This is a genomic window from Leucobacter chromiiresistens (genome assembly GCF_900102345.1).
Taxonomy (GTDB): domain Bacteria; phylum Actinomycetota; class Actinomycetes; order Actinomycetales; family Microbacteriaceae; genus Leucobacter; species Leucobacter chromiiresistens.
In genome coordinates this window covers 1,241,611-1,299,281 of the sequence record NZ_FNKB01000001.1, presented here as the reverse complement: position 1 = coordinate 1,299,281, position 57,671 = coordinate 1,241,611, and the positions used below count along the sequence as shown (strand labels likewise).

The following is a 57,671-nucleotide window of genomic DNA, read 5'->3' as shown; positions in this document are numbered from 1 at the left end:
AGGTGCTCACAAGCGACTCCTCCCGGTACTGGGATGCATCCGCTTATCACGACACCTCCCTCCCCCGGCAGGATCGCCTCGCCTCCTTCGACAAGCAGATCGTGCGCAACTGGCTCTCGGAGCACTGGGACCGCGCCGGCGAGCCCCCCGCGCTGCCCGAGCGGATCGTCGCCCAGACGTACGACCGGTACCGCGAGCTGTACGTGCGGCTGACCGGCGGAGAACCGCCGTACGCTCCCGTCGCCGTCTGAGCGGCCGCGCGATCCCCCGCCGTGCGATCCGTGCGAGAATATGCAGTAGCTTCACCACGAGAAATGGAGATCCCGGGTGCCCACGATTGTCGTTGATGTCATGCCCAAGGCCGAGCTGCTCGACCCGCAGGGTAAGGCCACCACGGGGGCGCTCGCTCGTCTCGGCCACGAGAAGTTCGAGAACGTGCGCATCGGCAAGCGCTTCGAGTTCCAGGTCGCCGGCGAGGTGACCGACGCGGTGCTCGACGAGGTGCGCCAGGTCGCCGACGACATCCTGTCGAACGGGGTCATCGAAGACGTCGTCGCGATCAGCGTCGACGGCGTTCACGTCTCCGCCGACGCATCCGTCGCCGACGCGCTCGCCGGCGAGGGCCGCTGATGCCGCGGATCGGGGTCGTCACCTTCCCCGGCTCCCTCGACGACCGCGACGCGCAGCGCGCGATCCGCCGCGCCGAGGGCGAGCCGGTGGCCCTCTGGCACGCCGACCACGATCTGCAGGACGTGGAGGCGATCGTGCTGCCCGGCGGCTTCAGCTACGGCGACTACCTGCGCCCCGGGGCCATCGCAGCGGTCTCGCCGATCATGACGGAGGTCGTCGCCGCCGCGAATCGCGGGATGCCGGTGCTCGGCATCTGCAACGGCTTCCAGGTGCTCGTCGAGTCGCACCTGCTGCCCGGCGGGCTCATCCGCAACGCTCACCAGCAGTTCATCCGCCGCGATCAGCGACTCATCGTCGAGAACGCCGATACGGCGTGGACTCACCGCTTCCAGCCGGGCGAGGAGATCGTGATCCCGCTCAAGAACGGCGATGGCGGCTACATCGCGAACGAGGAGACCCTGGATTACCTCGAGGGCGAGGGGCTCGTCGCCTTCCGTTACGCGGGCGTGAACCCGAACGGATCGCTGCGCGACATCGCCGGGCTCACCAACGAGCGCGGCAACGTGGTCGGCCTGATGCCGCACCCCGAGCACGCGGTCGAGGCGGGCTTCGGGCCCGACATGCCCGACGCGATGCGCTCCGGCACCGACGGCCTGCGGTTCTTCGAGAGCGCCGTCGAAGCGCTCGTCGCCCGCGCCGCCTGAGCGGCTGAGGCGCCGGCTGCCGGCGCCCGACGTCGTGCGGGCCTCCCCGGGCGACCCGGGCGCGGCGCCGCTACGCCGTCACGCGGTCGACGTCGAGGCCGTACGACAGGATGCGCAGCGGGCCGATGTCGCGCTCGATGGTGAACTCGCGCTCGGGAATCTGCACGAACCCCATCCGCTCGTAGAGGCGCTGCGCCGCGAGCATCTGCTCGCCCGTGTGCAGCACGACCCGGTCGAGCCCGCGCGAGCGCGCCACGTCGGCCGCGTGGCGCATGATCGCCCGGCCGACGCCGCGCCCGCGGGCCGCACGGGAGACGCCGAGCAGGCGCACGTCGAACTCGTTCTCGGCGGTGTCGTCGATCAACCGCTCGCCCGCCCGGGGAAGGGTGATCGTGCCGAGCAGGTCGCCGGTGCCGCGGTCGACGGCGACGAGCACTTCCGAGACCTCGTCGCGCCCCGCGACGTCCTCGATCTCGGCGAGGTACTCGTCGTTCAGGGTGTAGTCGCCCGCGTAGGCCGCGCGCACCATCGCCCCGACGGCGTCGTACTCCTCGGGGCGGACGCGGCGGATCTGGATCGTTTCTCGCACCCCGGAAGCCTACTCCCCCGCGTCGCCGACCGCGCCGCGCGCCCGAGCCGCCGAGCGCGCCGCCGTCGCACCGGGCGACAACGGGCGCCCGCAGGCGGTCGCCACGACCCGAGCTCAGGCGCCCGCGCCGGCCGCCGCCCGAGCCGCCCCGGGCAGCGCGTCGACGACGCGGGCGAGCGCCGCGTCGTCGTGCGCGGCGGTGACGAACCACGCCTCGAACGCGCTCGGCGGTAGATTGACCCCCTGCTCGAGCATCGCGTGGAAGAACGCGCGGTGCGCCGCGACGTTCTGCTGCTGCACCTCGGCGTACCCGCGCGGCGCGTCGGGGAACTCGCCGAACAGCACGCTGAACAGCGTGCCGGCGCGCTGCACGCGATGCGGCACTCCGGCATCCGCGAGCGCCGCCGTCACCGCTCCGGTGAGCACGTCGGCCGCGTGCGACAACCGCGAGTAGGCCGCAGCGTCGGCGTGCTGCAGCGTCGTGAGGCCCGCGGCGACGGCGAGCGGATTGCCCGAGAGGGTGCCGGCCTGGTAGACGGGGCCGAGAGGCGCGAGCAGCTCCATCAGCTCGGCGCGACCGCCGAGCGCCGCGAGCGGCAGGCCTCCGCCGACGACCTTGCCGAAGGTGAGCAGATCGGGCGCGACGCCCGCGGCGACGCGATCCTGCTCGATGCCCCAGAACCCCGAGGGGCCGGCGCGGAAGCCGGTGAGCACCTCGTCGAGGATCACGAGCGCGCCGTGCGCATGGGCGAGCCGGATCATCGCCTCGGTGAAGCCGGGCATCGGCGGCAGCACGCCCATGTTCGCGGCGGCGGACTCGGCGATGACGGCGGCGATGCGATCGCCGTGCTCCGCGAACGCGGCCTCGAGCGCGTCGAGATCGTTGTAGGGCAGCACGAGGGTCTGCGCGGCCGTCTCAGCCGTCACGCCCGCGGAGCCCGGCATCGCGAGCGTCGCGAGCCCGGATCCCGCCTCCGCGAGGAGTCCGTCGGAGTGGCCGTGGTAGTGGCCCGCGAACTTGATGACGAGCGGCCTCCGCGTCGCGCCGCGGGCGATGCGGATCGCCGTCATGGTGGCCTCGGTGCCCGTCGAGACGAGGCGCACCCGCTCGACGACCGGCATGCGCGCGATGATCTCTTCGGCGAGCTCCGCCTCCTGCGGCACCGAGGCTCCGAAGCCGAGCCCGCGCGCGGCCGTCTGCTGCACGGCGTCGACGACGGCGGGGTGGGCGTGCCCGAGGAGCGCCGGCCCCCAGGAGGCGACGAGGTCCACGTACTCGTTGCCGTCGACGTCGGTGACGTACGGGCCCGAACCCGAGACGAGGAAGCGGGGGGTGCCGCCGACCGAGCCGTAGGCGCGCACCGGCGAGTTCACGCCGCCGGGGATGACGCGCGCGGCGCGTGCGGAGAGCGCCGCGCTCGCGGCGGCCTCGGGGTGGGGGATCTGGTGTGCGTGCATCGGTTCCATCCTGGAGGTCGGGTGCGGTCGAACGGGTCGGCGGGGCGGCTCAGAGCCCTCGGGCGAGCTCGGTGGCGAAGTAGGTGAGCACGGTATCGGCTCCGGCGCGCTTGATGCTCACCACCGATTCCTCGATGGCGCGCTCGCGATCGATCCAGCCGTTCGCGGCAGCCGCTTCGATCATGGCAGCCTCCCCCGACACCTGGTAGGCCCAGACGGGCACGGGGCTCACGGCGGCGACGTCGGCGAGCACGTCGAGGTAGCTCATCGCCGGCTTCACCATCACGATGTCGGCCCCCTCGGCGAGATCGAGCTCGGCCTCGCGCAGCCCTTCGCGGCGATTGGCGGGATCCTGCTGGTAGGTGCGGCGATCCCCCACGAGCTGCGAGTCGACCGCTTCGCGGAACGGCCCGTAGAACGCCGAGGCGTACTTGGCGGAATAGGCGAGGATCGCCGTGTCCTGGAACCCCGCCGCGTCGAGGGCGTCGCGCACGGAGGCGACCTGGCCGTCCATCATGCCCGAGAGCCCGAGCAGCGCTGAGCCCGCCTCGGCCTGGGCGAGCGCCATGGCCCGGTAGCGTTCGAGCGTCGCGTCGTTGTCGACGACGATCCGATCGCTGTCGGCCGAGGCGACCTGCAGCACCCCGCAGTGGCCGTGGTCGGTGAACTCGTCGAGGCAGAGATCGGTCTGCACGACCAGGGCGTCGCCCACCTCGTCGGCGATGGCACGCGTCGCCACGTTGAGGATGCCGTTCGGGTCGTCGGCCGCGCTGCCCACGGCGTCGCGCACCTCGGGCACGCCGAAGAGCATGACGCCCCCGACTCCGGCGGTCGCCGCCTCGACCGCGGCGCGGCGCAGCGAGTCGATCGTGTGCTGGAAGACGCCGGGCATCGACGAGATGGCCTGCGGCTCCGAGATGCCCTCGCGCACGAAGAGCGGCAGCACGAGATCGGCGGCGTGCAGCCGGGTCTCGGCCGTCAGGCGGCGCATGGCTCGGCTCGTGCGCAGGCGGCGGGGGCGAACGGTGGGGATCATCGGGGGCTTCCTCCTGAGGGGTTCGGGAACCGGGCGCGGGCGACCCGGTCGAGCAGGTTCGCGACGGTGTGCGGATCGGCGGTGACGCCTGCGGCGAGGCCGTGCTCGGCGAGGGCACGGGCGGTCGGGGCGCCGATCGCCGCGAGCTGCACCTCCGCGGGCAGGGGCGCGAAGCGGCGTGCGACTTCGCGCGCACCGGAGGCGCTCAGCACGAGAATCACGTCGATATCACCCGCGCGCACGCGCGACTCGACCGCCGCGTCGCGCGGTGCCGGCTGCGTGCGGTACGCGCTCACGCGGTCGATGCGGTGACCGGCGCGTTCGAGCGCCGACTCGAGGGTGCGGTCGGCGAGCTCCGACACGGGCAGCAGGAAGCGCAGCGCGGCCTCGCCCGGGAGCGCGAGGAGCGCCTCGGCGAGCCCGACCGCCGAATAGTCTGCGGCGGGCGCGAGATCGGGATCGAAGCCGTGCGCGCGGAGCGCGTCGGCGGTCGCGGGCCCCACCGCGGCGACCCGCGGCGCGCCCGGCTCCGAGCGGTGCGGCGGGCGGGCGCCGACGGCGGCGAACGCGTCGGCGGCGTTCGCGCTCGTGACGAGCAGCCAGTCGTACTCGCCCCGGTTCCACGCCGCGGCGGCGGCGGCGAGCGGCGCGGGATCGGCCGGCGGTGCGATCACGGTGAGCGGAGACCGCACGGCCAGGCCCCCGCGAACGCGCACGGCCTCGGCGTCGCGCTCGCCTGCGGCGCCGCCGCGCGTGACGAGCACGCGCGCGTCGCGCAGCCCGTCTGCGTGTGCGCGATCCTCGTCGCTCATGCGCCCCCGAGCGGCGCGAGATCGGCCGCCCCCTCGGCGAGCAGGGCTGCGGCGACCCGCCGGCCGAGCTCCTCGGGCGCGCGCGCAGCGCGCTCGCGGGCGTCGGCATCACGGTCGGCGTCGAATTCTGCGTCGGCCCCGGATTCGGCGCCGAGCCAGGGCAGTTCGCGCTCCGCGCTCAGCTGCGCGGAGCCGTCGACCCGGTAGACGACCGCCCGCAGCCGCAGCGCGTCGCCCGCGACCTCGGCGCAGGCGCCGATCGGGGCGGCGCACCCCGCCTCCAGTGCGGCGAGCAGGGCGCGCTCGGCCAGCGCGGTCGCACGCGCCTCGGCGTCGTCCAGGGCGGCGAGCGCGCGGGCAAACGGCTCCGCCGCCGCGTCGGCCTCGCGCACCTCGATCGCGAGCGCACCCTGGCCCGGAGCGGCCGGAACATCGGTCAACGGGAAGCGCTCGGTGATGGCCGTCGCGCGACCGAGACGGTCGAGCCCCGCCGCGGCGAGCACCACGGCGTCGAGGTCGACCCCGACGCGGCCGAGACGGGTGTCGACGTTGCCGCGCAGATCGTGCACGTCGAGGTCGGGGCGCCGCGACCGGAGCTGCGCGGCGCGGCGCGGCGAACCGGTGCCGACGCGGGCGCCCTCGGGGAGATCGGCGAGGGTGAGGCCGTCGCGCGCGCACAGCGCGTCGCGCGCGTCGGCTCGCGCGGGAACGGCGCCGAGCACGGTGCCGGGGCACGCCCCCGTGGGCAGGTCCTTGAGCGAGTGCACCGCCAGATCGCACTCGCCGGCGAGGAGCGCATCCCGGAGCGCGCTCACGAACACGCCGGTGCCGCCCAGCTGCGACAGCGGGGCGCGCGTTACATCGCCGTGCGTCGTGACGATGACCAGGCCGACATCGAGGCCGGTCGCCGCGGCGATCTGCTCGGCGACCATCGTCGTCTGCGACACGGCGAGCGCGCTTCCGCGGGTTCCGACGCGCAGCATGCCCGGCGCTGCCGCGAGGGGCGCGTCGGAGCGGAACACGCGGCCGGACGGAGTGGGAGGCGAAGCGTTCATGGAGAGAAGTCTTTCGGGTCGGATCATCAGTGGGAGGCGGCCGCCAGGGCAGCGGTCGCGGCCGCGCGGGCGCCCTGCACGATCGCGGCGAGGCCGGTGCCGCTCACCCAATCGCCTGCGAGGGCGATCCCCTCGGGGGCGGCCAGCGGGCGGGCGTCGCGCGAACCCGGCGGACGGCCCATGCGCCAGGTGCATCGGGCGAGGTCGACGACGGTATCGGCCCTGAGGTCGACGCCGAGAATGCGCGAGGCGTCGTAGCGGGCGATGCCGCGCACCTCCGCGTCGTCCAATCCGATCGTCTCGGGGGCCGACCCCGAGCGCCCGTACGAGAGGCGCACGATGTGCCTACCGGGCCCCGCCTCTCGGGCGCGCTCCGGCCACTTCGCGGTCACATGGGTGAGCGCCTTCGCGAGGATCGGCGCCGCCGCTCCGCCGCGGCGCGACCCCGAGCCGACCGCGTCGCGTGCGACGAGGGCCCCCGTACCGCGGGGCGCGCCGTCGAGCCGGGGGTCGTCGATGGCGAGCGCGACCACCTCGACGCGATCGGTCGTCTGGGCCGTCGTTCCACCCGCACCGAGCAGGCGTCGGGCGACGTTCTCGGGAACGGCGAGCACGAGGCCGTCGGCCTCCGCGAGCATCGCGCCGTCGTCGGCGAGCACGCGCCACCGGCGGTCCCTCGAGGGGCCCTGCTGCTGCTCCAGCCGCCGCGCCTTCACGCCGCGGCGCACCGCGACGCCGAGCCGGGCGAGCTCCGCTTCGAGCCCGGCGATCAGCTGCGTCATCCCGCCGCGGAGCCCCGCCACCGCGCCCCCCGCCGCCGCCTGGCTGTCGCGCACGTCGCGCGCGGCGGCGATGAGCGACCCGCGCCGAGCGTACGCATCGGCGAGGCCCGGCACCGTCGTCACCCCGAGCCGGTCGGGGTCGGCGGAGTAGACGCCGAGCGCGACGGGCCGCACGAGGCGCTGCAGCGCTCGCGCACCGAGCCGCGCTCGCACGAGTTCGGCGAGCGACCCCGCATCGCGGCCGATGGGCCGCGGCAGGAGCGGCTCGGCCGCGGCGCGCAGCGCGCCGGGGAGCCCGAGGGCGCGCACCGTGGCGGCGGAGAGCGGCGTCGCGGGGATGCCGAGCGTTCCGGCCGCCGGAAGCGGAATCGACCGTGGACCGTCGATCACCCAGGAGCCGAGCGGCGCGGGCCGCACGATCTGATCGGCCATGCCGATCTCGCCGATCAGCGCTGCGACGGTGCCGCCCCGCGTGGCGAACGACTCGGCGCCGATGTCGATGGTGGTGCCGGCGAGCGCCGCACCTCGGATGCGGCCGCCGAGGCGATCGGCGCCCTCGACCACGACGACGTCGGCGCCCGCGAGCGCGAGCTCCCGGGCCGCGACGAGGCCCGAGACGCCTCCGCCGACGACCGCGATGCGGGGCCGCAGTGAGTCAGGCTCCATGCGCGAGCGCGACGATGCGGGTGAGCACATCGGGTTCGGTCTCGGGGGGCACGCCGTGCCCGAGGTTCAGCACGTGGGCGGGGGCGCTCCGGCCCTGCCGCAGCACATCGGCCACGTGCGCCTCGAGCACCTCGGGCGCGGCGCCCAGGAAGGCGGGGTCGATGTTGCCCTGCAGCGGGATCCCGCCGCCGAGCCGGCGGTTCGCCTCCTCCAGCGAGGTGCGCCAGTCGACGCCGAGCGCATCGACGCCGACGTCGGCCAGCTCCTCGAGCAGATGGCCCGACCCGACGGCGAAGTGGATGATCGGCACGGCGCGGGGCCGGGCCGCGTACCCCTCGCCCGCGGCGAAGCCGAGCTCGCGCACCGGCTCCAGGGTGCGGCGAGACGCGGGCGCAACGCGCTCGCGGTAGTCGACGGGAGACAGCGAGCCGGCCCAGGAGTCGAACAGCTGCACCGCGCTCGCGCCGGCCTCGACCTGAGCCTTGAGGAAGACGCCGCAGAGGTCGGCGACCCAGTCGAGCAGCGCCGCCCAGGTCTCGGGATCGGAGTGCATGAGCGTGCGCGCCCGCAGGTGGTCGCGCGACGGGCCGCCCTCGACGAGGTAGGCGGCGAGGGTGAACGGGGCTCCCGTGAATCCGATGACCGGCGTGCCCCCCAGCGCGTCGGCGGTGAGACGCACGGCATCGCGAACGGGATCGAGTGCCGCGTGGAGACGCTCGGGCGTGAACTCCTCGCGCACCCGGGCCACGTCATCGGCGGTGCGCACCGGGTTCGCGAACACCGGCCCGCGGCCCGCCACGAGGTCGACGTCCACCCCCACGAGCTTCATCGGCACGACGATGTCGCTGAAGAACACCGCGGCGTCGACGCCGTGCCGGCGCACCGGCTGCAGGGTGATCTCGCTCGCGAGGTCGGGGGTCAGGCAGGCGTCGAGCATGCGGTGGTCGGCGCGGATCGCCCGGTACTCGGGCAGCGAGCGGCCGGCCTGACGCATGAACCAGACCGGCGTAGACTCGGGGCGGTCGCCCCTCAGGGATCGGATCAATGGCGCGTCGCCCGTTCGGCCGTCGACGAGCGGGTGCGAAGCTGGGAGGAAGTTCATCGGTCGAGATGCTAGCTTATAGATCTGATGTGTCACATCTGATGTGCTCAGGTTCGAGCGAAACGCCGCGCGAAACATCCACGAATCCCTGATCAGAAAACGTATCGATAATCTATGCTGCTGTGCCTCTCCTTCGATCACCGCGGGTGCTCCTTCCCTCTGCTGGAGCGCCTCACCGGGCGTACCCAGGAGATCACGGAGGCGCTGACCGCTGCTCCCGACATCGAGGGCGTCGTCGTGCTGTCGACGTGCAACCGCTTCGAGGTCTACGCACAGGCGCCGCGCGACACCAGCGCTGAGCTCGTCGAGCAGATCTCGCGCACCGCGGGCGTGCCGGCGTCGTCGCTCTCGATGGCCGCAGACGTCGAGGTCGACCACCGCGCCGCCGAGCACCTCTTCGCCGTCGCCTCGGGCCTCAAATCGGCAGTGGTCGGCGAGGAGGAGATCGCGGGGCAGGTGCGCCGCGCCCACGTCGAGGCGCGCGAGCGCGGAACGGTGACCCACCACCTCGAGCGGCTGTTCCAGACGGCGACGCGCACCTCGCGCACCGTGAAGCACCGCACCGAGATCCACTCGCAGGGGCGGTCGCTCGTGCGGCTCGCGCTGCGCCTCGCCGAGATCCGCGTGCCCAGCTGGGAGGATGCGCGCATCCTCCTCATCGGCACGGGCGCGTACGCGGGTGCGACGGTCGCGGCGCTGCGCTCCCGCGGGGCCGAGCACATCAGCGTGCACTCCCCGTCGGGCCGGGCCGCCGGCTACGCCGAGCGCCACGAACTCACCGCCGTCGACCCGGGCGAGCTGCGCGCCGCGCTCGACGCAGCCGACGTCATCATCGCCTGCAGCCGCACCGAGGAGCCGCTGCTCACGGAGGCGGACTTCGCGCAGGCGGACGATGCGGCGGCGGATCGCGGCGGCGCCGAGCCCGAGGCCTCGCGCTCCCCGCGGCTGCTGATCGACCTCGGCATGCCCCGCAACATCGACCCGGCCGTCGCGCGCATCGACGGCATCGAGCTGCTCGATCTCGAGACCATCGCGAAGCACGCCCCCATCACCGAGCTCGGCACCGAGCACGAGGCGCTCGAGATCGTGCACGACGCCGCGGTCGAGTTCGGCGCATCCCAGGCGGAGCGCGACACGCTGCCGGTGCTGCTCGCGCTGCGCGGCCACGTCAACGCGATCCTCGAAGAGGAGCTCTGCCGCGCCCGGCGGGGCGACGACGTCGACGACAGCACCTCCGCCGACGTCGAGGCCGCACTGCGCCGCCTCACCGGCCGCCTGCTGCACGCGCCCACCACGCGCATACGCTCGCTCGGGCGCGAGGGCCGCGCCTCCGAGGCGTCGGATGCGCTCTCCGCGCTCTTCGGGCTGGAGTCGGCCGACCGCGGCTGACGGCGCCGCGATCCGCGCCCCCGCCCCGGGGCGGGAGCCCTCCACTCTCCGCCCCCGGAGGCGCCACCCCCTCGCCTACGGGCGGTAGTAGACCGCCACGCGGGTGCCGCCGTGCTCGACGACCTCGACCGGCGTATCGAACACGCGCTGCAGCACCTCGGGTGTGAAGATCTCGTCGGGCGTGCCCGACGCCACCACGCGCCCGTCGGCGAGCGCCACGATGCGGTCGGCGTAGGCCGCGGCGAAGTTCACGTCGTGAATGACGAGCACGACGGTCTTCCCGAGCGCGTCGGCGGCCGCCCGCACCTGCCCCATCATCGAGACCGCGTGCCGCATGTCGAGGCCGGTCAGCGGCTCGTCGAGCAGCACGTAGTCGGTGTCCTGCGCGAGCACCATCGCGACGAACGCCCGCTGGCGCTGCCCGCCCGAGAGCTCGTCGATGAAGCGGTGCTCCATCGCGGTGAGGTCGAGGAACGCGATGGCCGACGTGATCGCCGCGTCGTCGACCGCGGTGATGCGGCCCGCCGAATGCGGGAAGCGCCCGAACGTGACGAGCTGCCTCACGGTGAGGCGCGACATGAAGTGGTTCTCCTGCCGCAGGATCGACACCGCCCGGGCGAGCTCCCGGGGTTTCGCGGCGCGAACGTCGAGGTCGCCGACGGTGACCCGGCCCGAGTCGGCGTCGAGCAGCCGCCCGATGATGGTGAGCATGGTCGACTTGCCCGCCCCGTTCGGTCCGATGAGCGCCGTGACACCGCCGCGCTCGATCGCGAGATCGATGGGGCCGAGCACGCGCCGGCCGGCGTAGTGCTTCTCGACTCCGGCGAGCGCGATCATGCGCGGCCCCCGCGGGTCGTGCGGGAGGGACGGCGGCGGCATCGGCTCATCATCGGAGCCCCTTTCTCAACAGGATGACGAGGAACAGGAGGCCCCCCGCGAATTCGATGATCACCGTCACGAGCCCCGCGGCGGCGAACACGTGCTTCAGCACGAACGTCGCGCCGAGCAGCGTCACCAGCGCGACGCCGATGGCGAGCGGGAGGGTCTCGGCGTGGCGATCCTCGCGGGTGAACTGGTAGGCGATCGTGGCGACGAGGAATCCGAAGAAGGTCATCGGGCCGACCATCGTCGCCGACACCGAGATGAGCACCGCGACGGTCACGAGGATCAGCACGACCTCCCGGCGGTAGGCGACACCGAGCCCGGTGGCCACGTCGCGACCGAGCGCGATGACGTCGAACACGCGACGCCGGCGCCACACGACGATCAGCACGATCGCGACGATCGCGCCCGCGATCGGCAGGTAGTCGGGGTTGCCCCTGCCGATGCTGCCGAACAGGCGGGCGCTCAGCACATCGAACTCGCTGGGGGTGAGCAGTCGCTGCATGAACGTCGACAGCGAGCCGAACCCGATGCCCAGCACCACACCGACGAGCAGCAGCAGGTGCAGGTTCGCCCGCTTGCCCGAGAACAGCCACCCGTAGAGCAGGGTCGCGAACGAGATCATGAGGAGGCTCTGCGCGATGATCTTCGGGATCCCCTCCATGCCGACCGCGGCCATGCCGAAGACGAAGATGAGCGCGGTCTGCGAGAGCACGTACAGCGCATCGAATCCGAGAATCGAGGGGGTGAGGATCCGGTTGGCGGTCGCCGTGTGGAAGAGCACGGTGGCGACCGCCTGGCACACCGACACGAGCACGATCGTTCCGAGCGAGGCGAGCCGCGACCGCACGATGATCCAGAACCCGTCGGAGCCCGGGGCGGCGGGGTTGCCGTACACGAGGATCGCGATGGCGAGCACGACCGCCGCGCACCCCACGACGACGAGCGCCCGATGCTCGCCGCACCACGCGAGCGGGGAGCGCGGGCCGCCGCGCGCCGGGGTCGCGTGCGGCTCGGGGCGATCCCCCGCCACCGCCGCCAGCTCCCGCCGCCGCTCGGCGCTACGCACTGCGCCGCCGCAGCAGAATCGTGATGAAGGCGACCGACCCGACGATGCCCAGCACCATCGAGACGGGCACTTCGAAGGGCATGCGCACGGTGCGGCCGATCAGGTCGCACGCCGTCACGAGCGCGATCCCGCCGAGGCACACCCAGGGCAGATTGCTGCGCACGTGATCGCCGCGGATCATGGCGACGACGTTCGGCACCACGAGCCCGAGGAACGGCAGGAACCCGACGACCACCGTCGTGACGCCGGCGGCGACCGCGACGAGCGCGGTGCCCGCGACGAGCACCAGCTCGTACCGCACGCCGACGCTCGTGGCCACCTCTTCGCCGAGCCCGGCCACGGTGAGACGGTCGGCGAGCACGAAGACCAGCAGCGTGACGATGCCGACGACCCACAGCACCTCGTAGCGGCCGCGCACCACCGAGGTGAAGCTGCCCATGAACCAGGTGCCGATCATCTGCAGCAGGTTGAACTGGGCGGCGAGAAACGTGGTGAGCGCGCTCACGACGGCGCCCAGCATGATCCCGATGAGCGGCACCACGAGCGTCGTGCGGATGACGATACGGCGCAGGATCGCCATGAACACGAGCGTGCCGACGAAGGCCGAGAGGCTGGCGATCACCATGCGCCCCACGAGCCCCACCTGGGGAGCGATGAGCACGGTGAGCAGCAGCCCGAGCGCCGCCCACTCCGTCGTGCCCGAGGTCGTCGCGTCGACGAATCGGTTCTGGGTGAGCATCTGCATCACGAGCCCGCTCGTCGCGAGGGCGGCACCGGCCAGCACGAGGGCGAGCGTGCGCGGCACCCGCGTGATCCAGAACATCTCGCCGCCGCGCTCCCCGCCCGCGATGTCGTACGCTCCGACGAGCAGCGAGGCGACGAGCAGCGCGGCGACCAGCACGATCGCGACGATCAGCGCGATCGACCCCCTCCAGCGGGAACGACGGGCGGGGCCGGCACCATGGGTGCGGGCCCCGCCCGGAACCGCCGGAGCGGTCTGCTGCGTCACGCTCATGCGCCCGCGAACGCCTCCTGGATCTGCTCGTACAACTCGGTGTACGCCTGGATGTCTTCGGTGAGGTAGAAGTCGGAGTCGAGGTAGACAACCTGATCCTTCGCGACCGCCGTCACGCCCTGGAGCGCCTCGGAGCCGGCGATCAGCTCGTCTGCCGGCACGGCGCCCGGCTCGGGCTCCGCGAACGACGCGTCGCGATCCAGCACGACGATCCAGTCGGGGTTCGCCTCGGCGATCGCCTCGACGCTGATGTCGTCGCCGTGCGAGGTGTCCTCGGCCTCCTGCTCGATCGCGGGCCGGAGGTCGAGCGCCGAGAACACGGGGCCGACGCTGCGCCCTGTCACCGGGGCGGCGAACTCGATCTTGCCGCCCGAGGTGATCAGGCCGATGACCGTATCCGAGCCGTTGTACGCCTGCTTCGCGTCGGCGATGGACTGGTCGAGCTCGGAGACGAGCTCCGCCGCCTCATCCTCCCGGTCGAAGATCTGCCCGAGGATCTCGGTCTCGCGCTTGAGCTCCTCCATCGGATCCTCGCCGTCGCGCGGGGCGATCTCGATCACCGCCGCGTCGGGGTTCTGCTCGACGATGGTGTCGTACGACTCGGAGAACCGGTAGCCGCCGATGATGAGGTCGGGCTGCGCCGCGACGATCGCCTCGAGGTTCGGCTCGCGATGCGTGCCGACATCCGCGATCTCGGGGTCGTCGGTGTAGTCGGGCCACGCGGTGCCCATGATTCCCTTCGGAGCGGCGACGAGCGGCACGTCCCACTCGTCGAGGGTCTCGAACACGTGGTTGTCGAGTGCGACGACGCGCTCAGGGTTCACCGGCACCTCGACCTCGCCGTGGTTGTCGGTGATGGTCGCGGTGGTCTCGGCGGTCGCGCCGGAGGCGGCCTGCTCGGATTCCGCCTCTGCGGCGGGGGCGCATGCGGAGAGCGCGAGTGCGGCGATCGCAGCGAGGGCCGCGAGGGCCGCACTGCGGGGCTTCGGGGTGGACACGTGGCTGCTCATTTCGTCTCGGGTCTCATCGAACTGCGCCGGGCACATCGGCGGGGCGCAGGGGCCGCGCGGGGGTGCCCGGGGCCGCGAGTTAGCCTAGCCAATGTTTCATCTGATGTTCAAGATTCGAGCATCGTTCAGTAGTGGTCGGGCAGTTTTACGCACCGAAGCGCGAAAAGCAGTAGTGACCCGGGCGGTTTACGCAGCCCAGACGCACGCATCTCCCGGATCCGAACCGCGGACCCGGGAGATGCGTGAGGATCGTGCGACACCGGTCGACCGACTCCGGTCGAGCCTCGTGCGGTGGGCGACTCCTCTCGTGCGACTACTGCAGATGCGGCGGGCGCGGGGCGCCCGGCACCGAGAAGTCGGGCTGCCCATCGGGGCCCGCGGGGATCGGGCGACCGTCGGCGAAGGTCGGCCAGGGCAGCAGTTCGGAGGCTCCGCCGGTCGGGGGCTGCGGGGGCAGCCCCTGCTGCGCGGGCGCGGGGTGCTGCTGGGCGGGCGACTGCGCGAGCGCCTGCGGGTGCTGCTGGGCGCGGCCGCGCGACTGCTGCGCGACGTACGGAGCGGGACCGAGCTGGCGCGCGCCGCGGGCGGCGCGCGCCGCCTCGCGCTCATCCGCGCCGAAGAACCAGCGGAGCAGGAGCGTGATCGAGAGACCGAGCGCGGTCAGAATCAGAATCGCGGTGGCGATCTTCCAGTACATGTCGGGCACGTTCAGCTCGAAGGCGTCGATGCCGACGGGCGCGGTGAAGAGGATCCCCGAGAGCACCGCCAGCACGCTCGTCACGAAGGCGAAGCGCGTGATGGTCTCCGAGTGCTGCGCGCCGACCCGGAGCAGGAGCTGCGCGCAGAGGATCACGAGGCGCGTCATCACGATCACGAACAGCGACTTCCAGAAGATCTCCCAGAGCAGCGAGTACGGGCTGTACGGAGTCATCCAGATGACGATCATCAGCAGACCCAGAATGTACGCGTTCGCGATGAGCGCGACCGGCGCGTACCAGTCCGACTTCTGCTCGCGACGCGTATCGAGCGCCGTGAAGATCACGAACACGGCGAACAGCGCGAACGTCGAGAACACCCGCTCGAACTTGCCCTGGAAGTCGCCGATGAAGAGCAGGGAGATGGAGGCCACGGTGAGGCCGGCGAGCAGGATGATGCTGACCTTCAGGAAGGTCGAGAGCTTGCGCTGCGGGGCGCCCGCCCGCTCGGCCTGCTGGGCCGGCCGCTGCTGCGCCTGCTGCGGGGCCTGGCGCGCGCCGTCCGGCGAGTACGACGGCGCCGGGGCCTGCTCGCTCTGCTGCGGCACGGGCGTCTGGCCTGATGCGTGAGTGTTCGGATCGCTCATGGCGTTCAGTCTCCCCTGATCTGTTGACAATCTCCACCCTAGACCGTCATCCCGCGCACCCCCGGGAGGCCGCCGGGGCCGACCGCACCGGCACCGGCCCCGCCGTGCGACCGCGTAGACTGAAGCCCGTACGTTCGGCGCTCCCGTGCGCCGAAACCGCCCCCGAGCCACGGAGCACATCGAGCGTGACAGACATCGACGCCACCCAGAGCGGTCCCCGCCCCGACACGGTCGCCGATGCGATCGCGACGCCCGAGAAGGAGCAGCCGTACGGCGCCCTCGGGCTGAAGCCCGACGAGTACGAGCGGATCCGCGAGATCCTCGGGCGCCGCCCCACCTCAGGCGAGCTCGCCATGTACTCGGTCATGTGGTCGGAGCACTGCTCCTACAAGTCGTCGAAGATCTACCTGCGCCAGTTCGGCAAGAAGGTCAACGACAAGATGCGCGAGCGCCTGCTCGTGGGCATGGGCGAGAACGCCGGCGTCATCGACATCGGCGAGGGCTGGGCCGTGACCTTCAAGGTCGAGAGCCACAACCACCCCTCCTACATCGAGCCGTTCCAGGGCGCCGCCACCGGTGTCGGCGGCATCATCCGCGACATCATCTCGATGGGCGCCCGTCCCGTCGCCGTGATGGATCAGCTGCGGTTCGGCGCCATCGACGATCCCGACACGGCCCGCGTCGTGCACGGCGTCGTCTCGGGCATCTCGTCGTACGCGAACTGCCTCGGCCTGCCGAACCTCGGCGGCGAGACCGTCTTCGACGGCGTCTACCAGGCGAACCCGCTCGTGAACGCGCTCGGCGTGGGAGTGCTGCGCCACGAGGATCTGCACCTCGCCAACGCCTCGGGCACCGGCAACAAGGTCGTGCTCTTCGGCGCCCGCACCGGCGGCGACGGCATCGGCGGCGCGTCGATCCTCGCCTCCGACAGCTTCAGCGAGGGCGGCCCCACGAAGCGCCCCGCCGTGCAGGTCGGCGATCCCTTCGCCGAGAAGGTGCTCATCGAGTGCTGCCTCGAGCTCTTCCGCGACGAACTCGTCGAGGGCATCCAGGATCTCGGCGCCGCGGGCATCTCGTGCGCCACGTCCGAGCTCGCCGCGAACGGCGACGGGGGCATGTTCATCGAGCTCGACAGCGTGCTGCTGCGCGATCCCTCGCTCACCGCCGAGGAGATCCTCATGTCGGAGAGCCAGGAGCGCATGATGGCGGTCGTGCACCCCGACAAGCTCGACGCGTTCCTCGCCGTCACCGCGAAGTGGGACGTCGAGACGAGCGTGCTCGGCGAGGTCACCGACACCGGCCGCCTCGTCATCAACTGGCGCGGCGAGGAGATCGTCAACGTCGACCCCTCCACCGTCGCCGTCGACGGCCCGGTCTACGAGCGCCCCGTCGCGTACCCCTCCTGGATCGATGAGCTGCAGGCGTCGGGCGTCGACGCCTCGGGCCTCGCCCGTTCCGCGAGCGGCGACGATCTGCGCGCGCAGATGATCGCCGTGGCCGCGTCGCCGAACCAGGCCGACGTGTCGTGGGTCACCAACCAGTACGACAAGTACGTGCTCGGCAACACCGCCCTCGCGTTCCCCGACGGCGCCGGCATGATCCGCGTCGACGAGGAGAGCGGCCTCGGCGTCGCGATCGCGACGGACGCGAACGGCCGCTACTGCCAGCTCGACCCGTACGTCGGCTCGCAGCTCGCGCTCGCCGAGGCGTACCGCAACGTCGCCACGTCGGGTGCGGTGCCGACCGCGGTCACCGACTGCCTGAACTTCGGCAGCCCCGAGAACCCCGAGGTCATGTGGCAGTTCTCGCGCGCCGTGGAGGGGCTCTCGGACGCCTGCCTCGAGCTCGAGGTGCCCGTCACCGGCGGCAACGTCTCGCTGTACAACCAGACCGGCGACACCCCCATCCACCCGACGCCCGTCGTGGGCGTGCTCGGCATCATCGACGACGTCGCCCGGCGCGTGCCGAGCGGCTGGCAGGACGAGGGCGAGCACCTCTACCTGCTCGGCGTCACCCGCGACGAGCTCGACGGGTCGGCCTGGGCCGAGACCGTGCACGAGCACCTCGGCGGCCGCCCCCCGATCGCCTCGCTCGCCGACGAGCGGGCACTCGCCGAGCTGCTCCACGCGGGCGCGCAGGGCGGGCTCATCTCGGGCGCCGTCGACCTCTCCGAGGGCGGCCTCGCCCAGGCGCTCACCGACGGGGCGCTGCGCTTCGGCGTCGGGGCTCGCGTGTGGATCGAGGAGATCATCTCGCGCGACGGGGTCGACGCGACGGCGGCGCTCTTCTCGGAGTCGCAGGCGCGCGTGCTCGTCGCGGTGCCGCACGAGGAGGAGGTCAAGTTCCGCGGGCTCTGCTCGGGCCGCGACTTCCCGGTGCTGCGCATCGGCGTGACCGACGGCTCGGGCGACGATGCCGCCATCGAGGTGCAGGATCGCTTCACCCTGCCCCTCTCGGAGCTCGGGGCGGCGTCGCGCGCGACCCTGCCGGCGCGCTTCGGCGCCGTGATCGGCGAGACCGCCTAGCCGGTGCGCGCCGGTCGGCTTCGGCTTCGGCTTGGGCTTCGGTGTCGGCTTGGGCTTCGGCTTCGGTGATTGTTCGGGCTTCGGCTTCGGTGAGAGATCGGGCTTCGGTGAGATGTTTTCTGCGGAATGCGTCTCACCGAAGCCCGTTCTCGTACCGAAGCGCGGGCGTTGCGGGCGCGCAGACGCTACGGGCGCTGCGGGAGCGACGGCGCTGCGGGCGCACGGGCGCTGCGGACGCGCCAGCGCCGGAGCCGCGTGAGGCTCGTCAGCGCGTGAGGTACCCCGATACGCGGCCGACGATGCGGGTGTGGATCTCGTCGACCGGCAGCGTGGCGTCGACCGTGAAGTAGCGGTGCGGGTCGGTTGCGGCGAGTGCCCGGAACCCCTCGCGCACCGCGACGTGGAACGCGGCGTCCTCCGCCTCCAGCCGGTCGGCCGATCCCCCGCGGGCTCGGCGGCGGCCCGCGCTCGTCTCGGGATCGAGGTCGAGCAGGATGGTGAGGTGCGGCCAGAGTCCACCGGCTGCCCACTCGCTGATGCGGCGCACCTCTTCGACGTCGAGCACGCGACCGGCGCCCTGGTAGGCGAGCGACGAGTCGATGTAGCGATCCTGCACCACGACCGCGTCGCGCTCGAGGGCGGGGCGCACGATCTTCGCGACGTGCTGGGCGCGGTCGGCGGCGTAGAGCAGCGCTTCGGCGCGCGCGTCGACCTCGCCGATCTCGTCTCCTCCGTGCAGCAGCAGGCGTCGCAGTTCGGCTCCGAGCCGCGTACCGCCGGGTTCGCGGGTGCGCACGACTTCGAGGCCGCGCCCGTCGAGCCACTGCCCGAGCATGTCGGCCTGCGTGGTCTTGCCCGCGCCGTCTCCCCCTTCGAGGGTGATGAAGGTCCCGCTCATGTGCTCCTCAGCGGCCGAAACCGCGTTCGTTCTACGCCTGCGCTTCTGCGGCTGCTCGGTTGGCGGCTCGCGTCGCGGCAGCCTTCTTCGCCGCAGCCGATCGTGCCGGGTCGACCGTCTTCGAAGCGGCCGCCGACGTCTTGGCTGCGGGCTTCTTCGCTGCCGGTTTCTTGGCGGCGGGCTTCTTGGCGGCCGTCTTCTTCGCTGCGGGCTTCTTCGCGGCGGCCTTGCGGGCGGGTGCCTTCTTCTTCGCCGGCCCCTTCGCTCGCTTGATCGCCAGCAGTTCGACGGCTCTCGCGAAGTCGACGTCTTCGACGCTGTCGCCGCGCGGAATGGTGGCGTTCGTCTCACCGTCCGTGACGTACGGGCCGAAGCGCCCGTCCTTCACCTTGATCGGCTTGCCGCTGACCGGATCGGCTTCGAACTCCTTCAGCGCGCTCGAAGCGCGCTTCGCTCCGTACTTCGGCTGCGCGAACAGCTCCTGCGCTCCGGCGAGGTCGATGGAGAAGATCGCGTCTTCGCCCGGCAGGGAGCGAGTGTCGCTCCCCTTCTTGAGGTACGGACCGTAGCGCCCGTTCTGCGCAGTGATCTCGGCCTCGGACTCGGGGTCGACGCCGACGACGCGGGGAAGCCCCAGCAGGGCCACTGCCGTGTCGAGGTCGATGGTGGCCGGGTCCATGCTCTTGAACAGCGAGGCGGTGCGCGGCTTCTGCCCCTTGGGCAGCTCCTCACCCTCGTCGGGGAGCTCGGTGACGTACGGGCCGAATCGCCCGTTCTTCGCGACGATGCGCTTCGAAGTCTCGGGATGCAGACCGACGACGCGATCCTCGGCAGGCTCCGCGTCGGCGAGCTCGTGCGCCTTCGCCGGCGTCAGCTCGTCGGGTGCGAGACCGTCGGGGATGTTGACGCTGCGCGGCTTCACCACGCCGTCGTCTCCTACCTCGCACTTGTCGTCGACGACCTCGAGGTAGGGGCCGTACTTGCCGTTGCGGAGCGAGATCTCGTCATCGATCTTGATCGTGTTGATCGCTCGGGCATCGATCTCGCCGAGGTTGTCCACGACGCCGCGCAGCCCCGGGTGGGCGTCGGTGCCGAAGTAGAACTCGCCCAGCCACTTGCCGCGATCCGCCTCGCCCGAGGCGATGCGGTCGAGATCGTTCTCCATCTCGGCGGTGAAGTCGTAGTCGACGAGCTCGCTGAAGTGCTCCTCCAGCAGGCGCACCACCGAGAACGCGATCCAGCTCGGGACGAGAGCCTGGCCCTTCTTCGCGACGTAACCGCGATCCATGATGGTGCTGATGATCGCGGCGTACGTCGAGGGTCGGCCGATGCCGAGCTCTTCGAGACGCTTCGTGAGGCTCGCCTCGGTGTACCGCGGGGGCGGGCTCGTCTCGTGGCCCTTCGCCGACGGCGCCTCGATGCCGAGCGCCTGGCCGGAGGCGAGCTGCGGCAGCTTCGCGTTCTGATCCCCGCCCTTGTCGCCGCGGTTCTCGTCGCGGCCCTCCTCGTAGGCGAGCAGGAAGCCGGGGAAGGTGATGACCGTTCCGCTGGTCGTGAATTCCGCCGCGGTGGCTGCGGCGTTGGCGCGCTCGGGCACCTGCGCGGCGATCGTCACCGTATCGGTCGATCCCTTGGCATCGGCCATCTGACTGGCAACCGTGCGCTTCCAGATCAGCTCGTACAGCGCGTACTCGCCCTGCGTCAGCTTCCCCTTGAGCGACGTCGGGCGCTGGAACACCTCGCCCGCGGGGCGGATCGCCTCGTGGGCCTCCTGCGCCCCCTTCGCCTTGCCCGTGTACACGCGCGGCTTCTCGGGCAGCGTGTGGGCGCCGTACAGCTCGGAGGCCTGCGCGCGAGCGGCCTGCACGGCCTGCTTCGAGAGCGAGGGGGAGTCGGTGCGCATATAGGTGATGTAGCCGTTCTCGTACAGCGACTGCGCGAACGACATGGTCTGCCGCGAGCTGTAGCGGAGCTTGCGGGAGGCCTCCTGCTGCAGCGTCGACGTCGTGAACGGCGCCGCCGGGCGGCGGGTGTGCGGCTTCGTCTCGACCGACACCACTTCGCCGTGCGCATGCTCGGCGAGGAGTGCGGCGATGCGCTCCGCGCGCTCCTGCTCGAGCGGAATGACCCCGGCCTTCGCCGCGCGCGCCGTCAACTTGCCGTCGTCGCCGAAATCCCCGCCCGTCGCGACGCGCTGCGCGTCCAGCCGCACGAGTCGCGCCTCGAAGGCGGTGCCGTCTGCCGCGTCCGCTTCGGGGCGGAAGGTGGCCGTGAGATCCCAGTACTCCGCTGCGCGGAACGCCTGGCGCTCGCGCTCGCGGTCGACCACGAGGCGGGTCGCGGCCGACTGCACGCGCCCGGCGGAGAGTTTGGGCGCGACCTTGCGCCAGAGCACGGGCGAGATGTCGTAGCCGTAGAGGCGGTCGAGGATGCGCCGGGTCTCCTGCGCATCGACGAGCGCCGTGTCGAGGTCGCGCGTATTCCGCTTCGCCTGCTCGATCGCATCCTGGGTGATCTCGTGGAACACCATGCGGTGCACCGGCACCTTCGGCTGCAGCACTTCGAGGAGGTGCCACGCGATGGCCTCGCCCTCGCGGTCCTCATCAGTTGCGAGCCACAGCTCGTCGGCTCCCTTCAGCGCTCGCTTCAGCTCGGAGACGGTCTTGCGCTTGTTGTCGTTCACGACGTAGTACGGAGCGAAGTCGTTCTCGACGTCGACCGCGAACTTGCCGAACGCGCCCTTCTTCAGCTCTGCGGGCAGCGCCGAGGGCTCCGCGAGGTCGCGCACGTGGCCGACCGAGGCGATGACCTCGTACTCGTCTCCGAGGTAGCCGCCGATCGTCTTCGCCTTGGTCGGCGACTCGACGATCACGAGTTTCTTCGTACCCTTCACGGGTCTCCTTCGTTGCTTCACGCAGTGCAGGGCTGCTCCGCCAGGACCGGCTGAGGGTTCTGCTCCGACACGATACACATTCTCGCGTGAGAATCCACCTCCGGGATTCCACGCGCGTTCTCCTCTCATTATGTCCGTCGTTCCGATGAGTTCGCGCATCGGCCGCCGTCTCACCCCGTTCATCCGCTCTCGCCGCCGCCGATAAAGAGGTACGGATTCACGTCGGGATACGCGTTGGAGGGGCGGGTCGAGAGCGTGAAGTGCGAGTGCGGCCCGGAGGTGCAGCCGCTCATCCCCGCCAGCGCGACCGTCTGGCCGGCGCGCACCGCAGTGCCCGGCGCGACTCCGACGGCCGCGGGCGATCCCGGAGCCACGTGGTTGTGCGAGCTGTAGAGCACCCGGCCGCGGTATTCGTGCCGGATCAGCACGGTGTAGTTCGGCCCGCGCCACCAGGTCGGCTCGGCGATGCACTTCGCGGGCGGCCCGCCCCCGTCGGCTCCCGCCGTAACGACCACGCCGTCATAGGGGGCATAGAGCGGGGAGCCCTCGGCGGTTCGGAGGTCGATGGAGTAGCCGTCGTGGAACCCCTGCGTGATGCCGGGCTCCGAGCTCGGCCATGCCCAGCCGTTCGCGCCCACCGCGCCGCCGGGTGCCTCGGCCACCGGCGGCAGCCCGGCGTGCGCGGACGCGCTGACCGTGCCGAACGGGCCTCCCGCCGCCACTTCGACTCGCGCGTCGGCGAGTGCCGCGTCGAGGTCGCAGCTCGCGATCTCGGTGCGCGCCGCCGCCGCGACCTCCTCTGCGAGCGCGCACGGCTCGCCGGAGATGAACCCCGCGGCGGCGTCGGCTGCGGCGAGCGCAGCGGTATCGGCCGTCGCGGCTGCGCGATGCCCGGCCTCGAGGTGGGACGACGCGGCGATCACCGGAATGCCCAGGCAGACGGCGGCGGCCGCGCAGACGAGGGTGGCCGGGGCGCTCACGAGCGCGCCCCGTCCGTGGAGCGCGCGGCGCATGAGCGCGACGTGAGCGTCACGTGCGCGAGCAGGCCTCCGGCGGGTTGCGAGCGCAGGACGACGCAGTGCAGCGACCCATCGTCTTCGCGCTCCACTTCCACTCGCCCGCCGAGCGCATTCAGCCGTTCCTCGGCGAGCGCGTCGTCTCCGCGCGCTTCGAACCGAGCGATCTCGGCGGAAGCGGAGACGAGCGCGATGCGGTGCGCCGCAAGAAGGACTCCGCCGATCACCAGGCCGAGCACGGCGAGCACCGCGGGCACGACGATCGCGAATTCAGCCGTCACCGTGCCGCGTTCGTCGTGCCGCAGTGCCGCGAGCATCAGGATGCCGTGCCGAGTGCGTTCTCGACGAGCTGGACGAGCATCGCACGGATCTCGCTCGAACGCATGATCGCGACGAGCAGGCCGGCGAAGGCCACCGCGGCCATGATGACGATCGCGTACTCAGCCGTCACTGCTCCGCGCTCGTCATCGACGAGGGCTCGCGTTCTGAGAGCGAACGCGCGTCCCCCACCGCGCTCCGCGCGACGATGCCGCGTCGAGCGCGCTCGACGGCGCCGCTGATCGTCATGCTCGGACGTCGCTCCTCGGTCGAACACGAGCTGAAGTGTGGGTTGCATCGAAACTCTCCTTGACCTCGCACGGCCCCGGCGGTCACCGGTGCACCCATCCTCACGAGTGGCCGGGGAACGCATGCGCCGTCACCCGGGAACTGTGGAGAATTGCAGTCGCGCGGCGCGGGGCGCCGCCTGTGGAGAACGATCGCGAGGGGCCGCCCGCATTCGCAGTGCACAGGCGCCGCAATGATTGAACTGATCTAGATGAGGCTTGCCTAACTTTCTGCTAGATTGACGGAGGCTTTCCCAGCCGACGGCGCTTCTCGGCGCCGTGACCCCCACTCCCACACGAAGGGAGCGCTTGTGCGCACTTCCCGTCTCCTCGCCGCGGCCGGCGTCGCCGCGGCCCTCGCCATCGGGCTCACCGCCTGCAGTTCCTCCCCCTCCGAGTCCGCGCCGTCCGCAGGGGGCAACCCCGCCGAAGACAGCGCATTCCCCGTGACGATCGAACACGTGTACGGCGAGACGACGATCACGGAGAAGCCCGAGCGCGTCGCCAGCATCGCGTGGGCGAATCACGAGGTCCCGCTCGCCCTCGGCATCGTGCCCGTCGGCATGAGCAAGGCGACCTGGGGCGATGATGACGACAACGGCATCCTGCCGTGGGTCGAGGAGAAGCTCGACGAGCTCGGAGCCGATGAGCCCGTACTCTTCGACGAGACCGACGGCATCGACTACGAAGCGGTCGCAGACACGCAGCCCGACGTCATCCTCGCGTCCTACTCCGGGCTGACTCGGGAGGAGTACGACACCCTCTCCAAGATCGCTCCCGTCGTGGCGTACCCCGATGTGGCCTGGGGCACTCCGGTCGATGAGATGATCGAGATGAACTCCGCGGCGCTCGGCCTCGGCGCCGAGGGCGACGCCCTGATCGAGCAGCTCGACTCCGATGCGGACTCGGCCCTCGAAGCGCACAGCGTCCTGAAGGACAAGAAGATCCTGTTCGCGTACATCGATCCCTCCGATCTCAGCCAGGTGGGCTACTACACGGCAGCCGATACTCGTCCCGGCTATCTGCACGACGATCTCGGCCTGCCGCTCCCCTCGATCGTCGAGGAGAACGCCGACAGCGAGGAGTTCTATCTGACCGCGAGTGCGGAGGACGCCGATGAGTTCTCCGATGTCGACGTGTTCGTGACGTACGGCGACGACTCGTTGATCGCCACCCTCCAGGCCGACCCGCTGCTGTCGAAGATCCCCGCGATCGCCGAGGGACGCATCGCGATCCTCCCGGATGCGACACCGATCGCCGCCTCCGCCAACCCGTCACCGCTGTCGATCCCCTGGGGGCTCGACGACTACCTCGCGATGCTCGCAGCTCCGCTCGAGCAGTGACGCTCGGCGTCGTGTCCGCGCGCTGACATCGTGTCCGCTCTCACCTCACCCATGCCGGTCGCCGCGAACCTGCGGCGACCGGCATGGGCTCGTACCTCGTGGCTGCTCATCGGTTGCGCGGCGCTGATCGTGCTGTGCGCACTCTCGGTGAGCTTCGGCGTACGGGAGGTCGCGTTCGGCGATATCGTCGCCGCGTTCGGAGGTCACGACGACACGCTCGCGCAGGCTGCCGTCGTCAAGCGGATTCCGCGCACCGTGCTCGCGCTTCTCGTCGGCGCGTCCCTGGCGCTCTCGGGGGCGACGATGCAAGCCGTCACGCGCAATCCGGTGGCGGACCCCGGCATCCTCGGAGTCTCCAACGGAGCATCGCTCGCCGTCGTCTTCGGCCTGGCCTTCTTCAGCATCCGGGGTCCCTACGCCCAGATGACGCTCGCGATCGTCGGCGCCGCGCTCGCTGCGACGTTCGTCTACACCGTGGGATCGCTCGGGCGCGGCGGCGCCACTCCGCTCAAGCTCGCCCTGGCGGGAGCTGCGACGACGGCGGCGTTCGCCTCGCTGATCAGTGCGGTGATGCTGCCGCGGGTCGACGCCCTGCCCGCCTTCCAGTCGTGGCAGATCGGCGGTGTCGGCGGTGCGGAATGGCCCCGGATCGCGATCACGGCTCCGGTGCTCGCTCTGGGGGCGCTGATCTGCTTCGCGAGCGCGAAAGGCATGAACTCCCTCGCCCTCGGCGACGAGATGGCCCGAGGGCTCGGCGAGCAGGTCTTCCGCACGCGCCTGGTCTCCGCGCTCGGAGCGGTCATCCTCGCGGGTGCTGCGACGGCGATTGCCGGACCGATCGGATTCGTGGGCCTGGTCATCCCGCACGTGTGCCGGATGCTGATCGGCACCGACCATCGCTGGCTGCTGCCCTTCTCCGCCCTGGCCGGCGCGGGGCTGCTCCTGACGAGCGACATCATCGGCCGGGTCGTATCTCCGGGATCGGAGGAGATCCAGGTCGGCATCATCACCGCGATCATCGGCGCACCGTTCTTCATCTGGATCGTGCGACGTCAGAGAGTCCGAGAACTGTGAGTACGTTGACCCGAAACGCCCGCCTGCACGAGGCCCCGCCCGGCGACGGCGTCACCGCGATCCTCGCCGGTCGTCGATCGCGGCGCACACGCCACGTGAGCGTGATGGTCCTGCTCGGTGCGCTGCTCGTCGGCCTCTTCACCGTCGCGCTCATGGTCGGCAACACGTTCTACACCTTGGACGAGGTCGTTCGGGTGCTCTTCGGCGATACCGTCCCGGGGGCATCGTTCACGGTCGGAGAACTGCGACTGCCGCGCGCCGTGCTCGCCATCCTCGCCGGCGGGTCGTTCGGCATCGCGGGTGTGACCTTCCAGACGCTGCTGCGCAACCCGCTCGCGTCGCCCGACATCATCGGCATCTCGAACGGCGCCGGAGCTGCTGCCGTCATCGGCATCATCGTGTTCTCCGCAGACGGGCCGCTGGTCTCGCTGCTGGCACTCTGCGGTGCGCTGCTCACAGCGGGTGCGATCTACCTCTTGTCGATGAAGGGCGGCTTCGCCGGCACCCGACTCATCCTCATCGGGATCGGTGTTGCGGCGATGCTGCAGAGCATCATCTCCTATCTGCTGTCGCGGGCTGCGGCCTGGGACATCCAGACGGCCATGCAGTGGCTCACGGGCAGCCTGAACAACGCCTCTTGGGAGCGTGCGGCGCCGCTCCTCCTCGCCGTGATCTGCGTCGTCCCCCTGATGCTCTCCCAGGGTCGCGCGCTCGGCGCGCTCCGCCTGGGCGACGAGTCGGCTGCCAGCCTCGGGGTTCGCGTGAACCCGACCCGGCTGGTCCTCATCCTCGGCGCGGTGACGCTCCTGGCCTGCGCGACGGCAGCCACCGGCCCGATCGCGTTCGTCGCGTTCATGGCCGGCCCCATCGCGGCGCGACTCACCGGCCCGGGGGCGAACCTGCTGGCGCCGACCGCCCTGGTGGGCGCCGCGCTGGTGCTGAGCAGCGACCTCATCGGCCAGTTCGCCTTCGGCGAGCGGTACCCGGTGGGCGTGATCACGGGCGTGCTCGGAGCTCCCTATCTGATCTATCTCCTCATCCGCACCAATCGCTCGGGAGGCGCACTGTGACCGAAGCGCACACGCTGCAGGCGAATGCCGTCACCCTCGGGTACGGCGATCGCACCGTCGTTCACGACCTGGACCTCGAGATCGCACCCGGCCGCATCACCACCATCGTCGGCGCCAACGGCTGCGGCAAGTCGACGCTCCTGCGTTCGCTCGCGCGGCTGCTCAGGCCGTCCTCCGGACAGATCGTTCTCGACGGCGCCTCGGTGCACGCGAGGCCCACGAGGGAGGTCGCACGGATCATCGGACTGCTGCCGCAATCGCCCGTCGCACCGGAGGGCATCGCGGTGGCCGACCTCGTGGGGCGCGGCCGGCATCCGCACCAGACGATGTTCTCGCGGTGGAGCCCGCGCGACTACGAGGTGGTGGCCGACGCGCTCGCCGCGACCGGTATCGCCGAGCTGGCGGATCGGAGCGTGGACGAGCTCTCGGGAGGGCAGCGTCAGCGCGTGTGGATCGCCATGGCGCTGGCTCAGGAGACCGACGTGCTCCTGCTGGACGAGCCCACGACATTCCTCGATGTCGCGCACCAGGTCGAGGTGCTCGATCTGCTCACCGATCTGAATGCTGCGCACGGCACGACGATCGTCATGGTGCTGCACGACCTCAATCTCGCGGCACGGTACTCCGATCGGCTCGTCGCCATGAAGAACGGCCGCGTGCACGTCACGGGCACCCCTCAGGAGGTGGTGACTGTCGAGCATGTCGAAGAGGTGTTCGGCCTCGCCAACCGGGTCACCGCGGACCCGGTTTCGGGCAAGCCGCTGGTGACGCCCATCGGGAGGCACCACGTTCGTTGAGCGGTGCGCACACCGTCCCGCCTGCGTGCCCGGATGAGCCGGCACCTGGATCACGCCGCCCCGAACATCGACAGCACGACGGGGAGCACCCCGAGCACGATGAACGACGGCAGCACGCAGACCCCGAGGGGCAGCAGCACCCGCACGCCGAGACGCTCCGCCTCGCGTTCGAGGCGTGCGGCGGCCGCGACGCGCTCCGCAACGGCCTGCTCGAGCAGCAGCGGGCGCATCGGCACTCCGGCGGACTCGGCGGCGGCGACCGTCGCGAGCAGCGGACTCCCCGAGCAGAAGCCGACGAACGGCACCCACTCCGCCCCGAACGCGTCGACGTGATCCACGACGATCCGCATCGCGACGGCGGGCGGCGCGCCGCCTCCGAGCGCCACCCAGAGCAGTTCGCTCGGCAGCCCGGCGATGGCGTCCTCGCGCGCCGCGCGGCGCTGCAGCAGGCGCGACCACTGCACCCCGACGCCGAGCAGACCCGCACCGACCGCGGCGATCACCGCTCCCGCCGGTCCGACGAGCACCGGCACCGGGTCGAAGCCGAGCAGCAGGCCGAGGAGCAGAGCGAGGATCGGCAGGGCCGCCACCATCCGCACCGTCGCCCGCGGACCCGCCAGCAGCACGGACCGGCGTTCGCGCATCCGGTCGAGTTCGCGCAGGGACTCGGCGATGCGCTGCAGTGCGGGGGCGAGCGGCGCACCGCAGACCTCGGCGAGCCGCCACGCGACCGCGAGCACCCGCCACTCCGGCTCTGCAGCGGCGGCGAGCGCCGAGGGGACGGGGACGCCGTCGGCGACTCGCCCGCCGACGATGCCGACTTCTGAGGCGGGCGGCGCATCCGCTGAGATCAGGGCGATGGCCCGAGCGGCGGGCACGCCCCCGCGCAGCAGCGCTGCGGTGCGCTCGGCGACCACGGCGGCCTCGGATCGCTGCTCCGCAGCAGTCGTCGCCGCGGCGAGGCGGGGAAGCCGCGCGCGCAGCCATTCGACCGGTCTCGCCTCCATGCGCTACGCCACCACTCTGCGCATGCCCAGCAGCCGATCGGCCGTCAGTTCGAGCGCCCCGATCGCGCGCACTCGGGGGCCGCGACGGGTGCGCTCGACGTGCACGATGGCGTGGAGCGCACCGGCGGCCTGCCGGGCGAGCGCCTCGGGCGTCCACCCGGCGAGCGCTCCGAGCGCTTCGAGGCGAGCCGGAACCTCCTCCAGGCGGCTCGCGTGGAGCGTGCCGGCGCCGCCGTCGTGGCCGGTGTTGAGCGCGGCGAGCAGGGTGGAGATCTCGGCGCCCCGGCATTCCCCGAGCACGATCCGATCGGGGCGCATGCGCAGCGCTTCGCGCAGCAGTCGATCGATGGAGACCTCGCCGACGCCCTCGGCGCTGGCTTGACGGGTCTCCAGGGAGACCGCGTGGCGGTGCCGCAGTCTCAGCTCGGCCACGTCCTCGATCGTGAGGATGCGCTCGTGCGGCGGGGCGAGGTCGAGCAGTGCCGCGAGCACCGTGGTCTTGCCGCTCCCCGTGCCGCCCGTGATGAGCACGTTGCGGCGGTCGACGATCAGTTCGCGCAGCATCGCAGCGGTACGCGCCGAGCAGAGGCCGCCCGCGACGAGGTCGTCGAAGCGCGGGGGCGAGACGCGCGGCAGCCGGACCGAGACGGCGGCGCCCCCGACCGCGATGGGAGGCAGCACCGCGTGCACGCGCATCCCGTCGCCCAGACGCACGTCGGCGCAGGGGTGCAGTTCGTCGAGGTGCCGCCCGCCCGCCGCGATCAGGCCGGTGGCGAGGCGATGCACGGCGTCGGGCTCCGCGCGCCACTCCCGTACCTCGTGCAGCGCGCCGGTGCGGTCGAGCCACAGCCGACCGACGCCGTCGCGCACCTGCACCACGAGGTCGCGCAGCTCGAGGTCGTCGAGCAGCGGCAGGAGACCGCCGAACGAGCGCCTCGCCGCACGGCTGAGCGCGGCGGATCGCCGGGCGACCGAGTGCGCCGAGCCGCTCGACGTCGGGTGATCCGGGTTCTCGTCTGGAGCCATGCGGCCATTCGAGCAGGGATGCTCCGCCTCGCGGGGGCACTGCACGGATTCGGTGCAGAACCCTGCAGCCTTGCGCCGCCGCCGACGATGTGAGCGGCGATCCGACCCAGAAGCGACCCGGCCGCACTCCACCGCAGCCCGCGCCGCGACTCCCCCGCCGCACCGCGATCGGCGCCCGAGATGAACCGAGCCGCACGAAAGGTATAGCCTGGATCTGCGTTTCGGGAGTGTTACGGACCCCGTGCGCGACTGAAGGGGGCCGGGTGCGAGCGATCGCCCCGGAAATCGATCGAAGATAAGGGCGTCAATGAGCGATCAGACCGGCAGTATCGAAAGCCACCACCTCCCCGAGGGAGCGACCCCGGAGACCTATGCTCCGAGTCCCGAGTTCCGCGACCAGGCGAACGTCGCCGACTCGTCCGTCTACTGGCGGGCCGCGCAGGATCCGGAGGGGTACTGGGCGGAGCAGGCGCAGAACCTGCAGTGGACGAAACCGTTCACCGAGGTGCTCGACTGGACGAACCCGCCGTTCGCGAAGTGGTTCCAGGACGGCGAGCTGAACGTCGCGGCGAACTGCCTCGACCGTCACGTCGCCGCTGGCAACGGCGACCGCGTGGCACTGCACTTCGAAGGCGAGCCGGGCGACACCCGCACCCTCACCTACGCGGAGCTCACCCACGAGGTGAAGCGGGCCGCGAACATGCTCACGAGCCTCGGCGTCGAGGCGGGCGACCGCGTCGCCATCTACATGCCGATGATCCCCGAGACCGTCGTCGCGATGCTCGCCGTCGCACGGCTCGGCGCCGCGCACTCCGTCGTGTTCGGCGGGTTCAGCGCGGAGAGCCTGCGCGCCCGCATCGACGACGCTGAGGCGCGGCTCGTGATCACGGCCGACGGCGGATGGCGCAAGGGCCGCGTCTCGGCGCTGAAGCCGACCGTCGACGATGCGCTCGCGCTGCACGGCGGCGGCAGCACCGTCACCCGCGTGCTGGTCGTCGAGCGCGCCGGCAACGAGGTGGCCTTCGACGAGGATCGCGACCTGTGGTGGCACCGCGAGATCACCGCGTTCGACGGCGAGCACGAGCCCCAGGGCTTCCCGGCCGAGAACCCGCTCTTCATCCTCTACACCTCGGGCACCACGGGGAAGCCGAAGGGCATCCTCCACACCTCGGGCGGCTATCTGACCCAGGTCTCCACGACGCACCGCGACGTGTTCGACCTGAAGCCCGAGACCGACGTGTACTGGTGCACGGCCGACATCGGCTGGATCACGGGCCACAGCTACGTGGTCTACGGGCCGCTCGCGAACGGCGCGACGCAGGTCATCTACGAGGGCACCCCCGAGACGCCCGACTGGGGCCGCTGGTGGTCCATCATCCAGAAGTACGGCGTCACGATCTTCTACACCGCGCCGACCGCGATCCGCGCCTGCATGAAGGTCGGCCGCCAGGTGCCCGAGCAGTACGACCTCTCGTCGATCCGGGTGCTCGGCTCGGTCGGCGAACCGATCAACCCGGAGGCCTGGCGCTGGTACCGCGAGGTCATCGGCGCCGGCTCGGCGCCCATCGTCGACACCTGGTGGCAGACCGAGACGGGCGCGATCATGATCTCGCCGCTGCCGGGCCTTACGCACTTGAAGCCGGGCAGCGCACAGGTGCCGCAGCCGGGCATCTCGGTGGCGGTCGTCGGGGAGGACGGCGAGCCCGTCGACAACGGGCAAGGCGGCCTGCTCGTGGTGCAGCGCCCCTGGCCGTCGATGGTGCGCACGATCTGGGGCGACGATCAGCGGTTCATCGACACGTACTGGGCGAAGTTCGGCGACCGCTACTTCGCCGGCGACGGCGCCCGGCTCGACGACGACGGCGACGTGTGGCTGCTCGGCCGCGTCGACGACGTCATGAACGTCTCGGGCCACCGCCTCTCCACCGCTGAGATCGAGTCGGCGCTGGTCGAGCACCACGCCGTAGCCGAGTCGGCGGTGGTCGGCGCGGACGACGAGACGACCGGTCAGGCGGTGGTCGCGTTCGTGATCCTGAAGACGCAGCAGAGCATCCTGTCGCTCGAAGACGCGGAACCCGAGCTGAAGAAGCACGTCGCCGCGCAGATCGGCGCGATCGCCCGGCCGCGGCAGATCTTCATCGTCTCCGAGCTGCCGAAGACCCGCTCGGGCAAGATCATGCGCCGGCTCCTGAAGGACGCCGCGGAGGGGCGCGAGGTGGGCGACACGACCACGCTCGCCGACACCTCGGTGATGCAGACGATCTCGGATCGCGTGCGCAGCGAACGCGGCGCCTGATCGGGCGGCGCGGCGTCTGCGCCGCGGGCCGCTCGCACGACAGAGGCCGGCCCCCGGATGGGGTGCCCGGCCTCTGCCGTGTCGACGCGGTGCCCGCCGACGCGTGCGGGTGCCGGTGCGGGTGAGACGTCAGCGCTGCGCGCTGCGCCTCACTCCTCAACCTTGAAGACGAACTCGATCTCGACGGGGGCGTCGAGCGGGAGCACCGCGACGCCGACTGCGGAGCGCACGTGGATGCCGAGGTCGCCGAAGACGCGGCCCAGGAACATCGAGGCCCCGTTCGCCACGGCGGGCTGGCCGGTGAACGACGGATCGGACGCGACGAAGGCGGTCACCTTCACGACCTGCGAGATCTTGTCGAGCGACCCGATCACGCCGCGAGCCGCCGCGAGGGCGTTCAGCGCGCAGAGCTGCGCGAGCTCCTCGGCCCGCTCGGGCGGCACGAGCCCGTCGCCCGCGCCCACCTTGCCCGTCTCGGGCAGCGCGCCGTTCACGAACGGGAGCTGACCGGCGGTGTAGACGTAGTCGCCGTCGCGCAGCGCGGGCACGTAGGCGGCGACGGCGGCGGGCACCTCGGGAACCTCGTACCCCAGTTCGCGCAGTCGATCCTCGATCACAGATGCCATGTCAGGCCTTCCTCTTCTTCATATAGGCGACGTTGCCGCCGGCGGGGCCCTCGATGATCTGCACGAGCTCCCAGCCCTGGGAGCCCCAGTTGTTCAGAATCTGCGCCTCGTTGTGCAGCAGCAGCGGCGTCACGAAGTACTCCCAGGTCGGGGCGGCTTCGGTGGATTCACTCACGTGCGGATCTCCCTCGGTTGACGTTCTTTCACGCGTGCCGACGATCGGCGTCGTCGCAGCGCGGACGGGCGCGTTGCTGTTTTGTCAGCAACGTCGCTTACCCTTGATTCTATGACCCGTCAGACATCTCAGTCTTCGCGCGTGCGCTCGCAGAAACCGCGCACCGCAGGAGGGGCCCTCGCGGGGCTCCTCGGCGCGCTCGCCATGAGCGTGATCGCCGGCGTGCTCCTCACCGCAGCGGTGACCCCGGTCGTGGCCCTGAGCGGCACCGCCACGAAATCGGCGGTCGGCATCTTCGAGAGCCTCCCCGACCATCTCGATCCCGGCAAGCTCGCGGAGCCGTCGTCGATCTACGCGACGGCCAACGACGGCAAGCAGATCGAGATCGCCACGTTCTACGATCAGGATCGCGAGACGCTGAGCTGGGATCAGATTCCGCAGTTCGTCAAGGATGCGGCGGTCGCCGAGGAGGATCCGCGCTTCTACACCCACGGCGGTGTCGACGTGCTCTCGACGGCGCGAGCGGTGCTGCAGAACGCCGCGGGCCAGAACCTCTCGGGCGCCTCGACCATCACCATGCAGTACGTGCGCAACGTGCTCATCCAGGAGGCCATCGCGATCCCCGACAAGGAGGCGCAGAAGGAGGCCTATGAGGACGCGATGCGCCAGGATGTGGATCGCAAGCTCAAGGAGATGAAGTACGCGATCTCCATCGAGAAGAAGTACCCGAAGGACGAGATCCTGCTCGGGTACCTGAACATCGCGCTGTTCGGCCGCCAGATCTACGGCATCGAGTCGGCGGCGAAGTACTACTACGGCAAGACTTCGGCCGACCTGACGCTCGCGGAGTCGGCGAGCCTCGTCGCGATCGTGAACAACCCGTCGGAGCTGCAGATCGACGTCGAGGAGAACATTCCGGCGAACACCGAGCGGCGCAACAAGATTCTCGGCAGCATGCTCAACCACGGCAAGATCACGCAGGCCCAGTACGACGAGGCCTTCGCGACGCCGGTGACCCCGAACATCACGCCGCGCGTGCAGGGCTGCAACGTCGCGGAGCAGAACCACGGGCTCGGCGCGTTCTGCGACTACGTGCAGCGGTACATCAAGGCCGACCCCAACTTCGGCGACACCCCCACCGAGCGCGAGTTCAACTTCAGCCGCGGCGGGTACAAGATCTACACGACGATCGACCTCGACATGCAGGCGGCCGGCAACGAGGCGACCCGCAACACGGTGCCCGCGCTCATGGAGGGCATCAAGGTCGGCTCGGCGTCGAGCAGCGTGGAGGTGGGCACCGGCAAGGTGCGCGCCATGGTGCAGAACCGGCCGTTCAACAACGCCGAGTCGTTCTTGAAGGAGCACCCCGAGTACACCACCGTGAACTACAACACGGATGAGGAGCTCGGCGGCTCGAGCGGCTTCCAGGTCGGCTCGACGTTCAAGCCGATCACCCTCGCCGAGTGGATCCGCACCGGCCATTCGGTGCGCGACATCGTCAATGTGAACAGCCGCAAGGGCGTGCCCCTGCAGTCGTTCCAGGCGAGCTGCATGCCCGACGGCGTGTACAGCTACGGCACGTTCGACTTCTCGAACGACAACGAGGGCATCAAGGGCAATCAGTCGGTGCTGACGACGATCGCGAACTCCATCAACGGCGGTATCGTCTCGATGCAGCAGAAGATGGATCTGTGCGGCACCTTCGAGACGGCCCGCGCGCTCGGCATCCACCGCGCCTCCGACCTGCCCGTGTGGTCGCAGGAGGAGATCGATCAGGGGATGGTCGCGCCGGATCAGCTCGGCAAGACGAAGGTGCCCACGCTCACCAACAGCCCGCGCGACCTCTCGATGGTGCCCTCGAACACGTACGGCGGCGTCGACGAGATCGCCCCCATCACGATGGCCGCGGCGTACGGCGCGTTCGCCGGCGACGGCACCGTCTGCACGCCCGTGCCGATCGAGTCGATCGTCGACGACGCGGGCAATCAGGTGCCCTTCACGAAGAGCGAGTGCTCGCAGGCCATCGCGCCCGAAGTAGCCGCCGGTGTCGCCTTCGCGCTCGAGAACGCGGTGACCCGCGGGCTCGCGGACCACGCGCTGTCGTCGACCGGTGTGCCGCACCTCGCGAAGACGGGCACCACCGATGACGTCATCGACAACTGGACCGTCGGGGCGAGCACGAAGGTCGCGACCGCGACCTGGGTGGGCAACGCCGACCCGTACTGCTCCGACCCCAACAATCCCGACAGCTGCTCCCGCGTATCGACGATGGGCTTCGGCAACCTGATGTACGCCGATCAGACGATCTGGCCCGCCATCATGAACACCGCCGATGCGAAGTACGGCGGGGATCCGTTCCCCCAGCCCGACGAGGCCGCGATCCGCCAGACGATGGTCACGGTGCCCGATGTGAAGGGCAAGACGTTCGAGGAGGCGACGGGAATGCTGACGCAGCTCGGCTTCTCGGTGAGCGACGGCGGAGAGGTCGACTCCAGCGAGTCCGAGGGCCGTGCGGCCCGCACCGACCCGGAGGCGGGCGCATCGGCCGGTCTCGGCGCCGGCGTGACGCTCTACCGCAGCAACGGCAAGGCCTCGAAGATTCCCGACGGACTCGTCGGCCAGACGGGCAACAACGCGAAGTCGGCGTTGAACGGCGCCGGGTTCGGCAGCGTGGAGTTCGCCTGCGGCACGGGCAGCAGCTCGAACCCCAAGTCGAACAAGGTGGTGTCGGTGAGCCCCGACAGCGGCAGCGAGGCGAACCGCAGCGACACCGTCACACTCACCCTCGCCTGCAGCAAGAAGGATTGAGCTTGGCACTGCATCCCGCACGCTCGACGGCGGCCGTTCTCGGAGCGGCCGCCGTCGGCGTACTGACCTGGTCCACGCTGATCGAACGCCGGCTGTTCACGCTGCGCCGGCACACGCTGCCGGTGCTGCCGGAGTCGCGCACGCCGGTTCGGGTGCTGCAGCTCTCGGATCTGCACCTCGCCCCCTGGCAGGCGCAGAAGGTCGACTGGGTGCGCTCCCTGGCGGAGCTCCGCCCCGACCTCGTGGTGCTGACGGGCGACCTCATGGGGCACCGCGAGGCCCTTCCGGCACTGCTGCACGCGCTGCGCCCCGTCGTGGAGGGCACGCCGACCGTGTTCGTGCACGGGTCGAACGACTACTACGGCCCGCTGTTCAAGAACCCGCTCAAGTACCTCGTCGAGTCGAGCCGGCGCAGCACTCGCACCCCCGATCTCGACAACGCCGCGATCACGCGCGGGCTCACCGACCTGGGCGCCATCGATCTCAACAACAGCGCGGCGCAGCTCACGATCCGAGGCACGCGCTTCGAGTGCATCGGCCTGAACGACCCGCACATCGGGTACGACGACGCCGACCGCATGCGCGCCGCGGCGGCCCGCACGTTCTCGGAGGCACCCGCGAAGGCGGGCGGCGCAATGGACGGCGCGGCCGTCGACTCTGCGGCCGTCGACGCTGCAGCCGTCGACGCTGCAGCCGCCGATGCTGCATCCGCCGAGTCTGCGCCCGTGCGCCTCGGAGTGGTGCACGCGCCCTACCAGGAGGCCCTGGGAGCGCTACTGACGGCCGGATCCGACGTGATGCTCGCCGGGCACACCCACGGCGGCCAGGTGCGCGTGCCGGGCGTCGGAGCGCTCACGGCGAACTGCGACCTTCCGACGGAGCAGGCGCGCGGCCTGAGCGTCTGGTTCGATGCGCACCGCGCCGCTTTCCTGAACGTGAGCGCGGGTCTCGGCAACTCGATCTACGCGCCGGTGCGGTTCGCCTGCCGACCGGAGGCGTCGCTGCTCACCCTCGAATCGGCGTAGCGCGCGCTCGCACGGGAGACGCGCGAACGGCCCCGGGATTCGGTATCACCGATTCCCGGGGCCGTTCGCCGTTGCGCCCGCGACAGGCGTGCGCGCGGTCAGACCGTGCGCTGCTGAGCGACGAGCTCCGCGATCTGCACCGCGTTCAGGGCGGCGCCCTTGCGCAGGTTGTCGTTCGAGATGAAGAGCGTCAGGCCGCGGCCCTCGGGGGCCGACTGGTCGGCGCGGATGCGCCCCACGAGCGACGGATCCTTGCCGGCGGCCTCGAGCGGGGTGGGCACGTCGCTGAGTTCGACGCCCGGAGCGGCCCCGAGCACCTCGCGTGCGCGATCCGGCGAGATCTGCCGCTCGAATTCTGCGCTGATCGACAGGGAGTGACCGGTGAACACGGGCACGCGCACGCAGGTGCCCCCGACCCGGAGGTCGGGGAGCTCGAGGATCTTGCGGCTCTCGTTGCGGAGCTTCTTCTCCTCGTCGGTCTCGCCCTCCCCGTCGTCGACGATGGACCCGGCGAGCGGGAGCACGTTGAAGGCGATCGTCTTCGTGTAGACCTCGGGTGCCGGGAAGTCGACGGCCGAGCCGTCGTGCACGAGCTGCTCGAGGTTGCCCGACCGCACCGCGGCCTCCGCCTGACCGGCGAGCTCTCGCGCGCCGACGAGCCCCGAGCCCGAGACGGCCTGGAAGGTCGTGACGATGAGACGCTCGAGGCCCGCCTCGGCGTCGAGCGCCTTCATGACGGGCATCGCCGCCATCGTGGTGCAGTTCGGGTTCGCGATGATGCCCTTGCGCGCCTCGGCGATCGCGTGGGGGTTCACCTCGCTCACCACCAACGGCACATCGGGGTCGAGCCGCCAGGCGCTCGAGTTGTCGATGACGATCGCGCCGGCGGCCGCGAACTCGGGCGAGTACTGCTTCGAGGCGGCTCCGCCCGCCGAGAAGAGCGCGATGTCGATTCCGCTCTTGTCGGCGGTCGCCACGTCTTCCACGACGATGTCCTCACCGCGGAAGGCGAGCGTGGATCCGGCCGAGCGGGCGCTCGAGAAGAATCGGATGCTCGCGATCGGGAAGTCGCGCTCTTCGAGCAAGCGGCGCATCACCGCGCCCACCTGACCGGTCGCGCCGACGACGGCGACCGAGAGACCCTGCTGTGCAGCCATGTGTTTCGAAATCCTGTTCTGTGTCTCGCTGAGGGGGGTTACCGGCCGGTGCCGGCGTACACCGTCGCTTCGGTCTCCGCATCGAGCCCGAATGCGGTGTGGAGCACGCGGACCGCCTTGTCGAGGAGGTCGGCACGGGTGACGACCGAGATGCGGATCTCGGAGGTGGAGATCATCTCGATGTTGATGTCGGCCTCGTAGAGCGCGCGGAAGAGCTGCGCCGACACTCCGGTGCTCGTGCGCATTCCGGCGCCGACGACCGCGAGCTTCGCGATCTGATCGTCGTACTGGAGGCTCTCGAAGCCGAGCTGCTCGCGCTCCGCCTCGAGCGCTTCGATCACCTTGCGGCCGTCGCCGAGCGGCACGGTGAAGGAGATGTCGGTGCGGTTCGTCTGCGCAGCGGAGACGTTCTGCACGATCATGTCGATGTTGGCGTGGGTCTTCGCGACGATCTCGAAGATCTGAGCGGCCTTGCCCGGGATGTCGGGAACGCCGCCGACGGTGACCTTCGCCTCGCTCTTCTCTGCGGCGATTCCAGTGATGATCGGCTCTTCCACCTGATCTCCCTTCGGATGCCCCTTTGCGGGGTCGTAGACGATGGTGCCCGGCTCATCGGAGAACGAGGAGCGGACGTGCAGCACGACCCCGTGGCGGCGGGCGTACTCGACGGCGCGCAGGTGCAGCACCTTGGCGCCGGAGGCCGCGAGTTCGAGCATCTCCTCCGCGGTGATCGCGTCGATCTTGCGCGCGAGCGGCACCACGCGGGGGTCGGTCGTGAAGATGCCGTCGACGTCGGTGTAGATCTCGCACACGTCTGCCCCGAGGGCGGCGGCGAGTGCGACGGCGGTCGTGTCGGATCCGCCGCGGCCCAGCGTGGTGATGTCGCGCGAATCGCGGCTGAAGCCCTGGAAGCCGGCGACGATGGCCACCGCCCCCTGGTCGAGCGCCTCGCGCACCCGGCCGGGAGTGACGTCGACGATCTTCGCCGATCCGTGCTCGGCCGTGGTGATCATGCCGGCCTGGCTGCCGGTGAAGGAGAGCGCTTCGATGCCCATCCCCTTGATCGTCATGGCGAGCAGCGCCATGGAGATGCGCTCGCCCGCGGTGAGCAGCATGTCGAGTTCTCGGGGCGCCGGGATCGGCGTGCACGCGTCGGCGAGTTCGAGCAGTTCGTCGGTGGTGTCTCCCATCGCGCTGACGGCGACGACGACCTCATTGCCTCCGCGGCGAGCTTCGACGATGCGCTTGGCGACGCGCTTGATGCTCTCAGCGTCGGCTACGGACGAGCCCCCGAATTTTTGCACGATCAACGCCACGCGGGTTCCTCCTGAATATCCGAGCCGAACGCTCAGTCTACCGGAACCCGTATTCGGCTGATGTCACCGGGTTACTCCACTTTACGTCGGCCCTCGAAGGCGCGGCCGAGGGTCACCTCGTCGGCGAACTCGAGGTCGCCGCCCACCGGCAGGCCCGACGCGAGTCGCGAGACCGGCACCTCGATGGCCGTCAGCAGGCGCGAGAGGTACGCGGCCGTGGCCTCCCCCTCGAGGTTGGGGTCGGTCGCGATGATCACCTCCTGCACCTGCGATTCGCCGATGCGGCGCATGAGCGCCGGGATGCTGAGATCGTCGGGCCCGATGCCGTCGATCGGGCTGATCGCCCCGCCGAGCACGTGGTAGAGCCCGCGGAACTGCCGGGTGCGCTCGATCGCGACGACGTCTTTCGGCTCCTCGACGACGCAGATGAGGCTCTCATCTCGCCGCGGGTCGCGGCAGATCGAGCAGCGCTCGTGCTCGGTGAGGTTGCCGCACACCTCGCAGAAGCGCACCTTCTCGCGCACCTCGCTCAGCAGTTCGGCGAGTTTCGACACGTCGAAGTTCTGCGTCTGCAGAATGTGGAACGCGATGCGCTGCGCCGATTTCGGGCCGATGCCCGGGAGCCGGCCGAACTCGTCGATCAGGTCTTGGACGATGCCGTCGTACACGCTAGGTCCTCCTCGGATTGACGACGTGACATGCGCCGTTCAGCACACACCTTAGTCGCGAGACTGCTGGGCCGCTCATCGCTGCGGCAGCGGCCGCTCCTCGACGAATCGCGCCCCGAGCACCTCGCGCACGACGGCCTCGCCGTACCGCGTGAACGCGGGTCGGGCCGTCTGGGGAGCTGGAGACGCGGGCGATGCCGCCGGTTCGGCGGGCTCCGGTGCCGAGATCGGTGCCGCAGGCCGGGCGGGGGCGGTCGGAGATGGGGCGGGGGCGGCCGGAGCGGGGGCGGTCGGATCGGCGGCGGTCGGATCGGGCTGAACCGAGGCCGGGCCGCCGGGAGCGCCCGCGTACGGGTCGCCCTCCCCCGCATCGTCGGGGCCGTCGCCGGGATCATCGGCGTACGGGTCTCCGAATGCCGCGGGGTCGGGGATGCGCGGCGCCGCTTCCCCCGCGCCCGTCCCGCCCGGCGCCGCCGCCGCGTCGGGGTCGGGCCCGCCCGGCGCCGCTGCGCCGTCGAGGTCGGCCCCGCTCGGCGCTGCCGCGACGTCAGGCGCCACGGCGGCGGGCGGGCTCACCTCGGGCGCCGTGCCGTCGGACTGGGTGGCGCTGCGCGCCGATTCGGATAGCCCCGGGGAGGACGCGGGAGCTGCTGCGCCGCCGCGCGTCGGTGCCGGAGCCGCATCGGGCTGGGGGTCGGCCCAGGCGGGTGCGGCGAGTGCGGGCCCGAGGCCGCTCAGGCGTGCCGCTGCGCGCACCATCGGATCGTCGGCGTCTGGTGCGGCCTCAGCGGCGCCGGCCGCATTCGCCGGTGCGGCGGACGGGGCCGTCGGGGCTGCTGCGGCGGAGGTGCGTGCGGACCCCGCTTGATGGGGCTCCTCTGCGTCGGCGCCGGCGGAGGGTTCGCGGGCGGCCCCGTGCCCGGGTGCGGCCTCGCCTGCGGGCATGCGCTTCGGCTTGTACTTCACGCTGATGCCGACTGCGGAGAGGATGGTTTCGCGCAGCGGGCCCGCGCCGGTCGACTTGAAGGCGGCGAGATCGGACTCGGAGGAGAGCCCGATCGTGAGCACGTCGCCGTCGAGCGCGAGCGGCGCGACGACGCGCACGGCGTTCCAGGCATCGCGGTCGAGCTCGAGCAGCTCTTCGAGCAGGTCGGGCCACACCTCCATGAGGTCTTCGTACCCGCCGGCCGATGCCTCGGACTCGGCGCCGTCGCCGCCGGTCGGCTCGGCGTCGGCTGCCGGTGCGGCGTCGGACTCGGGGCCCGGTGCTCCTCCGGGGATCGGCGTCTCGGACGACCCGGAGCCGGGGGTCGCAGTGGGCGCCGCCGCTCCGCGCTCCGGCGCGGCGGAAGCCGGTGCCGAGGAAGCCGGTGCCGCGGGAGCCGGTGCCGTCGGCGTCGGGGCTTGCGGCGCAGGAGCGTCACTGCCGATGCTCTCGATCTGCGCCGAGCTCAGCACTGCCGAGATCGGCCGGCCGAACTTCGCCGCGCCCTCATTCGGGTGCGGCGCACCGCCGCCTTCGGAGGCGTGGTCGGCAGCCGGCAGAGGCGCGGGCGTGCCGGTGGGCTGCCCACCGGCAGCTGCTCCGGGGCCGGTCTGCGGCGTCGCCCCGGTATCGGCGGGCTGCGCCGCCTGCGCATCCTGGTTCAGGAACTCGCGGATCGAGGCTGCGGTCTGGGCGGCGTTCGGCGCCGACGGGCCCGTCGCGGGGGCCTGAGCCGCCGACGGCGCGGCAGTCGGCGCGGCAGACGGCGCGGTGTGCTCCGTGGCTGCGCTTCGGGCTGCAGCGAGGGCGGCGAGCGGGTCGGACTCGTGCTGCGGCGCGGGAGCCGGAGCGCCCGGGCCTGCATCGCTGGCGCCTGCGCTGCTGGCACCCGCGTTGCCGGCGCCGGTGTTCCGAACCCCCGCGTTCCGAGCACCCGGGTTGCCGGCGTCGGCGTGCACGGCGCCCGAGTTCCCGGCACCGGCCGGGGCGGCCTGCGGCACGGAGGCGGGGGCTGCGCCCGCGCCGGCGTCGGGGGCGTGCACGAGCGCGCGGGCGATCATGAGTTCGAGCTGCAGCCGAGGCGCGGTGGCGCCCGCCATCTTGTCGAGCGCCCCGCTCACCACGTCGGCGATGCGCGACAGCTCGCCCCGCCCGAAGGCGCGGGCCTGCTCGAACATGCGGCTGAGCTGATCCTGCGGCACGCCGCGGAAGATCGCGGCCGCGCCGTCCACGGTCGTCGCGTTCACCACGATGAGGTCGCGGAGGCGCTCGAGCAGATCCTCCACGAAGCGCCGCGGATCCTGCCCGGTCTGCACCACCCGGTCGGCGGCCCGGAACGCCGCTGCGGCGTCGTGCGCGCCGAGCGCCGCGACGGCGTCGTCGAGCAGCTCGGCGTGCGTGAAACCGAGCAGGCCCGCGGCGCGCTCCGCCGTGACCAGTGCGGTCTCGGACCCCGCGATGAGCTGATCGAGGATCGAGAGCGTGTCGCGCACGGAGCCGCCGCCCGCGCGGACGACGAGCGGAAGCACGCCGGGCTCGACCTGCACCCCCTCGCTGTCGCAGAGCGACTGCACGTAGTCGATGAGCGTGCCGGGCGCGATGAGGCGGAACGGATAGTGATGAGTGCGCGAGCGGATCGTGCCGATGACCTTCTCGGGCTCGGTCGTCGCGAAGACGAACTTCACGTGCGGCGGCGGTTCTTCGACGATCTTGAGGAGCGCGTTGAAGCCGCCGGGCGTCACCATGTGCGCCTCGTCGATGATGAAGATCTTGAAGCGATCGCGGGCCGGGGCGAAGACCGCGCGCTCGCGCAGGTCTCGGGCGTCGTCGACGCCGCCGTGGCTCGCCGCGTCGATCTCGACGACGTCGAGCGATCCGCCCCCGTCTCGGCTCAACTCGACGCAGCTCTCGCACACGCCGCACGGCGAATCGGTCGGCCCCTCGGCGCAGTTCAGGCACCGGGCGAGAATACGCGCCGAGGTCGTCTTGCCGCACCCGCGCGGCCCGCTGAACAGGTACGCGTGCCCGATGCGACCGGTGCGCAGGGCCGTCATCAGAGGTTCGGTGACCTGCGACTGCCCGATCATCTCGGAGAAGGCTTCTGGCCGGTATCGGCGATAGAGTGCGGCAACCACGACACCATGCTACCGGCGGCCTCCGACATTCCGGCTGGGGCCGGAGCTACCGCAGACCCAGATCCGGCTCCGGCAGCCCGTACTCGTGCCGCAGCACCGATTTCGCCGCGTACCAGCCGCTCAGTCCGTGCACTCCGGGGCCGGGCGGCGTGGACGACGACGCGAGGTAGATGCCCCGGCCGGGGGTGCGCCACGGATCCGCCGACACCGTGGGCCGTGCGATGAGCTGCGGCAGGGTGATGGCCCCCGCGCTGAAGTCTCCGCCGTGGTAATTGCGGTTGTAGCGCGACATCTCGTCGGCCGTCGTCACCCGCACGGCGCGGATCCGGTCGCGGAACCCCGGGGCGAATCGCTCGATCTGCCGGATCACCGGCTCGGCCATGTCGACCGTCGATCCGCTGGGCACATGCGTGTACGACCAGACGGCGTTGACGCCGGGCGCGTTCCGCCCGGGATCGAACTCCGCGGTCTGCGCGAGCAGCACGTACGGGCGCGCCGGGTGCCCGCCCGAGGCGACGATCCGCTCCGAGGCCGCGAGCTCGGGCCGGCTGCCGCCGACGTGCACGGTGGGCGCCTGGGAGACCCGCGGGTCGCTCCACGGAATCGGCCCGTCGAGCACGAAGTCGACCTTCGTCGCGGCGTCGCCGTACGAGAAGCGCCGCAGCGCCCGCCGGTACCGCGCCGGCAGCGCCGACCCGGCGATTCGCTCCAGCCCGCGGGCGGAGGTGTCGAAGAGGCGCACGCGGTACGCGCCGAGCTCGCGGATGTCGTCGATCGGATGCCCGGTCTCGATCCGACCCCCGTGCGCCAGCAGATCGGTGGCGAGCGCATCGGTGATGGCGCGGGATCCCCCGACCGGCACCGGCCACCCCACCGTGTGGGCGAGGGCGCCGAGCACCAGCCCCACCCCGGCGGTCGCCAGGTTCGGCAGCCGTCCGATGCTGTGCGCCGCGACGCCGGAGAGCAGAGCCGGCGCCGCCGCCTCGCGGAACCGCAGGTTCCACAGCGGCGTGCCCTGCTCGAGCGCGCGCAGCCCGGTGAGGGCGGCGGCGATCGGGGGGGCCGGCCAGCGCAGCATGCCGCCGCCCAGCGCAAAGTCGAGCACATCGGGCATGCGGGCGAGGAGCGGACGGTAGAAGCGCCCGTACGCGCTCCCGTCGCGGCCCAGCTCGGCGACGGTGCGGTCGAGGTCGTGGTAGGCGATCGCCGCGCGATCCGACCCGCCCCCGGCACGGCCGTCGAGCGGGTTCGCGAACGAGGCCTCGGGCACCACGAACTCCATGCGCCGCTCGATCTCGAACGCTCGGAAGAACCCGGTCGCCAGCGCCATCGGATGGATCGCCGAGCAGACGTCGTGCAGCACTCCCGGCTCGACGAGCTCCGTCGTGCGCGTGCCCCCGCCGATCGTCTCCGCGGCTTCGAACACCGTCACGGGAACGCCGGCGCGTGCGAGCGTGACCGCTGCGGCGAGCCCGTTCGGGCCCGCTCCGACTACGGCCGCTCCCTCAGAAGAGTGCATGCACCGATCGTACTCTCCGCCGACGGGCTCGCGCTCGATGCGCACCCGCCGCCCCGGGGGGACGAAAATACTCCCCACGCACCCGCCAGAGCCCAGGTACCCTTGCTTCGTTTCCGACCTGGGGGAGTTCCCTGAGATAGCGCCACGTGGGGAGCCAGACCAGTCTACCCGACGTTGCGCCTCGTTCGGTACGCGCCCGCGCGCCGACTCCTGCTCCCGCGCGCTGACCGTGCCCCGACCGCGCGCCGACCGGTCAGCACCCGCGAGCCGACCGGTCAGCGCTCGCTCAGCGGCCGGGCTCCTCGTGCCCGGCCGACGCGATGGATCCGGCGCCCGCGCCGGCGTCGAGCCCGGCGCTCTCCTCGGCATCCTCACCGGCGAACTGCGCCTGGTACAGCGCGTAGTACGCGCCTCGCCGCGCGAGCAGCTCCTCGTGCGATCCCTGCTCGACGATGCTGCCGCGCTCCATCATGAGGATGGTGTCGGCGTCGCGGATGGTCGACAGTCGGTGCGCGATCACGAACGAGGTGCGGTCGGCCCGCAGCGCGCGCATCGCCTGCTGCACCAGCACCTCCGTGCGGGTGTCGACCGACGAGGTGGCCTCGTCGAGGATCAGCAGCGATGGGTTCGCGATGAAGGCGCGAGCGATCGTGAGCAGCTGCCGCTCCCCCGCCGACAGCGAGGAGCCGTTCTCCGAGATGACGGTGTCGTAGCCCTCCGGCAGCTGCCGCACGAACCGATCCACCATCGTCGCCTCGGCGGCCGCGACCACCTCGTCGTCCGTCGCGTCGAGCCGGCCGTACCTGATGTTCTCGCGGATGGTGCCCTCGAAGAGCCAGGCATCCTGCAGCACCATGCCGACCTGGCTGCGCAGCTCGGCGCGCGCCAGGTGGGTGATATCGACGCCGTCGAGCAGGATGCGCCCGCGATTCAGCTCGTAAAACCGCATCACGAGGTTGACGAGCGTGGTCTTGCCCGCTCCCGTCGGCCCGACGATCGCGACGGTGTGCCCGGGGCGCGCCTCGAGCGAGAGCCCCTCGATCAGCGGCTGCGACGGCTCGTAGCTGAAGGCCACGCCCTCGAACTGCACGTGGCCGCTCGTGCGCTCGGGCAGCCGCTCCGACGCCGTGTCGGCGTCCTGCTCGTCGGCGTCGAGCAGCTCGAAGGTGCGCTCGGCCGAGGCGACGCCCGACTGCAGCATGTTCGCCATGCCGGCCATCTCGGCGATGGGCTGCGAGAACTCGCGCGAGTACTGGATGAAGGCGGTGACGTCGCCGAGGGTCATCTGGCCTCCCGTCACGCGGAGCGCGCCCACCACGGCGATGAGCACGTAGCTCAGATACTGCACGAACTGCATCGCCGGCATGATGGTGCCCGAGAGCGCCTGCGCGCGGTACGCGGCGCCGTAGAGCCCCTCGTTGCGGCGGTCGAACTCGTCGAGCATGTCGGCGTCGCGGTTGAAGATGCGCACCAGCTCGTGACCCGTGAACGACTCCTCGATGTGCCCGTTCAGGTCGCCCGTGTGCTTCCACTGGGCGACGAAGAGCTTCTGGGCGCGCACGCCGACGACGCCCGCGACGATGCCCGAGAGCGGCAGGGCGATGAGGGCGATCAGAGCGAGCTGCCAAGACACGATGAACATCATCGCCGCGATCCCGATCACCATGAGCAGCGACTGCACGAGTTGCGAGAGCGCCTGCTGCAGCGCCTGCTGAATATTGTCGACGTCGTTCGTCACGCGCGAGAGCACGTCGCCGCGCTGCCGCCCGTCGAAGTAGCTCAGCGGCAGGCGGTTGATCTTCGCCTCGATGTCGGCGCGCAGCCGGTACACGACGTTCATCACGAGCCGGTTCAAGACGAAGCCCTGCAGCCACATGAGCACCGACGCGACGAGGTACATGCCGAGCACGATGAGGATCAGCCGGCCGAGCAGCCCGAAGTCGATTCCCGCCCCCGGCACGATGTCGGCCCCGGCCAGCACTTCGGCGAACTGGTCGTTGCCCGATGCGCGGGCCGCCTCGACGGCCTGCTCGCGGGTGATGCCCTCGGGCAGCTGCTTCCCCAGGATGCCGTTGAAGATGACGTCCATCGCCTGGCCGAGGATCTTCGGCGCGATCACGGTCAGCACCACGGACCCGACCACGAGCAGCACGACGAGCGCGAACTGCCATTTGTGCGGCGCGAGCAGCCCGACGAGGCGCTTCGCCGACGGCCAGAAGTGCTTCGCCTTCTTCACGGGCTGACCGCCCGTCCAGTCGTCGTTGTCAGGCTGGTAGTCGTCGGGCAGCTCGAGGTCTTCGGCCGGCGCCGCCTCCGCCGCGGATCGCTTTCGAGCCATTACGCCGCCTCCGCCGATTCGAGTTGTGACCGCACGATCTCGCGATAGACGTCGCTGGTCTCGAGCAGTTGGGTGTGGGTGCCGCGGTCGACGATCTCGCCGGCCTCGACGACGAGGATCTGGTCGGCCTCGGTGATGGTCGAGACGCGCTGCGCCACGATGATGGTGGTCGCGCCGGCGGTCGCCTCGGGCAGCGCTGCGCGCAGCTTCGCGTCGGTCGCGACGTCGAGCGCCGAGAAGGAGTCGTCGAAGAGGTACACGCGCGGCTTGGCGACGAGCGCCCGCGCGATCGACAGGCGCTGCCGCTGACCTCCCGAAACGCTCGTGCCGCCCTGCGACACGGGCTCGTCGAGGCCGAGTTCCTTCTCGCGCACGAAGTCGGCGCCCTGCGCGATGCGCAGCGCCTCCCACAGCTCCTCGTCGCTCGCGTCGGTGCGGCCGAAGCGGAGGTTCGAGGCGATCGTGCCCGAGAAGAGGTACGGCCGCTGCGGCACGAGGCTCACGGTCTCGGCGAGCTGCGCCCGGGTGAGCGCATCGATCGAAGCCCCATCGATGGTGATCGCCCCCTCCTGGGGGTCGTAGAGCCGGAGCAGCAGGTTCAGCAGCACGGTCTTGCCGGCACCGGTGGACCCGATGATGGCCGTCGTCTTCCCGGCCTCGGCGGTGAAGCTCGCCCCCGTGATCACGGGCTTCTCGGCGCCGGGAAACCCGAAGGTGACCCCGGAGAACTCGATGCGGCCCGATGCGGGGGTGGCCACGGTCTGCTCGGCGGGGAACGAGAGCGTGGAGCGCGTGTCGAGGAGTTCGCGGATGCGCTCGGCGCAGACGACGGCGCGCGGGATCATCATCGTCATGAAGACGCCCATCATCACGGCCATCAGAATCTGCAGCAGGTACTGGAGGAAGGCGGTGAGCGATCCGACCTGCACGAGGCCGTCGTCGACGCGATGCCCGCCGAACCACAGCACGGCGGCCGTCGCAAAGTGCAGCACCATCATGATGACCGGGAACATGAGCACGAAGACGTTGCCGACCTTCACCGACACCTCAGTGATGTCGCGGTTGGCGCGCTCGTAGCGATCCGCCTCGAAGTTCTCGCGCACGAACGCGCGCACGACGCGGATGCCCATGATCTGCTCGCGGAGCACCCCGTTGATGGCATCGACCCGCGTCTGCATGGTGCGGAAGAGCGGGAGGAGGATCCACACCAGGAAGCCCACGATGACGGCGAGGATCGCCACCGATGCCCAGACGAGCCACGCCATGCCGGCGTCTTCGCGGAGCGCCATGATGATGCCGCCGACGGCCATGATGGGCGCCGTGACCATGAAGTTCAGCGTCATCAGCACGAGCATCTGAATCTGCTGCACGTCGTTCGTGCCGCGGGTGATCAGCGTGCCCGCCCCGAACTTCGTGGCCTCGAGCGTGCTCAGCGAGTCGACCTTGCGGTACACCTCGCGGCGCAGGTCACGGCCGACGCCCATCGAGGTGCGCGCGCCGAAGTACACGGCGATCACCGCGGTGGCGACCTGCCCGAGCGACACCAGCAGCATCGTGCCGCCGGTGCTCCAGATGAATCCCGTGTCGCCCTGGGCGATGCCCTGATCGATGATCTGGGCATTCAGGCTCGGCAGCCAGAGCGCTGCGATCGTCGACAGCAGTTGGAGCACGAGCACGGCGACGATGAAGGGCCAGTACTGCCTCGCATGTCGAAGCGTCAGGGCGATAAGGGCCACGGGGGATCCTTTCTGCGAGCTGCGCCGCAGTCGACGCTCGAGAGCTGGGTCGACCGGTGCGGCCGCCTCAAATTACCACTTCCGGGAAGCGAACTCCAGCGTTGCTCCCGGTAGAAACAGCAAGGGCAGGTTCACCTCTCGGTGAACCTGCCCCCGCAGGAAACGAGACTCAGCGCGTGAGCCCCATCACAGCGAATCAGACGAGCTTGACGCCCGCGCCTGCCTCTTCGAGCTTCGCCTTCGCTTCTTCAGCGGCTTCCTTCTTCGCGCCCTCGAGCACGTTCTTGGGAGCCTCCTCCACGAGCGACTTCGCCTCGCCGAGGCCCAGGCCGGTCAGCTCGCGCACGACCTTGATGACCTGGATCTTCTTGTCGCCAGCCGACTCGAGGACGACGTCGAACTCGTCCTTCTCCTCGACGGCCTCAGCAGCGGCGGCCGGAGCAGCAGCAACGGCGACCGGAGCAGCGGCGGAGACGTCGAAGGTCTCCTCGAACGCCTTGACGAACTCGGAGAGCTCGATGAGGGTGAGCTCCTTGAACTGCTCGAGCAGCTCTTCGGTGGAAAGCTTAGCCATAATGTTTCTCCTTGATGTGTGCCTGTGCGCGAAGCGCACGGGCGGGGTTGTATAACCGATCCGGCGTGAGCCGAGTCTTACGCGTCCTGCTTCTCCTGCAGCGCACCGAAGCCGCGGGCGGCCTTGGCGGGCAGGGCGGCGAACAGCTGTGCAGCACCGACCAGAGCAGCCTGCATGGCGCCTGCGGCCTTGGCCAGCAGCACCTCGCGGCTCTCGAGATCGGCAAGCTTGCCTACCTCAGCGGCGGTCATGGCGTTGCCATCGAAGTAGCCCGCCTTCACCACCAAAAGAGGGTGTGCCTTGGCGAAGTCACGCAGCGACTTTGCGACCGCGACGGTGTCACCGTGCACGAAGGCGAGAGCCGAAGGACCGGCGAGCTCGTCATCGAAAGCGGTGATCCCGGCGTTGTTGGCCGCAATCTTCGTCAGCGTGTTCTTCGCCACAGCGTACGTCGCGTGCTCGCGGATGCCGTCGCGGAGTTCCCGCAGCTCAGCAACCGAAAGTCCGCGGTACTCAGTCAGCAGAACGGCGTTCGACTCTTCAAACTTCTGCTGAAGATCGGTGACCGTAGCGTCCTTCGTAGCCATGGCGCTCCCTAACTTGTCGTACCCGCGCGGCGGTTGCCGCTCGGGGGCCGCGCCGCTCGGAGCGATTCGTTCGGGACTCCCGAAAACGAGAAAAGCTCCGGCGCGCATGCACGGAGCTTCAGAAGACCGGGATCGAGATCCCGTACTCAAGGAGTTCTGCACCTGCGCAGGTCTTCGCTTTCGCGAACGTTCCGGGATCCTCGCGGATCCTACCGGCGGTCTTGGGCCACGGGAGACTCTACCAGTTCACCTCTGGGAACGCAAAGGCGGGATCGGGGCTGCCGGCTTGCCTCCGGCAACTGCGGCTTCGCCGCGGTTGCTGCCAGACCCGACCAGCAAACCGTCAGCCCCGATCCCGCCTTCGCTTCACGTGTCAGGCAGAGATGTTCTCCTTCAACGAAAGCGATGCTCAAGCCACCGGCTTGAGCATGTAGCCCGCCACTCCTCGCTGCGCTCCGTGAGCCGCGGCGAAGCCGCGCCGCGGGCTGCGCAAGAGCGATGCTCTTGCGATGCTCAAGCCGCCGGCTTGAGCATGTAGCCCGCGCCCCGCACCGTGTGCAGCATCGGCACGCGGCCGGCGTCGATCTTCTTGCGCAGGTACGAGATGTACAGCTCGACGACGGTCGACTTGCCGGTGAAGTCGTACGCCCAGACGCGATCCAGAATCTGCGCCTTCGAGAGCACGCGGTTCGGGTTGCGCATCAGATACCGCAGCAGCTCGAACTCGGTGTTCGTCACGGTGATCGGCTCGCCCGCGCGCTCCACCTCGTAGCTGTCCTCGTTCAGCGTCAGATCCCCGACCCGCAGCACCGGGTCCGGCTGCTGCGCGAGGGTGAGCTGCGAGCGGCGCACCAGACCGCGCAGCCGGGCGATGAGCTCCTCGAGACTGAAGGGCTTGACGACGTAGTCGTCGCCTCCGGCCGTCAATCCGTTGACGCGATCCTCGACCGAGTCGAGTGCGGTCAGGAACAGCACCGGGAACATCTGCCCCGCCGATCGCAGGCGGGCGAGCAGCTGCATGCCGTCGAAGTCGGGGAGCATGATGTCGAGCACCGCCACGTCGGGCGCGAACGAGCGCATCGTGTCGAGAGCCTCTTGCCCCGTCGCGGCGGTCTCGACCTCCCACCCCTCGTAGCGCAGAGCCATCGCGACGAGCTGGGTGATCGATTCCTCGTCGTCGACGACCAGGGCGCGGATCTTGCTGCCGTCCGCGCGCTGCAGTCCTTGTGCTTCCATACGCTCGGGATGATCCTCTCAGCCGACCTCGATAACTCCGGGCTTCAGAATAGCCACGTCACCTGCGTTTTCCATGATCCAAACCTCTGAAACCAGCGTTTTTCGATGGAGCAGCTATGCGATCCCTGCATCTGCGCCGCGATGACCGCGGCCGCTGCACCGGTCGCAGACCGCCGCCGTGCTCCCTCTCAGCGAGTTGCGTCGTCTGCGTGCGGGGACGTGAGAAACTGGAGGGGTGTTCGCACCTGCTCCACTCCACCTCCAGCGCATCGTGACCGACGGGTCGGATCGCATGGCGTGGATGCGAGCCCGCGCTCGCGGCATCACCGCCACCGACGTCGCGAAACTCTCGACTCCTCGCTCCATCGCAGCCGCAGCTCACGAGAAGCTGCATGGAAGCCGGTTCAGCGGCAACGTCTACACCGAGCACGGCAAGCTCCGTGAGCCCGAGATCGCGTCGTGGGTGCTGCGCGAGTACGAGATCGAGCCCAGCCAGGCGCTGTTCCACGCCGAGACCGATCTCAGGCATCTCGCGACTCCCGACGGGCTGGCGTTTCGCGGCACCGGCGTCGTCGAACTCGCGGAGATCAAGACGACGAACAAGGAGTGGCGGTCGATCCCCCGCCAGTACCTGCGTCAGGTGTGGTGGCAGCAGTACGTGCTGGGCGCGGAGCGCACGCTGATGGTGTGGGAGCGCCACGAGAACTTCGTGCCGGTCGGCGACCCGGAGTGCCGCTGGGTGGATCGTGACGAGAACGAGATCGCGCGCCTCGTGAAGCTCGCGGGCGACCTCATCGACGTGCTGATCGCGCGCACGACGTAGCGGGGCGGACGCGGCGTCGCGCGCGACCGCGCCCCACTCCTCGGACCCGCCCCTCAGCTCATCGGGTCGGTGAACACCACGTTCGACACCGGGTGCTGCTCGGCCAGTCTCCGCTCGACGCGCGTCGCGTGCGCGTAGTTGCGCTCGACGAGCTCCTGCAGCGCATCGGCCGCCACCCCGACCCCGGGCACGTCGGGAATCGTCGTGCGCTCGGCGCCGACGTACAGGTCGAGGTCGCCGGAGCCGAAGAGGCGCTGCACGAGCGTGCGCCGTGTGCGCACCTCGCGGGTGCGCACGAAGGAGACCTCGCTGCGGTGGCGCGAGAACACGCCCTGTCGCTGGATCACCCGACGAGAAGTGACCGTGGTGCGCCAGGTCAGCCACCGCAGCAGGGGGAAGACGCCCAGCAGCAGCGCGAGCACGATCGCGCCGCACGCTGCGAGCGCGTTCATCCAGCCCTCCGCGAACGTGCCGATCCAGTAGCCACCGGCAGCCGCGAGCGCCACGAGCACCAGCACCGGCAGCACGAGCCTGCGCCCGTGCCGCCGGAACCGGAGCACCACCACCTCGGGCTGCCCGTACTCCGCCGGCGCCGGCCCGAGCACGGAGTCGACCTCCGAGGTCAGCGACTGCGGGTTGCGTGAGGGCATGCCCCTATTCTGCACCGTTCACGAGAGAGGCCTCGGAAGGCCTACTGCGAGCCCGCTGCGAAGCCTCGCGCCCGATCGGCGAGAGCCGCCGCCGCGCGTTCGGCGGCGTCCTCCGCCGACTGCGCCGCGTCGCCGGCCGCGTTCGCCGCGCCGTCGGCGGCATCGGCGGCCGCGGACGCTGCGGTCGCCGCGCTGCTCGCGGCACGACGCGCGCTCTCGGACAGGGCTTCGCGATCCGACTCGGCGGCGGAATCGAACCGATCGGCGGATCCGCTGTCGCCGTACCCGGCTCCGTGGTCTCCGGCGGTGCGCTCCCGGCGCGACGCGCTCTCCTCGCGATCGTCGGCGCGGCGCTCGGCACGACGCCCCTCCGAGACGTCGCGCGATGCGCGGCCCGCGGCTGCGCCCGCCGCGCCGCCCGACACCGCGCCGTTGAGCATCCCGGCGAGGTCGATGCCGACCGTGTCCTTCGCCATCTCCAGCAGACCCTTGATGTTGCCCATCGCCTCCCCGGCGACCTTCGACGTGCCGTCCGCCGACACGACCGTCATGTGCTCGATCGCGCCGATGGCGCGCGCGTACTCCGTCGCGATCTCGGGGAGCAGGTGGATGAGCTCCTGGGCGAGCACCGCCTGCGACTGGGTCTCGAGCGCACGGGCGCGCGCATCGATGGCCGTGGCCTCGGCCGTACCCTTCGCCTCGAGGGCGGCCGCCTCGGCGCGGCCCTCGGCCTCGAGCGCCTCGGCCGCGGCGATACGCGCGACGCGGCTCGCGACGCCCTCGCGCTCCACCGCCTTCGCGCGGCCCTCGGCCGCCGACACCGATGCCGCCGCTTCCGCCTTCGCGAGCGCCTCGACCCGGTAGGCCTCCGCCTCGGCGACGGCGCGCACGTCGGCGTTCAGCTGCTCCGTCTTCAGCGCGACCTCCTTCTGGGCGGTGATCTGCTGCTGCTCGACGATCGCCTGCTGCTGGATCGCCTGCTCGAGCGGCTGAGCCGCCGATGCCTGGGCCGTCGCCTTGTCCGTCTCCACCTGCACCGCCGCCTGGCGCAGCTTCAGCTCGCGGTTGCGGTCGACGAGCACCTGCTCGGCCGCGATCTTCGCCTCCTGCGACGCCTGGTACGCGTTCGTCTCGGCGATGTCGGCCGCCTGGCGCACCTTCGCCGCCTCGGGGCGCCCGATGTTCGCGATGTAGTCGGCGCCGTCGCGGATCTCCTGGATCTGCAGCGTGTCGACGACGAGGCCCTGCTTCGTGAGGGCCTCCTCAGCGGCTTCGAGCACGCTCTGCGCGACGACCGCGCGGTCGCGGATGATCTGCAGCACGGTCAGCCCGCCGATGATGGATCGCAGGGAGCCCGAGAGCACCTCCTGCGTCGACTCGTCGATCTCATCCGAGTTCGAGAGGAAGCGCTGCGCGGCCGCGCGGATCATCTCCTGCGTTCCGCCGACCTTGACGACGGCGACCGCCTGGGCCTGCATCGTGATGCCGTCGGTCGTCTGCGCCTCCGTCGTGATCGAGAGCCGGCGCGAGCGCAGCGAGATCGTGAACGACTTCTGCACGAACGGCACGACGAAGACGCCGCCGCCCGTCACGACCTTCTGCCCCGACAGGTCGCGGCCCCGGTTGCCCGCGGCGTCGACGACCTCCTTGCCCTTGCCTCCGGTCACGATGATCGCCTCATCCGGCTTCGCGATCCGATACCGCTTGATGATGACGAGAGCGATCAGCACGAGGGCGATCACCGCGCCGAATATGCCGACGATCGCCGGGCTTGCGAGGAACATTACGTCTCCGTTCGGTCTGACGGTTGGGCGTGGGTTTCGGGGAGCACGGGCTCGACGCGCACGGAGGTCGAGGTGACGACCTGCACGACGCGCACGAGGGCGCCGCGCGGCACGGGCGACTCGGCGGCGGCCGAGAGCGAGATCCGCTCGCCGTGCCGCGTCACGGCCACCTCGCCGAGGCCGTTCGCGGGAATGGCGAGCACGACGGCTCCCGTCGAGCCGACGAGGTCGGTGCCGCTGACGGCCGTGTTCGACTCCGCTCCGCGAATCGCGCGGGAGAGCCACCAGGCGGCCGCGGCGCCGAGCAGGCCGGAGAGGGCACCGACGATCGTCGCGACCGGGGTCGACATGCCGGCTCCGACGCTCGCGAACGACGCGAACCCGAAGATCGCGGTGAATGCGGCGATCGTCGTCAGGCTCAGGGGGCCGTCTCCGAAGTCGAACGCGTCGAAGATGCCGTCGAGCAGCAGCGAGACCAGCAGCAGCACGCCGCCGACCACGCCGATGATCAGGAAGATTCCGCCATCGAACAGCGAGCCGTCGAGCAGACGCTCGATCCAGTTCATGAGGCCGTCCATGGCGCCGTCCTTCCGATGGCTGTCCCATGCAGAGTACCAAGCGCTCGCCCTGACCGCGCAATGATCGCGCATACCCCGCCCGGCGGCGGGTCGGCAGGGCGCGCGCCGGCGCCGCGCATCGGGTGGGCCGCTAGAGGCGCACGACCGAGGTGAGCAGCTCGCGCCCGTACTCCGAGCGCGGCGCCGCGAAGAACGCGCGGTCGCCCGATTCCACCACGGAGCCGCCGCGCATCAGCAGCACCCGGTCGCACAGCTCGTGCACGACGCCGAGGTCGTGGGAGACCACGATGACGCCGAGCCCGAGATCGTCGCGGAGGCCTCGCAGCAGGTCGATGATGCGCCCGCGAGCGGTCGTGTCGAGCGCCGAGGTGGGCTCGTCGGCGACCAGCACCCGCGGATCGGCGGCGAGCGCCCGAGCGATCGCCACCCGCTGCCGCTGACCGCCCGACAGGCGATCGGGTGCGGCGCCGGCGATGTCGGCGTCGAGGCCCACGCGGCGCAGCAGCTCGCGCACCCGAGCGGCGCGATCGGCTGCCGCGGAGCCCGGGGTGTCGACACCCGGGGCGTCGCGCAGCACCTCGTCGAGCACCCCGCCCACGCTGCGACGAGGCGTCAGCGACGAGAAGGGATCCTGCGGCACGAGCTGGATCCGCCGCAGCTGCGCCCGGCTGCGGCGCGCCCCGAGCACGGCGCCGTCGAGCAGCACGCCGCCCTCGGCGAGGCGCACCTGGCCGGCGATGGCGCGAGCGAGCGTGGTCTTGCCCGATCCCGACTCCCCCACGATGCCGAGCGCCGACCCGGCCCCGAGCCGCAGCGACACCCCGTCGACGGCATCGAAGTCTGCGTACCGCACCCGGGCGTCGCGCACCTCGAGCAGCACCCGGGCCGCGGCGGGCTCGCCCGCGACGACCCCGATTCGGCTGTGCGCCGGCGCCTCGGCCACGGGATCCGCGAGCTCGGGCAGCGTCGGCGCCGCCGCCAGCAGCGCGCGCGTCTCCGCCGCCGCGGGAGACGCGAGCACGTCGGCCACCGGCCCCGACTCCACCACCTCGCCGTGCGCCATGACGACCAGGCGGTCGCACATCTCGGCCACCACGGCGAGATCGTGCGAGACGAACACGAGCGTCAGCCCGCGCTCCGCGCGCAGACGTCGCAGCAGGTCGAGCACCTCGCGCTGCACGGTCACGTCGAGCGCCGTGGTCGGCTCGTCGCAGAGCAGCACCGCGGGCGAGCCGGCGAGCGCGAGCGCGATGACGACCCGCTGCCGCTGACCGCCCGAGAGCTCATGCGGGTAGGAGCGCGAGATGCGCGGCGGATCGGGCAGACGCACCTGCGCCAGCAGATCGAGCACCCGGCCCGCTGCATCTCGGCGCGTGATCAGCGGCTCGGCGGCCCGCACGGCGGCGAGCAGCTGGCCGCCCACGCGCGTGAGCGGGTCGAGCGCGGTGAGCGGCTCCTGGAAGACCATGCCCACCGGCCCACCGACGGCGACCGACCCCGCAGCCGCACGCGCACCGCCCGGCAGCATGCCGAGCATCGCGCGCAGCGTCAGGCTCTTGCCCGATCCCGACTCGCCCACGATGCCGAGCGACTCCCCCGGGCGCACCTCGAGATCGACGGCGGCGCCCCGGCCGACGAGCGGGGCTCCGCCCTCCGCGGCGATCCGCAGCCCGGCGACACGGACGGCGCCGCGCACCGCGCCGTGCATCGCGACGCGATCCACACCGCGCACTCCGCGCCGATCACCGCCCCGCTCTCCTCCGCGTGCGGTGCGCGCCGCGCCCACCCGCAGCAGATCTCCGATCCCGTCGCCGAGCAGCGACAGCGCGACGCCGGTGAGCACGACGGCGAGACCCGGGATTGCGGCGAGCCACCACTGCGTCGTCACGAACGGCTGGGCGTCGGCGATCATCGTGCCCCAGTCGGGGGTCGGCGGGCGCACGCCGAGCCCGAGATAGCCGAGCGTCACGATGGCGACCATGATGAGCACGATCTCGGTCGCGAGCAGCACGACGGCCTGCGGCAGCACATTCGGCAGCACGTGCCGCACCAGCACGCGCGCGTGGGAGAGCCCGCCGCCCCGCGCACTGCGCACCCACCCGGTATCGCGCAGCGCCGCCGTCATCGCGCGCAGCACCCGCGCATAGCCCACCCAGCCGACGAGCGCGAACGCCACCACGATGCCCTCGGCCCCCGCACCCAGGGCGAAGACCAGCGCGATCACCAGCACGTAGAAGGGAAAGGCGATGACGGTCTCGGTGACGCGCGACGCGACCCAGTCGACCGCGCCCCCGAAGTACCCCGAGACGAGGCCCACCGTCACGCCGATCACGAACGGCGCCAGAGCGGCCGTCGCGGCGATGCCGAAATCGGTGCGCGCCGCGAAGAGCATGCGCGACAGCACATCGCGGCCGAGCTGATCCGTGCCGAACCAGTGCTCGGGCGACGGCGGCAGCAGCCCCTGCCCCAGCTGCTGATCCGTGGGCGAGTACGGCGCCAGCAGCGGTGCGGCGAGCGCGACCGCGATCAGCAGGGCGGTGAGGATCGCGCCGGCGGTGAACGCCGGCGAGAGCCGCGCTCGGGCGCCTCGGCCGCCTCGGCCGCCTCGGCCGCCTCCGGCCCCGGGGCCGCCCGGGGTCGACGCCCTCATCGCGTCCCCCCGAGCTTCCGCAGCCGCGGGTCGAGCACGCTCGCCAGCGCCTCCGTGATCGCCGTCACCACGACGACCGCGAACGCGCAGTACAGGGCCACGCCCTGCACCACCGGGAAGTCGCGCGTGCCGATCGACTGGAAGAGCAGCGAGCCGACCCCGTTGATGCCGAAGACGCGCTCGACCACGAGCGTGCCCCCGATGAGGTAC

49 protein-coding genes and 1 other RNA gene (2 of these 50 only partly in view) are annotated in these 57,671 nt (G+C 71.2%); 13 read left to right on the top strand and 37 right to left on the bottom strand.

Going from position 1 to position 57,671, the window contains the following annotated elements:
* From BLT44_RS06020 to purQ, 3 genes are all read left to right on the top strand, one after another.
* A protein-coding gene (locus BLT44_RS06020) for a phosphoribosylaminoimidazolesuccinocarboxamide synthase (protein WP_010154956.1) crosses the window boundary here: on the top strand, positions 1 to 251 show its end. It extends 670 nt beyond the left edge of the window; 251 of the gene's 921 nt are visible here — the last part of the coding sequence; its start codon lies beyond the left edge, outside the window; it ends in the stop codon at positions 249 to 251.
* A gap of 76 nt (positions 252 to 327) precedes the next feature.
* Positions 328 to 630, top strand: coding sequence for a phosphoribosylformylglycinamidine synthase subunit PurS (purS, locus tag BLT44_RS06015; RefSeq protein WP_010154957.1), 303 nt, complete (start codon positions 328 to 330; stop codon positions 628 to 630).
* Positions 627 to 1,334: a phosphoribosylformylglycinamidine synthase subunit PurQ gene (purQ, locus tag BLT44_RS06010; RefSeq protein WP_143026003.1), complete on the top strand. Its 708-nt coding sequence runs from the start codon at positions 627 to 629 to the stop codon at positions 1,332 to 1,334. Before purS ends, purQ begins: the two co-directional genes overlap by 4 nt.
* Before the next feature lie 70 nt (positions 1,335 to 1,404).
* On the opposite strand, the gene BLT44_RS06005 is transcribed toward purQ, so the two are convergent.
* The 7 genes from BLT44_RS06005 to hemE all read right to left on the bottom strand — a co-directional run bounded on the left by BLT44_RS06005 (position 1,405) and on the right by hemE (position 8,834).
* Positions 1,405 to 1,923 (bottom strand): GNAT family N-acetyltransferase, encoded by a 519-nt coding sequence (locus BLT44_RS06005; RefSeq protein ID WP_074690024.1) that lies wholly within the window; start codon positions 1,921 to 1,923, stop codon positions 1,405 to 1,407.
* Between the two features lie 114 nt (positions 1,924 to 2,037).
* The gene (gene hemL, locus BLT44_RS06000) at positions 2,038 to 3,381 is read right to left on the bottom strand and encodes a glutamate-1-semialdehyde 2,1-aminomutase (protein ID WP_074690022.1); all 1,344 of its coding nucleotides are present in this window, start codon (positions 3,379 to 3,381) and stop codon (positions 2,038 to 2,040) included.
* A 49-nt stretch (positions 3,382 to 3,430) separates the two neighbouring features.
* Positions 3,431 to 4,417 (bottom strand): porphobilinogen synthase, encoded by a 987-nt coding sequence (gene hemB / locus BLT44_RS05995; RefSeq protein WP_010157872.1) that lies wholly within the window; start codon positions 4,415 to 4,417, stop codon positions 3,431 to 3,433.
* A complete protein-coding gene (locus BLT44_RS05990; protein ID WP_074690020.1) occupies positions 4,414 to 5,229 on the bottom strand; it encodes a uroporphyrinogen-III synthase in 816 nt (271 codons plus the stop codon). Before BLT44_RS05990 ends, hemB begins: the two co-directional genes overlap by 4 nt.
* Positions 5,226 to 6,284, bottom strand: coding sequence for a hydroxymethylbilane synthase (gene hemC, locus BLT44_RS05985; RefSeq protein WP_083351974.1), 1,059 nt, complete (start codon positions 6,282 to 6,284; stop codon positions 5,226 to 5,228). Before hemC ends, BLT44_RS05990 begins: the two co-directional genes overlap by 4 nt.
* Before the next feature lie 26 nt (positions 6,285 to 6,310).
* Positions 6,311 to 7,732: a protoporphyrinogen oxidase gene (hemG, locus tag BLT44_RS05980; RefSeq protein ID WP_074690018.1), complete on the bottom strand. Its 1,422-nt coding sequence runs from the start codon at positions 7,730 to 7,732 to the stop codon at positions 6,311 to 6,313.
* On the bottom strand, positions 7,722 to 8,834 hold the full coding sequence (gene hemE, locus BLT44_RS05975; RefSeq protein WP_010154960.1) for a uroporphyrinogen decarboxylase: 1,113 nt from the start codon (positions 8,832 to 8,834) through the stop codon (positions 7,722 to 7,724). Before hemE ends, hemG begins: the two co-directional genes overlap by 11 nt.
* Positions 8,835 to 8,948: 114 nt before the next feature.
* Here hemE and BLT44_RS05970 point away from each other — a divergent pair, with 114 nt between their 5' ends.
* Positions 8,949 to 10,223 (top strand): glutamyl-tRNA reductase, encoded by a 1,275-nt coding sequence (locus BLT44_RS05970; RefSeq protein ID WP_010154962.1) that lies wholly within the window; start codon positions 8,949 to 8,951, stop codon positions 10,221 to 10,223.
* Between the two features lie 75 nt (positions 10,224 to 10,298).
* On the opposite strand, the gene BLT44_RS05965 is transcribed toward BLT44_RS05970, so the two are convergent.
* The 5 genes from BLT44_RS05965 to BLT44_RS05945 form a co-directional block, all read right to left on the bottom strand.
* Entirely contained in the window at positions 10,299 to 11,060 is a 762-nt protein-coding gene (locus tag BLT44_RS05965; protein WP_010154963.1) for an iron ABC transporter ATP-binding protein, read from the bottom strand.
* A gap of 49 nt (positions 11,061 to 11,109) precedes the next feature.
* Entirely contained in the window at positions 11,110 to 12,174 is a 1,065-nt protein-coding gene (locus BLT44_RS05960) for an iron chelate uptake ABC transporter family permease subunit (protein WP_244887468.1), read from the bottom strand.
* A complete protein-coding gene (locus BLT44_RS05955) occupies positions 12,167 to 13,189 on the bottom strand; it encodes an ABC transporter permease (protein WP_010157885.1) in 1,023 nt (340 codons plus the stop codon). The genes BLT44_RS05960 and BLT44_RS05955 overlap by 8 nt, the downstream gene beginning before the upstream one ends.
* On the bottom strand, positions 13,186 to 14,187 hold the full coding sequence (locus tag BLT44_RS05950; RefSeq protein WP_010157886.1) for a siderophore ABC transporter substrate-binding protein: 1,002 nt from the start codon (positions 14,185 to 14,187) through the stop codon (positions 13,186 to 13,188). The genes BLT44_RS05955 and BLT44_RS05950 overlap by 4 nt, the downstream gene beginning before the upstream one ends.
* A 325-nt stretch (positions 14,188 to 14,512) precedes the next feature.
* Positions 14,513 to 15,541, bottom strand: coding sequence for a proline-rich domain-containing protein (locus BLT44_RS05945; protein ID WP_074690016.1), 1,029 nt, complete (start codon positions 15,539 to 15,541; stop codon positions 14,513 to 14,515).
* Positions 15,542 to 15,726: 185 nt separating this feature from the next.
* Between BLT44_RS05945 and purL the strand changes: the two genes are divergently transcribed.
* Positions 15,727 to 18,066, top strand: a complete 2,340-nt coding sequence (gene purL / locus BLT44_RS05940) for a phosphoribosylformylglycinamidine synthase subunit PurL (protein WP_010154967.1) — start codon at positions 15,727 to 15,729, stop codon at positions 18,064 to 18,066.
* A 265-nt stretch (positions 18,067 to 18,331) separates the two neighbouring features.
* Here purL and tmk read toward each other — a convergent pair whose 3' ends face one another.
* From tmk to BLT44_RS15870, 5 genes are all read right to left on the bottom strand, one after another.
* Positions 18,332 to 18,964 carry a dTMP kinase gene (gene tmk, locus BLT44_RS05930; protein ID WP_010154968.1) on the bottom strand — a complete coding sequence of 211 codons (633 nt, stop codon included), beginning with the start codon at positions 18,962 to 18,964 and terminating at the stop codon, positions 18,332 to 18,334.
* A gap of 31 nt (positions 18,965 to 18,995) precedes the next feature.
* The gene (gene topA / locus BLT44_RS05925) at positions 18,996 to 21,857 is read right to left on the bottom strand and encodes a type I DNA topoisomerase (RefSeq protein WP_010154970.1); all 2,862 of its coding nucleotides are present in this window, start codon (positions 21,855 to 21,857) and stop codon (positions 18,996 to 18,998) included.
* 179 nt (positions 21,858 to 22,036) lie between these two features.
* Entirely contained in the window at positions 22,037 to 22,837 is an 801-nt protein-coding gene (locus BLT44_RS05920; RefSeq protein ID WP_143026001.1) for a M23 family metallopeptidase, read from the bottom strand.
* Positions 22,834 to 23,190, bottom strand: a complete 357-nt coding sequence (locus BLT44_RS05915; protein WP_010154972.1) for a TadE/TadG family type IV pilus assembly protein — start codon at positions 23,188 to 23,190, stop codon at positions 22,834 to 22,836. The genes BLT44_RS05920 and BLT44_RS05915 overlap by 4 nt, the downstream gene beginning before the upstream one ends.
* A complete protein-coding gene (locus BLT44_RS15870) occupies positions 23,190 to 23,324 on the bottom strand; it encodes a DUF4244 domain-containing protein (protein WP_010154974.1) in 135 nt (44 codons plus the stop codon). The genes BLT44_RS05915 and BLT44_RS15870 overlap by 1 nt, the downstream gene beginning before the upstream one ends.
* A 465-nt stretch (positions 23,325 to 23,789) precedes the next feature.
* On the opposite strand from BLT44_RS15870, the gene BLT44_RS05905 reads away from it, so the two are divergent.
* The 4 genes from BLT44_RS05905 to BLT44_RS05890 are packed head-to-tail and all read left to right on the top strand — an operon-like array spanning position 23,790 to position 27,762.
* Positions 23,790 to 24,821, top strand: a complete 1,032-nt coding sequence (locus tag BLT44_RS05905; RefSeq protein WP_010154975.1) for an iron-siderophore ABC transporter substrate-binding protein — start codon at positions 23,790 to 23,792, stop codon at positions 24,819 to 24,821.
* A 51-nt stretch (positions 24,822 to 24,872) separates the two neighbouring features.
* Complete coding sequence (locus BLT44_RS05900; RefSeq protein ID WP_010154976.1) at positions 24,873 to 25,895, top strand: FecCD family ABC transporter permease; 1,023 nt, start codon at positions 24,873 to 24,875, stop codon at positions 25,893 to 25,895.
* Between the two features lie 5 nt (positions 25,896 to 25,900).
* Positions 25,901 to 26,965: a FecCD family ABC transporter permease gene (locus BLT44_RS05895; protein WP_010154977.1), complete on the top strand. Its 1,065-nt coding sequence runs from the start codon at positions 25,901 to 25,903 to the stop codon at positions 26,963 to 26,965.
* The gene (locus BLT44_RS05890; RefSeq protein WP_010154978.1) at positions 26,962 to 27,762 is read left to right on the top strand and encodes an ABC transporter ATP-binding protein; all 801 of its coding nucleotides are present in this window, start codon (positions 26,962 to 26,964) and stop codon (positions 27,760 to 27,762) included. Before BLT44_RS05895 ends, BLT44_RS05890 begins: the two co-directional genes overlap by 4 nt.
* 50 nt (positions 27,763 to 27,812) lie before the next feature.
* Here the strand turns inward: BLT44_RS05890 and BLT44_RS05885 are convergent, their stop codons facing one another.
* Both BLT44_RS05885 and BLT44_RS05880 read right to left on the bottom strand, forming a co-directional pair.
* A complete protein-coding gene (locus BLT44_RS05885) occupies positions 27,813 to 28,769 on the bottom strand; it encodes a type II secretion system F family protein (protein ID WP_010154979.1) in 957 nt (318 codons plus the stop codon).
* A gap of 3 nt (positions 28,770 to 28,772) precedes the next feature.
* Positions 28,773 to 29,795 (bottom strand): TadA family conjugal transfer-associated ATPase, encoded by a 1,023-nt coding sequence (locus tag BLT44_RS05880; RefSeq protein WP_010154980.1) that lies wholly within the window; start codon positions 29,793 to 29,795, stop codon positions 28,773 to 28,775.
* 307 nt (positions 29,796 to 30,102) lie between these two features.
* On the opposite strand from BLT44_RS05880, the gene acs reads away from it, so the two are divergent.
* Positions 30,103 to 32,091, top strand: a complete 1,989-nt coding sequence (gene acs, locus BLT44_RS05875) for an acetate--CoA ligase (RefSeq protein WP_010154981.1) — start codon at positions 30,103 to 30,105, stop codon at positions 32,089 to 32,091.
* Between the two features lie 149 nt (positions 32,092 to 32,240).
* Here the strand turns inward: acs and BLT44_RS05870 are convergent, their stop codons facing one another.
* Together BLT44_RS05870 and BLT44_RS15220 are read right to left on the bottom strand one after the other, a co-directional pair.
* Positions 32,241 to 32,717 carry a RidA family protein gene (locus BLT44_RS05870; protein ID WP_010154982.1) on the bottom strand — a complete coding sequence of 159 codons (477 nt, stop codon included), beginning with the start codon at positions 32,715 to 32,717 and terminating at the stop codon, positions 32,241 to 32,243.
* Between the two features lies 1 nt (position 32,718).
* Positions 32,719 to 32,892 carry a DUF4177 domain-containing protein gene (locus tag BLT44_RS15220; RefSeq protein WP_010154983.1) on the bottom strand — a complete coding sequence of 58 codons (174 nt, stop codon included), beginning with the start codon at positions 32,890 to 32,892 and terminating at the stop codon, positions 32,719 to 32,721.
* 141 nt (positions 32,893 to 33,033) lie between these two features.
* On the opposite strand from BLT44_RS15220, the gene BLT44_RS05860 reads away from it, so the two are divergent.
* The gene (locus BLT44_RS05860; protein WP_010154984.1) at positions 33,034 to 35,700 is read left to right on the top strand and encodes a transglycosylase domain-containing protein; all 2,667 of its coding nucleotides are present in this window, start codon (positions 33,034 to 33,036) and stop codon (positions 35,698 to 35,700) included.
* A 2-nt stretch (positions 35,701 to 35,702) separates the two neighbouring features.
* Positions 35,703 to 36,725, top strand: coding sequence for a metallophosphoesterase (locus BLT44_RS05855; RefSeq protein WP_010154985.1), 1,023 nt, complete (start codon positions 35,703 to 35,705; stop codon positions 36,723 to 36,725).
* 98 nt (positions 36,726 to 36,823) lie between these two features.
* Here the strand turns inward: BLT44_RS05855 and BLT44_RS05850 are convergent, their stop codons facing one another.
* From BLT44_RS05850 to BLT44_RS05800, 11 genes are all read right to left on the bottom strand, one after another.
* Complete coding sequence (locus BLT44_RS05850) at positions 36,824 to 37,882, bottom strand: aspartate-semialdehyde dehydrogenase (protein WP_010154986.1); 1,059 nt, start codon at positions 37,880 to 37,882, stop codon at positions 36,824 to 36,826.
* Between the two features lie 38 nt (positions 37,883 to 37,920).
* A complete protein-coding gene (locus tag BLT44_RS05845) occupies positions 37,921 to 39,198 on the bottom strand; it encodes an aspartate kinase (protein ID WP_010154987.1) in 1,278 nt (425 codons plus the stop codon).
* A 71-nt stretch (positions 39,199 to 39,269) separates the two neighbouring features.
* Positions 39,270 to 39,866 carry a recombination mediator RecR gene (recR, locus tag BLT44_RS05840; protein WP_010154988.1) on the bottom strand — a complete coding sequence of 199 codons (597 nt, stop codon included), beginning with the start codon at positions 39,864 to 39,866 and terminating at the stop codon, positions 39,270 to 39,272.
* A 75-nt stretch (positions 39,867 to 39,941) separates the two neighbouring features.
* Entirely contained in the window at positions 39,942 to 42,986 is a 3,045-nt protein-coding gene (locus BLT44_RS05835; RefSeq protein WP_083351972.1) for a DNA polymerase III subunit gamma and tau, read from the bottom strand.
* A 46-nt stretch (positions 42,987 to 43,032) separates the two neighbouring features.
* Positions 43,033 to 44,505, bottom strand: a complete 1,473-nt coding sequence (locus BLT44_RS05830) for a phytoene desaturase family protein (protein ID WP_029608046.1) — start codon at positions 44,503 to 44,505, stop codon at positions 43,033 to 43,035.
* Positions 44,506 to 44,567: 62 nt separating this feature from the next.
* Positions 44,568 to 44,664, bottom strand: an RNA gene (ffs, locus tag BLT44_RS05825) — signal recognition particle sRNA small type.
* A gap of 127 nt (positions 44,665 to 44,791) precedes the next feature.
* Entirely contained in the window at positions 44,792 to 46,843 is a 2,052-nt protein-coding gene (locus tag BLT44_RS05820) for an ABC transporter ATP-binding protein (RefSeq protein WP_010154994.1), read from the bottom strand.
* Complete coding sequence (locus tag BLT44_RS05815; RefSeq protein WP_010154995.1) at positions 46,843 to 48,579, bottom strand: ABC transporter ATP-binding protein; 1,737 nt, start codon at positions 48,577 to 48,579, stop codon at positions 46,843 to 46,845. The genes BLT44_RS05820 and BLT44_RS05815 overlap by 1 nt, the downstream gene beginning before the upstream one ends.
* Before the next feature lie 196 nt (positions 48,580 to 48,775).
* Positions 48,776 to 49,153, bottom strand: coding sequence for a 50S ribosomal protein L7/L12 (gene rplL, locus BLT44_RS05810; protein WP_010154996.1), 378 nt, complete (start codon positions 49,151 to 49,153; stop codon positions 48,776 to 48,778).
* 77 nt (positions 49,154 to 49,230) lie between these two features.
* Entirely contained in the window at positions 49,231 to 49,740 is a 510-nt protein-coding gene (gene rplJ / locus BLT44_RS05805; RefSeq protein WP_010154997.1) for a 50S ribosomal protein L10, read from the bottom strand.
* 513 nt (positions 49,741 to 50,253) lie between these two features.
* Positions 50,254 to 50,976 carry a response regulator transcription factor gene (locus BLT44_RS05800; protein WP_010154999.1) on the bottom strand — a complete coding sequence of 241 codons (723 nt, stop codon included), beginning with the start codon at positions 50,974 to 50,976 and terminating at the stop codon, positions 50,254 to 50,256.
* 292 nt (positions 50,977 to 51,268) lie between these two features.
* On the opposite strand from BLT44_RS05800, the gene BLT44_RS05795 reads away from it, so the two are divergent.
* Positions 51,269 to 51,799: a YqaJ viral recombinase family protein gene (locus tag BLT44_RS05795; RefSeq protein ID WP_143026091.1), complete on the top strand. Its 531-nt coding sequence runs from the start codon at positions 51,269 to 51,271 to the stop codon at positions 51,797 to 51,799.
* A 53-nt stretch (positions 51,800 to 51,852) separates the two neighbouring features.
* Here BLT44_RS05795 and BLT44_RS05790 read toward each other — a convergent pair whose 3' ends face one another.
* The 5 genes from BLT44_RS05790 to BLT44_RS05770 all read right to left on the bottom strand — a co-directional run.
* The gene (locus tag BLT44_RS05790) at positions 51,853 to 52,449 is read right to left on the bottom strand and encodes a PH domain-containing protein (RefSeq protein ID WP_010155001.1); all 597 of its coding nucleotides are present in this window, start codon (positions 52,447 to 52,449) and stop codon (positions 51,853 to 51,855) included.
* Between the two features lie 41 nt (positions 52,450 to 52,490).
* Positions 52,491 to 54,233, bottom strand: coding sequence for an SPFH domain-containing protein (locus BLT44_RS05785; protein ID WP_244887467.1), 1,743 nt, complete (start codon positions 54,231 to 54,233; stop codon positions 52,491 to 52,493).
* Positions 54,233 to 54,811 (bottom strand): hypothetical protein, encoded by a 579-nt coding sequence (locus BLT44_RS05780; RefSeq protein ID WP_010155003.1) that lies wholly within the window; start codon positions 54,809 to 54,811, stop codon positions 54,233 to 54,235. Before BLT44_RS05780 ends, BLT44_RS05785 begins: the two co-directional genes overlap by 1 nt.
* Before the next feature lie 130 nt (positions 54,812 to 54,941).
* The gene (locus tag BLT44_RS05775; protein ID WP_083351971.1) at positions 54,942 to 57,461 is read right to left on the bottom strand and encodes an ABC transporter ATP-binding protein/permease; all 2,520 of its coding nucleotides are present in this window, start codon (positions 57,459 to 57,461) and stop codon (positions 54,942 to 54,944) included.
* Positions 57,458 to 57,671, bottom strand: the 3' portion of a protein-coding gene (locus BLT44_RS05770; RefSeq protein WP_074690010.1) for an ABC transporter permease. It continues 746 nt past the right edge of the window; 214 of the gene's 960 nt are visible here — the last part of the coding sequence; the start codon falls outside the window, past its right edge; it ends in the stop codon at positions 57,458 to 57,460. The genes BLT44_RS05775 and BLT44_RS05770 overlap by 4 nt, the downstream gene beginning before the upstream one ends.

Excerpts from the sequence above, each read along its gene's own strand:
- hemL (WP_074690022.1), bottom strand. The coding sequence starts at position 3,381 with ATGCACGCACACCAGATCCCCCACCCCGAGGCCGCCGCGAGCGCGGCG.
- hemB (WP_010157872.1), bottom strand. The coding sequence starts at position 4,417 with ATGATCCCCACCGTTCGCCCCCGCCGCCTGCGCACGAGCCGAGCCATG.
- BLT44_RS05990 (WP_074690020.1), bottom strand. The coding sequence starts at position 5,229 with ATGAGCGACGAGGATCGCGCACACGCAGACGGGCTGCGCGACGCGCGC.
- hemC (WP_083351974.1), bottom strand. The coding sequence starts at position 6,284 with ATGAACGCTTCGCCTCCCACTCCGTCCGGCCGCGTGTTCCGCTCCGAC.
- hemG (WP_074690018.1), bottom strand. The coding sequence starts at position 7,732 with ATGGAGCCTGACTCACTGCGGCCCCGCATCGCGGTCGTCGGCGGAGGC.
- hemE (WP_010154960.1), bottom strand. The coding sequence starts at position 8,834 with ATGAACTTCCTCCCAGCTTCGCACCCGCTCGTCGACGGCCGAACGGGC.
- BLT44_RS05970 (WP_010154962.1), top strand. The coding sequence starts at position 8,949 with ATGCTGCTGTGCCTCTCCTTCGATCACCGCGGGTGCTCCTTCCCTCTG.
- BLT44_RS05965 (WP_010154963.1), bottom strand. The coding sequence starts at position 11,060 with ATGATCGCGCTCGCCGGAGTCGAGAAGCACTACGCCGGCCGGCGCGTG.
- BLT44_RS05955 (WP_010157885.1), bottom strand. The coding sequence starts at position 13,189 with ATGAGCGTGACGCAGCAGACCGCTCCGGCGGTTCCGGGCGGGGCCCGC.
- BLT44_RS05945 (WP_074690016.1), bottom strand. The coding sequence starts at position 15,541 with ATGAGCGATCCGAACACTCACGCATCAGGCCAGACGCCCGTGCCGCAG.
- tmk (WP_010154968.1), bottom strand. The coding sequence starts at position 18,964 with ATGAGCGGGACCTTCATCACCCTCGAAGGGGGAGACGGCGCGGGCAAG.
- BLT44_RS05915 (WP_010154972.1), bottom strand. The coding sequence starts at position 23,190 with ATGCTCGCGGCACTGCGGCACGACGAACGCGGCACGGTGACGGCTGAA.
- BLT44_RS05900 (WP_010154976.1), top strand. The coding sequence starts at position 24,873 with ATGCCGGTCGCCGCGAACCTGCGGCGACCGGCATGGGCTCGTACCTCG.
- BLT44_RS05885 (WP_010154979.1), bottom strand. The coding sequence starts at position 28,769 with ATGGAGGCGAGACCGGTCGAATGGCTGCGCGCGCGGCTTCCCCGCCTC.
- BLT44_RS05880 (WP_010154980.1), bottom strand. The coding sequence starts at position 29,795 with ATGGCTCCAGACGAGAACCCGGATCACCCGACGTCGAGCGGCTCGGCG.
- acs (WP_010154981.1), top strand. The coding sequence starts at position 30,103 with ATGAGCGATCAGACCGGCAGTATCGAAAGCCACCACCTCCCCGAGGGA.
- BLT44_RS05870 (WP_010154982.1), bottom strand. The coding sequence starts at position 32,717 with ATGGCATCTGTGATCGAGGATCGACTGCGCGAACTGGGGTACGAGGTT.
- BLT44_RS05850 (WP_010154986.1), bottom strand. The coding sequence starts at position 37,882 with ATGGCTGCACAGCAGGGTCTCTCGGTCGCCGTCGTCGGCGCGACCGGT.
- BLT44_RS05830 (WP_029608046.1), bottom strand. The coding sequence starts at position 44,505 with ATGCACTCTTCTGAGGGAGCGGCCGTAGTCGGAGCGGGCCCGAACGGG.
- BLT44_RS05820 (WP_010154994.1), bottom strand. The coding sequence starts at position 46,843 with ATGGCTCGAAAGCGATCCGCGGCGGAGGCGGCGCCGGCCGAAGACCTC.
- rplL (WP_010154996.1), bottom strand. The coding sequence starts at position 49,153 with ATGGCTAAGCTTTCCACCGAAGAGCTGCTCGAGCAGTTCAAGGAGCTC.
- rplJ (WP_010154997.1), bottom strand. The coding sequence starts at position 49,740 with ATGGCTACGAAGGACGCTACGGTCACCGATCTTCAGCAGAAGTTTGAA.
- BLT44_RS05800 (WP_010154999.1), bottom strand. The coding sequence starts at position 50,976 with ATGGAAGCACAAGGACTGCAGCGCGCGGACGGCAGCAAGATCCGCGCC.
- BLT44_RS05795 (WP_143026091.1), top strand. The coding sequence starts at position 51,269 with ATGGCGTGGATGCGAGCCCGCGCTCGCGGCATCACCGCCACCGACGTC.
- BLT44_RS05790 (WP_010155001.1), bottom strand. The coding sequence starts at position 52,449 with ATGCCCTCACGCAACCCGCAGTCGCTGACCTCGGAGGTCGACTCCGTG.
- BLT44_RS05785 (WP_244887467.1), bottom strand. The coding sequence starts at position 54,233 with ATGTTCCTCGCAAGCCCGGCGATCGTCGGCATATTCGGCGCGGTGATC.
- BLT44_RS05780 (WP_010155003.1), bottom strand. The coding sequence starts at position 54,811 with ATGGACGGCCTCATGAACTGGATCGAGCGTCTGCTCGACGGCTCGCTG.
- BLT44_RS05775 (WP_083351971.1), bottom strand. The coding sequence starts at position 57,461 with ATGAGGGCGTCGACCCCGGGCGGCCCCGGGGCCGGAGGCGGCCGAGGC.